Annotated in this window: 54 protein-coding genes, 2 tRNA genes, 1 pseudogene and 1 riboswitch (1 of these 58 cut by a window edge); of the genes and pseudogenes, 31 read left to right on the forward strand and 26 right to left on the reverse strand. The window is 66.3% G+C overall.

From position 1 onward, the window contains the following. The 3 genes from G332_RS12840 to G332_RS0109345 form a co-directional block, all read right to left on the reverse strand. Positions 1-212: helix-turn-helix domain-containing protein (locus G332_RS12840; RefSeq protein ID WP_019626732.1), on the reverse strand; the 212-nt coding region annotated here is incomplete at its 3' end. Positions 213-513: 301 nt separating this feature from the next. Continuing rightward, the gene (locus G332_RS0109340; protein ID WP_019626733.1) at positions 514-1140 is read right to left on the reverse strand and encodes a CPBP family intramembrane glutamic endopeptidase; all 627 of its coding nucleotides are present in this window, start codon (positions 1138-1140) and stop codon (positions 514-516) included. 163 nt (positions 1141-1303) lie between these two features. Further along, the gene (locus G332_RS0109345) at positions 1304-2926 is read right to left on the reverse strand and encodes a BCCT family transporter (RefSeq protein WP_019626734.1); all 1623 of its coding nucleotides are present in this window, start codon (positions 2924-2926) and stop codon (positions 1304-1306) included. 736 nt (positions 2927-3662) lie between these two features. Here G332_RS0109345 and G332_RS0109350 point away from each other — a divergent pair. Beyond that, entirely contained in the window at positions 3663-3968 is a 306-nt protein-coding gene (locus G332_RS0109350) for a hypothetical protein (protein WP_019626735.1), read from the forward strand. 103 nt (positions 3969-4071) lie between these two features. Here G332_RS0109350 and G332_RS0109355 read toward each other — a convergent pair whose 3' ends face one another. The 3 genes from G332_RS0109355 to G332_RS0109365 all read right to left on the reverse strand — a co-directional run bounded on the left by G332_RS0109355 (position 4072) and on the right by G332_RS0109365 (position 6264). Continuing rightward, the gene (locus G332_RS0109355; protein ID WP_019626736.1) at positions 4072-4338 is read right to left on the reverse strand and encodes a DksA/TraR family C4-type zinc finger protein; all 267 of its coding nucleotides are present in this window, start codon (positions 4336-4338) and stop codon (positions 4072-4074) included. A gap of 65 nt (positions 4339-4403) precedes the next feature. Further along, entirely contained in the window at positions 4404-5600 is a 1197-nt protein-coding gene (gene trpB, locus G332_RS0109360; RefSeq protein ID WP_019626737.1) for a tryptophan synthase subunit beta, read from the reverse strand. 130 nt (positions 5601-5730) lie between these two features. Further along, positions 5731-6264 (reverse strand): macro domain-containing protein, encoded by a 534-nt coding sequence (locus G332_RS0109365; RefSeq protein WP_019626738.1) that lies wholly within the window; start codon positions 6262-6264, stop codon positions 5731-5733. Positions 6265-6543: 279 nt separating this feature from the next. Between G332_RS0109365 and G332_RS0109375 the strand changes: the two genes are divergently transcribed. Further along, positions 6544-7017: an aminoacyl-tRNA deacylase gene (locus G332_RS0109375; RefSeq protein WP_019626740.1), complete on the forward strand. Its 474-nt coding sequence runs from the start codon at positions 6544-6546 to the stop codon at positions 7015-7017. Positions 7018-7150: 133 nt separating this feature from the next. Here G332_RS0109375 and G332_RS0109380 read toward each other — a convergent pair whose 3' ends face one another. From G332_RS0109380 to sohB, 5 genes are all read right to left on the reverse strand, one after another. Continuing rightward, positions 7151-8227 carry a succinylglutamate desuccinylase/aspartoacylase family protein gene (locus G332_RS0109380; RefSeq protein ID WP_019626741.1) on the reverse strand — a complete coding sequence of 359 codons (1077 nt, stop codon included), beginning with the start codon at positions 8225-8227 and terminating at the stop codon, positions 7151-7153. Between the two features lies 1 nt (position 8228). Further along, positions 8229-9134: a 30S ribosomal protein S6--L-glutamate ligase gene (gene rimK / locus G332_RS0109385; protein ID WP_019626742.1), complete on the reverse strand. Its 906-nt coding sequence runs from the start codon at positions 9132-9134 to the stop codon at positions 8229-8231. Beyond that, positions 9131-9637: an ATP-dependent zinc protease gene (locus tag G332_RS0109390; RefSeq protein WP_038059675.1), complete on the reverse strand. Its 507-nt coding sequence runs from the start codon at positions 9635-9637 to the stop codon at positions 9131-9133. The genes rimK and G332_RS0109390 overlap by 4 nt, the downstream gene beginning before the upstream one ends. A gap of 107 nt (positions 9638-9744) precedes the next feature. Next, complete coding sequence (locus G332_RS0109395) at positions 9745-10251, reverse strand: DsrE family protein (protein WP_019626744.1); 507 nt, start codon at positions 10249-10251, stop codon at positions 9745-9747. 166 nt (positions 10252-10417) lie between these two features. After that, positions 10418-11524 (reverse strand): protease SohB, encoded by a 1107-nt coding sequence (gene sohB, locus G332_RS0109400; RefSeq protein WP_019626745.1) that lies wholly within the window; start codon positions 11522-11524, stop codon positions 10418-10420. 133 nt (positions 11525-11657) lie between these two features. Here sohB and G332_RS0109405 point away from each other — a divergent pair, with 133 nt between their 5' ends. From G332_RS0109405 to G332_RS0109415, 3 genes are all read left to right on the forward strand, one after another. Beyond that, a complete protein-coding gene (locus G332_RS0109405; RefSeq protein WP_026340755.1) occupies positions 11658-12038 on the forward strand; it encodes a hypothetical protein in 381 nt (126 codons plus the stop codon). Continuing rightward, positions 12026-12931: a LysR family transcriptional regulator gene (locus G332_RS0109410; protein WP_255414589.1), complete on the forward strand. Its 906-nt coding sequence runs from the start codon at positions 12026-12028 to the stop codon at positions 12929-12931. Before G332_RS0109405 ends, G332_RS0109410 begins: the two co-directional genes overlap by 13 nt. Before the next feature lie 88 nt (positions 12932-13019). Next, positions 13020-14804, forward strand: a complete 1785-nt coding sequence (locus G332_RS0109415) for an N-acetylglutaminylglutamine amidotransferase (RefSeq protein ID WP_019626748.1) — start codon at positions 13020-13022, stop codon at positions 14802-14804. 2 nt (positions 14805-14806) lie between these two features. On the opposite strand, the gene moaB is transcribed toward G332_RS0109415, so the two are convergent. Continuing rightward, positions 14807-15343: a molybdenum cofactor biosynthesis protein B gene (moaB, locus tag G332_RS0109420; RefSeq protein WP_026340756.1), complete on the reverse strand. Its 537-nt coding sequence runs from the start codon at positions 15341-15343 to the stop codon at positions 14807-14809. A 59-nt stretch (positions 15344-15402) separates the two neighbouring features. Between moaB and rluB the strand changes: the two genes are divergently transcribed. Both rluB and G332_RS0109430 read left to right on the forward strand, forming a co-directional pair. Beyond that, positions 15403-16401, forward strand: coding sequence for a 23S rRNA pseudouridine(2605) synthase RluB (gene rluB / locus G332_RS0109425; RefSeq protein ID WP_019626750.1), 999 nt, complete (start codon positions 15403-15405; stop codon positions 16399-16401). A 6-nt stretch (positions 16402-16407) separates the two neighbouring features. Beyond that, positions 16408-17061, forward strand: coding sequence for an endonuclease III domain-containing protein (locus tag G332_RS0109430; protein ID WP_019626751.1), 654 nt, complete (start codon positions 16408-16410; stop codon positions 17059-17061). Positions 17062-17159: 98 nt separating this feature from the next. Here G332_RS0109430 and G332_RS0109435 read toward each other — a convergent pair whose 3' ends face one another. Beyond that, positions 17160-17858: a hemerythrin domain-containing protein gene (locus tag G332_RS0109435; protein WP_019626752.1), complete on the reverse strand. Its 699-nt coding sequence runs from the start codon at positions 17856-17858 to the stop codon at positions 17160-17162. Further along, positions 17851-18408, reverse strand: coding sequence for a hemerythrin domain-containing protein (locus G332_RS0109440; RefSeq protein WP_019626753.1), 558 nt, complete (start codon positions 18406-18408; stop codon positions 17851-17853). The genes G332_RS0109435 and G332_RS0109440 overlap by 8 nt, the downstream gene beginning before the upstream one ends. 533 nt (positions 18409-18941) lie before the next feature. On the opposite strand from G332_RS0109440, the gene rnk reads away from it, so the two are divergent. After that, positions 18942-19352, forward strand: a complete 411-nt coding sequence (gene rnk / locus G332_RS0109445) for a nucleoside diphosphate kinase regulator (protein ID WP_019626754.1) — start codon at positions 18942-18944, stop codon at positions 19350-19352. 61 nt (positions 19353-19413) lie between these two features. Here rnk and G332_RS0109450 read toward each other — a convergent pair whose 3' ends face one another. The 4 genes from G332_RS0109450 to G332_RS0109465 all read right to left on the reverse strand — a co-directional run bounded on the left by G332_RS0109450 (position 19414) and on the right by G332_RS0109465 (position 22980). Beyond that, the gene (locus G332_RS0109450; protein ID WP_019626755.1) at positions 19414-20841 is read right to left on the reverse strand and encodes a DNA polymerase Y family protein; all 1428 of its coding nucleotides are present in this window, start codon (positions 20839-20841) and stop codon (positions 19414-19416) included. 143 nt (positions 20842-20984) lie between these two features. Then, on the reverse strand, positions 20985-21626 hold the full coding sequence (imuA, locus tag G332_RS0109455) for a translesion DNA synthesis-associated protein ImuA (RefSeq protein WP_019626756.1): 642 nt from the start codon (positions 21624-21626) through the stop codon (positions 20985-20987). A gap of 3 nt (positions 21627-21629) precedes the next feature. Further along, positions 21630-22247, reverse strand: coding sequence for a transcriptional repressor LexA (lexA, locus tag G332_RS0109460; RefSeq protein ID WP_019626757.1), 618 nt, complete (start codon positions 22245-22247; stop codon positions 21630-21632). 241 nt (positions 22248-22488) lie between these two features. Further along, positions 22489-22980, reverse strand: a complete 492-nt coding sequence (locus G332_RS0109465; protein ID WP_026340757.1) for an Lrp/AsnC family transcriptional regulator — start codon at positions 22978-22980, stop codon at positions 22489-22491. A gap of 179 nt (positions 22981-23159) precedes the next feature. On the opposite strand from G332_RS0109465, the gene G332_RS0109470 reads away from it, so the two are divergent. Next, positions 23160-24845, forward strand: a complete 1686-nt coding sequence (locus G332_RS0109470) for a 2-isopropylmalate synthase (RefSeq protein WP_019626759.1) — start codon at positions 23160-23162, stop codon at positions 24843-24845. Positions 24846-25084: 239 nt separating this feature from the next. Here G332_RS0109470 and G332_RS0109475 read toward each other — a convergent pair whose 3' ends face one another. The 3 genes from G332_RS0109475 to G332_RS0109485 form a co-directional block, all read right to left on the reverse strand. After that, on the reverse strand, positions 25085-25525 hold the full coding sequence (locus G332_RS0109475) for a type II toxin-antitoxin system VapC family toxin (protein WP_019626760.1): 441 nt from the start codon (positions 25523-25525) through the stop codon (positions 25085-25087). Then, on the reverse strand, positions 25512-25739 hold the full coding sequence (locus tag G332_RS0109480) for a type II toxin-antitoxin system Phd/YefM family antitoxin (RefSeq protein ID WP_019626761.1): 228 nt from the start codon (positions 25737-25739) through the stop codon (positions 25512-25514). Before G332_RS0109480 ends, G332_RS0109475 begins: the two co-directional genes overlap by 14 nt. A 92-nt stretch (positions 25740-25831) precedes the next feature. Then, positions 25832-26674 carry an ion transporter gene (locus G332_RS0109485; protein ID WP_019626762.1) on the reverse strand — a complete coding sequence of 281 codons (843 nt, stop codon included), beginning with the start codon at positions 26672-26674 and terminating at the stop codon, positions 25832-25834. 168 nt (positions 26675-26842) lie between these two features. Here G332_RS0109485 and G332_RS0109490 point away from each other — a divergent pair, with 168 nt between their 5' ends. Beyond that, positions 26843-27427 (forward strand): bifunctional 2-polyprenyl-6-hydroxyphenol methylase/3-demethylubiquinol 3-O-methyltransferase UbiG, encoded by a 585-nt coding sequence (locus G332_RS0109490; RefSeq protein ID WP_019626763.1) that lies wholly within the window; start codon positions 26843-26845, stop codon positions 27425-27427. 102 nt (positions 27428-27529) lie between these two features. Here the strand turns inward: G332_RS0109490 and G332_RS0109495 are convergent, their stop codons facing one another. The 3 genes from G332_RS0109495 to G332_RS0109505 are packed head-to-tail and all read right to left on the reverse strand — an operon-like array spanning position 27530 to position 31406. Beyond that, a complete protein-coding gene (locus G332_RS0109495; protein ID WP_019626764.1) occupies positions 27530-28132 on the reverse strand; it encodes a nucleoside triphosphate pyrophosphatase in 603 nt (200 codons plus the stop codon). Beyond that, positions 28125-29951: a sodium-extruding oxaloacetate decarboxylase subunit alpha gene (oadA, locus tag G332_RS0109500; protein ID WP_026340758.1), complete on the reverse strand. Its 1827-nt coding sequence runs from the start codon at positions 29949-29951 to the stop codon at positions 28125-28127. The genes G332_RS0109495 and oadA overlap by 8 nt, the downstream gene beginning before the upstream one ends. Positions 29952-29987: 36 nt before the next feature. Further along, entirely contained in the window at positions 29988-31406 is a 1419-nt protein-coding gene (locus G332_RS0109505) for an acetyl-CoA carboxylase biotin carboxylase subunit (RefSeq protein WP_019626766.1), read from the reverse strand. Between the two features lie 129 nt (positions 31407-31535). On the opposite strand from G332_RS0109505, the gene G332_RS0109510 reads away from it, so the two are divergent. The 21 genes and pseudogenes from G332_RS0109510 (at position 31536) to G332_RS0109610 (ending at position 54706) form a co-directional block, all read left to right on the forward strand. Next, complete coding sequence (locus G332_RS0109510) at positions 31536-32057, forward strand: DUF177 domain-containing protein (protein ID WP_026340759.1); 522 nt, start codon at positions 31536-31538, stop codon at positions 32055-32057. Between the two features lie 136 nt (positions 32058-32193). After that, positions 32194-32391: a 50S ribosomal protein L32 gene (gene rpmF / locus G332_RS0109515; RefSeq protein ID WP_019626768.1), complete on the forward strand. Its 198-nt coding sequence runs from the start codon at positions 32194-32196 to the stop codon at positions 32389-32391. Positions 32392-32493: 102 nt separating this feature from the next. Further along, on the forward strand, positions 32494-33522 hold the full coding sequence (gene plsX, locus G332_RS0109520) for a phosphate acyltransferase PlsX (RefSeq protein WP_019626769.1): 1029 nt from the start codon (positions 32494-32496) through the stop codon (positions 33520-33522). Beyond that, a complete protein-coding gene (locus tag G332_RS0109525; protein WP_019626770.1) occupies positions 33519-34481 on the forward strand; it encodes a beta-ketoacyl-ACP synthase III in 963 nt (320 codons plus the stop codon). The genes plsX and G332_RS0109525 overlap by 4 nt, the downstream gene beginning before the upstream one ends. Before the next feature lie 79 nt (positions 34482-34560). Beyond that, positions 34561-35037, forward strand: a complete 477-nt coding sequence (locus G332_RS0109530; RefSeq protein WP_019626771.1) for a CYTH domain-containing protein — start codon at positions 34561-34563, stop codon at positions 35035-35037. Next, on the forward strand, positions 35027-35668 hold the full coding sequence (locus G332_RS0109535; RefSeq protein ID WP_019626772.1) for a uracil-DNA glycosylase: 642 nt from the start codon (positions 35027-35029) through the stop codon (positions 35666-35668). Before G332_RS0109530 ends, G332_RS0109535 begins: the two co-directional genes overlap by 11 nt. Positions 35669-35994: 326 nt before the next feature. Beyond that, positions 35995-37824: an excinuclease ABC subunit UvrC gene (uvrC, locus tag G332_RS0109540; RefSeq protein WP_019626773.1), complete on the forward strand. Its 1830-nt coding sequence runs from the start codon at positions 35995-35997 to the stop codon at positions 37822-37824. A 9-nt stretch (positions 37825-37833) separates the two neighbouring features. Then, positions 37834-38385, forward strand: coding sequence for a CDP-diacylglycerol--glycerol-3-phosphate 3-phosphatidyltransferase (pgsA, locus tag G332_RS0109545; protein WP_019626774.1), 552 nt, complete (start codon positions 37834-37836; stop codon positions 38383-38385). Between the two features lie 106 nt (positions 38386-38491). Further along, positions 38492-38567 (forward strand) — tRNA-Gly (locus tag G332_RS0109550). Between the two features lie 88 nt (positions 38568-38655). After that, positions 38656-38729, forward strand: a tRNA-Cys gene (locus G332_RS0109555). Between the two features lie 725 nt (positions 38730-39454). After that, on the forward strand, positions 39455-40648 hold the full coding sequence (locus tag G332_RS12845; RefSeq protein WP_019626775.1) for a cyclopropane-fatty-acyl-phospholipid synthase family protein: 1194 nt from the start codon (positions 39455-39457) through the stop codon (positions 40646-40648). A 162-nt stretch (positions 40649-40810) separates the two neighbouring features. Next, positions 40811-42709 (forward strand): hypothetical protein, encoded by a 1899-nt coding sequence (locus tag G332_RS0109565; protein WP_019626776.1) that lies wholly within the window; start codon positions 40811-40813, stop codon positions 42707-42709. A 69-nt stretch (positions 42710-42778) separates the two neighbouring features. After that, positions 42779-43020: riboswitch (cobalamin riboswitch) on the forward strand. Positions 43021-43161: 141 nt separating this feature from the next. Continuing rightward, entirely contained in the window at positions 43162-44976 is a 1815-nt protein-coding gene (locus tag G332_RS0109570) for a TonB-dependent receptor domain-containing protein (protein WP_019626777.1), read from the forward strand. 3 nt (positions 44977-44979) lie between these two features. Then, positions 44980-45534 (forward strand): cob(I)yrinic acid a,c-diamide adenosyltransferase, encoded by a 555-nt coding sequence (locus G332_RS0109575; protein WP_019626778.1) that lies wholly within the window; start codon positions 44980-44982, stop codon positions 45532-45534. 111 nt (positions 45535-45645) lie between these two features. Next, positions 45646-50247 carry a cobaltochelatase subunit CobN gene (locus G332_RS0109580; protein ID WP_019626779.1) on the forward strand — a complete coding sequence of 1534 codons (4602 nt, stop codon included), beginning with the start codon at positions 45646-45648 and terminating at the stop codon, positions 50245-50247. Between the two features lie 104 nt (positions 50248-50351). After that, positions 50352-50795, forward strand: coding sequence for a MotA/TolQ/ExbB proton channel family protein (locus G332_RS0109585; RefSeq protein ID WP_019626780.1), 444 nt, complete (start codon positions 50352-50354; stop codon positions 50793-50795). Further along, positions 50792-51082, forward strand: coding sequence for a DUF2149 domain-containing protein (locus G332_RS0109590; RefSeq protein WP_019626781.1), 291 nt, complete (start codon positions 50792-50794; stop codon positions 51080-51082). Before G332_RS0109585 ends, G332_RS0109590 begins: the two co-directional genes overlap by 4 nt. Before the next feature lie 52 nt (positions 51083-51134). After that, positions 51135-52007 (forward strand): hypothetical protein, encoded by an 873-nt coding sequence (locus G332_RS0109595; RefSeq protein WP_019626782.1) that lies wholly within the window; start codon positions 51135-51137, stop codon positions 52005-52007. Positions 52008-52064: 57 nt separating this feature from the next. Then, on the forward strand, positions 52065-52679 hold the full coding sequence (cobO, locus tag G332_RS0109600) for a cob(I)yrinic acid a,c-diamide adenosyltransferase (RefSeq protein WP_019626783.1): 615 nt from the start codon (positions 52065-52067) through the stop codon (positions 52677-52679). Between the two features lie 78 nt (positions 52680-52757). Continuing rightward, positions 52758-53346: pseudogene (locus G332_RS12850) on the forward strand (Uma2 family endonuclease). A 58-nt stretch (positions 53347-53404) separates the two neighbouring features. After that, entirely contained in the window at positions 53405-54706 is a 1302-nt protein-coding gene (locus tag G332_RS0109610; protein WP_019626784.1) for a cobyrinate a,c-diamide synthase, read from the forward strand. A 90-nt stretch (positions 54707-54796) separates the two neighbouring features. On the opposite strand, the gene G332_RS0109615 is transcribed toward G332_RS0109610, so the two are convergent. Together G332_RS0109615 and G332_RS0109620 are read right to left on the reverse strand one after the other, a co-directional pair. Beyond that, positions 54797-55357 carry a cytochrome c gene (locus G332_RS0109615; RefSeq protein ID WP_019626785.1) on the reverse strand — a complete coding sequence of 187 codons (561 nt, stop codon included), beginning with the start codon at positions 55355-55357 and terminating at the stop codon, positions 54797-54799. Between the two features lie 21 nt (positions 55358-55378). Further along, positions 55379-56035 carry the 3' portion of a porin gene (locus G332_RS0109620; protein WP_019626786.1) on the reverse strand. 459 nt of this gene lie beyond the right edge of the window, so the window shows 657 of its 1116 coding nt (coding positions 460-1116); the start codon falls outside the window, past its right edge; it ends in the stop codon at positions 55379-55381.

Here is a 56035-nt window from a genome sequence, read left to right on the forward strand (position 1 = left end):
AAACGCCTTCGCCATTTGGAAACCGTTTGCACCGACACCTGGTGCCGGGCCGCGATGTCTCGCCCGGAAAGGCCCTCGGAACTGTCCAGAATCAGCTCCGCGCGTTGCTTTTCGGCCGCTGGCGTTTTGCGGCGCCGCACCCACTGCTGCAACTCGGCACGCTCAGCATCCGACAGGTCCAGCTTGATCGGTTTGCGACCACGTTGAGCCATAACGCCCCCTCTCAAATGGAGATCAACCCATGGCCTATATTGTATAACGAACTAATGTTAAAGCACACTAAGTGCCATGCATGATCGGGTTGGTAACCCGGTTTCACCCGGTCCGGTTCCGGTGCGCATGAACGGATGCTTCCCTGACGAGGAAGAAACGCCAGAAAAATTGTACCTCCGCACTGCAGTGACTTTCGAGTGCGAACCATACGGGGTATCGCGGTGCCGTCAAGGAAACACCGAGTACCGTTCATCCTCGCGTGGCACCCCGGCTTCGGCCGCCTGGTGTGCACGGTCCGGGTCATGGTGCAGGCGGGCCCGGGTCGTGTCCGCCAGGGGCGTCCCGGGTGTCGTCGGGACCCCGTGACCGCAGGTACAGGTGGATCACGATCCAGTCATAAAGGGCGTGGGTGACGATCACCACCAGCAGGTTTCCGGTGATGTGATAGAGCACGCCGAGATAAAGGCCGACCAGGGTCGCGAAGAAGAAGTAGAAGCGGCTGATGCCGTGGGCCAGTCCGAATACCAGCGCCGCGACCAGGATCGCCGACACAGGGCCCCAGCGCGTCTCCAGCCAGCCCTGCAGAACGCCCCGCACCAGCAGTTCCTCGCCGACCCCGGCAAGAATGGAAAGCAGCAGCACGGCACCCGGCAGGGCACCATGGAATAACTGGCGGACGAAGCCGCGTACCTGCTGTTCCAGCTTCCGGTAGGGCGCCCAGCCGCTGGCCGCCAGCACGGCCAGTAGTGCGAGCATCGGGAGTACTGCCAGAGCACCAAGGGTTGCGGCCTCGAGCGACCAGTGCAACTGGTCAGCCAGGGGGATGCCGGCGAAGCGGGCGAGGATCAGGGCCAGCGGAATCAGTGCAGCCTGGAACGCGATACCTGCCAGCAACGGATGCCTTGCGATGGCGCGGTGCAGGCTCATCGGCGCACGCGCACAGGAGGCGATGGATGATCGGTCGGTTTCATCGACCGCAGGATGCCCGATTACGGCTTTGTCTGTCGCGTCGGCACAAAAAACCCCGCGCCGCCGGAGCGGACGCGGGGTGTCGGGTCTGTGGCCGCGGGCCCAGCCCGCGACCGCAGGGTCAGGCCTTGGCTTCCTCGATCCGGACCAGGGCCAGTTCGTGGAAGAGCCCCTTCAACAGGCTCACGCTCATCAGAAGCAGCACGATGACGAATGGCAGCCCGGTACTGACGGCTCCGGCCTGCAGGGCCGTGAGGGCCGTGGCGCCACCGACCGCAAGCAGGACACCGGCGACGATCCCTTCAAAGGTGGCCCAGAACAGCCGTTGCGACTGCGGAGCGTCGGTCTTGCCGCCGGAGGTGATCGAGTCGATCACCAGGGAGCCGGAATCCGACGAGGTCACGAAGAACACCAGCACCAGTGCAATCGCCAGGAACGAAGTGATGGCGGTGAACGGCAGGTGCTCCAGCATCTGGAACAGCGCGAGGGACGAGTCCGTGATGCCTTCCGAGGCCAGGGCGCCGATGTTGTCGCGCACCTGATCCAGGCCCGAGCCGCCGAAGGCGCTCATCCAGATGACCGTGACCAGGGTCGGGACCAGCAGCACGGCCGTCACAAACTGGCGCACGGTACGTCCACGCGAGACCCGCGCGATGAACATGCCGACAAACGGTGACCAGGAGATCCACCAGGCCCAGAAGAAGATGGTCCAGCTGTGGTAGAAGGTCTCGTCCTCGCGTCCGACCGGATTGGACAGGGGCAGGATGTACTGGGCGTATCCGCTCGCCGTGGTGCCCACGTTGGCCAGGAATGCGAGGATCCCGCCAGCGATCATTACAAAGATCAGCAGCAGCGCGGCGAACATCAGGTTGATGTTGCTGAGTACCTTCACGCCCCCATTGATGCCGCGCATGATCGACAGCAGGGCCACAATGGTGACCCCGATGATGATGGCGATCTGGGTGTTCAGGCCGGCTTCAATACCAAACAGGAACTCCAGGCCCGATGCGGCCTGCTGAGCCCCGAGTCCAAGAGACGTCGCCAGACCGAACATGGTGGCCAGTACGGCCAGGGTGTCGATCACGTGACCCAGCGGGCCCCAGACGCGTTCGCCGAAGATCGGATAGAACGCCGAGCGGATGGTGAGCGGCAGGCCCTTGTTATATGCAAAGAAGGCCAGTGACAGGCCGACTACCGCGTAGATGGCCCAGGGGTGAAGGCCCCAGTGGTACATGGTCGCGCCCAGGGCGGCCTGGCGCGCTTCTTCGGTGCCGCCTTCAATGCCCAGCGGGGTGCCGAACCATTCAGTGAAGTAGCCCACCGGCTCCGCGACACTCCAGAACATCAGGCCGATGCCCATGCCGGCGGCGAACAGCATGGAGAACCAGGAGATGACGGAGAAGTCCGGTTTCGCATCCTGGCCACCGATGCGGATGCGCCCGATGGGCAGCACGATCAGGGCCAGGCAGAGCAGTACGAAGATATTGCCGGCGGACAGGAACAGCCAGTCGAAGGTGCGGCCGATCCATTGGCGTGTGGCGTCGAGGTTCGCGTTGGCCTGTTCCGGAAACACCAGGGACAGGATGACGAAGGCGATGATCAGAATGGCGCTGACGACGAACACGGGATTGTGCAGGTCCAGCCCCAGCGGGTTGATGTTCTGTTCGCCGATTTCGTGTTCAGTGTCGTATTCGGCTTCCAGTTCTTTCTTTTGTTCTTCGAGGTTGTGAGGGTTTTCGCTCAACGGTTTCTCCTGGTCCTTTGGATTTCGTGGGGCGTGTACTCAACCCGGTATCGGGAAATATCGATCAACAGGCATGCTCGCGACGATCGTCCGAACTTCACCGGTTCCCGGTCGTGTCACGCAGCGAGCAGGCGTTTGGCCCGGTCGTCTGGATGGCCTCGCCATTGCCGATCTCCTGGCGCAATATCGGACCGGAGCCCCGACAGGGTCCGGAGCCCCTGACGCAACCGCTCGTAGCAATCGACAGTGCGCTCGGAACCGGCGTTGCGGCCCCCATGCAGCAGAAATACTGTCTTCTCGGCCATGACCGCGACGGGGTGGCCCGCAAGCCACGCGGCCGCGAGCGTGTTTGTTGACCCTGGTCTCCCCGGGAGCCAGTCGGATTCGGGACGGATCTGCTGCCTCGCAGCGCGCGACGATCGCCCAGACCCGACAAGCTCCTGTCAAGAGAGTAAAACTGTGCACATCCCGAATTGCAAACGGGATCGTCGGTTACCGTTTTGGCGGTGTGATTTGGCGGCTGGACGCAGGTTGTTGCCGGACGGAGCGGGGCGTATGCAGCGAGGGCCGGTCTGTCGTCTCGACCAGGGCCATTGCGAATGGTGTACAGCCGCTGGTGGTATTGCGAGGGAGCGGCCCGAGGGCATACAGGGTATGCCGGATCGTGAGGTAGGCGGTACCGGGTGTCGGCCGCTACCATGACGAAACGTGGATGGATGGCTTGCGAGGAGAACGGATGAAGGCCTTGTTGATTGACCCGGAACCGCAGACGATTGAACCAGTAGAGGTGGAAGGGCGCGAGGATATCGCGCGGCTGATCGGCTTTGACACGCTCGAGTCGGACGTGATCGGGCCGGATGGAGATTGCCTGTACTTCGACGAGGAGTGCTTCCTGCGCGGAACGAGCGGGCGGTTCCAGATCGACAGCGTGATCCCGGTCTCCGGCAAGGGCGTGGTCGTTGGCAGTACGGACGATGGCGCCCGGTTGCAGGATGTGGTTTCCGATCCCGAGTCGCTGCGGGCACGGCTGAAGTATCTGTAGTGAGCCGGTGCCTGGCGGGTTGGGGCGATCGTCGGGCGCGCGGGGCAGCAGATTCGTCCCGAATCCGACGGACTCCCGGGTCGGCAGGCGCCCGCGGGGCGAGTCAGCGTAGCTGGCTGTCCCTGGAGGCACGGCGGTTATAGGGGCCGGATGACTGCTGGCGTGCATCCTGCGCCTCCTGGCAGGTCACGCACAGGCGAACCCCCGGCAGGGCCTGGCGCCGCCCTTCGGGGATCGCTGCGTTGCACGCCTCGCACGTGGTCAGGCTCGAGCCCGCCGGGATCCGGCTGCGTACGCGCTGCAGGGCATCTTCGACCGTGTGGTCGATCTGTTCCTGCTCGGCGCCATCTTTCGCCCATCCACCTGCCATTGTGTCTGCCTCCGGGGCGCTGCCGGGCCCGAACTCGGGATACCCCAAGGACGGGCCCGGCTCCCTCAGCCGTGCCCGAACTCGCGGGCGACGTAGTCGATGTCCTTGTCGCCGCGCCCGGAGAGGTTGGCCAGGAGGGTTGTGCCCGGGTTTTCGCGGCCGTGTTTCATGGCCCAGGCCACGGCATGGGCACTTTCCAGTGCCGGGATGATCCCTTCGGTGCGCGAGAGCTGGTAGAACGCATTCAGGGTCTCGTCGTCGTTGATGGCGTGATAGATCACGCGCCCGGTGGTGTTCAGGTAGGAGTGTTCCGGGCCGACGCCGGGGTAGTCCAGGCCCGAGGCAATCGAGTGGACGGGCGCCGGGTTGCCTTCGTCGTCGGCCAGCAGCATGCACTTGAAACCGTGGATCATGCCGGGTTTGCCGTAGGTCATGGTGGCCGAATGCTCGCCCAGCTTCGTGCCGCGCCCCAGCGGCTCCACCCCGTTCAACTGTACCGCCTCGTCCTCGATAAAGCCGGAAAACATGCCCATCGCGTTGGAACCACCGCCGACGCAGGCGACGACGTGATCGGGCAGTTCGCCGGCGCTCATTTCGAGATATTGTTCGCGAGCCTCGATGCCGACCACGGACTGGAAGTTGCGCACCATCTGCGGGAACGGATGCGGCCCGACGACCGAGCCGATCGCGAACAGGGCTTCGTCGGCCTGCGCAAGATAGGACTGGAACGCCGAATCCACCGCCTCTTTCAACGAGCGCCCGCCGAAGGAGACCGGCACCACTCGGGCACCCATCAGCTTCATGCGGGTCACGTTGGGGGCCTCCTTGGCGATGTCGATCTCACCCATGTGGATCTCGCATTCCATGCCGAAATAGGCGGCAGCGGTGGCCAGGGCCACGCCGTGCTGACCGGCACCGGTCTCGGCGATCAGCTTCTTCTTGCCCATGTGTTTGGCCAGCAGGGCCTCGCCCATGCAGTGGTTCAGCTTGTGCGCGCCGGAATGGTTGAGGTCCTCGCGCTTGAGGTAGATGTGCGCGCCCACCGCCCGGCTCAGATTGTGGGCGTAGTAGACGGGGGTGGGGCGCCCCTGATAGTGCTTGCGGATGTAGCGCAGTTCGTTCAGGAAATCGCCGGAACGCGCCAGCGTGCGGTAGGCGCGGTTGATCTCCTCGAAGTGCGGCTCCAGTTCCGGTGGCAGGAAGGCGCCGCCAAAATCTCCGAAATAGCCCTCGGGGCTGGGAAAGTCCTTAAGATATGACATGGGCAGTCTCGATCCATTGCGGTGGTGGCGGCCCGCAGGGGTGGGGCGCGGTCCTATGATCCTTTTCCCGGCCCGGCTTGCCAACCCGGTCGGGGTGGGATACCCGCAAGGCCGGACGAGCGTCGGCGGCTCACCCGGTCAGTTCCGTCAGGATGCGCTCGTGAAGCTCGCGATCGTCCGGGCTGTGCAGTACGAAGCGCACATGCCCGACCGTGTCCAGCCGCGGGGTGGCGTCGATCACGGTCTGCAGGGCGATGCGGGCGGCCTCCTCGATCGGATAGCCGAAGGCTCCGGTGGACAGCGCGGGGAAGGCGACACTGTAGACCCCGGCCTCCTCGGCGCGGGTCAGCGCATTGCGGTAGCAGGCGCACAGCAGACGGCTGGCGGGCTCGTCGCGCCCGTAGACCGGGCCCAGGCAGTGGATCACGAAGCGATTGGGCAGGTTATGGCCCTTGGTCAGGACGGCCTGTCCGGGTTCGATGGGGGCCAGCGGCTGACACTCGCGCTCGAGCCCGGGGCCGGCCGCCCGGTGGATGGCACCGGCTACCCCGCCGCCCGGCCGCAGCCAGGCATTGGCGGCATTGACCACCGCGTCCATGTCGTGTTGCGCCGCGATATCGCCGCTGAGGCACTCGATGATGATCCCGTGGACCTTGATACGCATGCGCTTCCCCCGGTTCAGCCGTGACGCTCGTGCCTCAAGCATAGGGTACGCAGGTGAGGCGGTCACGGACCGGGGCGGTGAGTTCCAGCGAGCACCGGCGCGCGTCATGGTCGAACGTCGTGGTGGTGATGATCAGTTCGTTGAAGGTCGGCATCGCGGTCCTTGCAAGACCGGGCGTCCAGGATGCAGGCGCCGGCAGTTCGCACGGGGTCTATAGTTGAAAGATGTCCGGACGGGCGATTCACGCGCTCCCGGCCGGGATCGCGAGGGAGGTCTTCCATGACGATTTCCAGAACCCTTGAAACCTTTCTCGACGCGCATGCGGTGGCGTATCAGCTGGTGCGTCACCCGCACTCCGATTCGGCCAGTCGTTCTGCCGAGGCCGCCCATGTCCCCGGTGACGAGGTGGCCAAGGCGGTGCTGCTGGTCGAGGAGGACGGGCAGTATCGGCTGGTGATTGTTCCCGCGACACGGCGGGTAAAGCTGGGGCGGCTGCACCGCCTGCTGGGCGAGCACGTGGGGCTGGCGACCGAGGACGAGGTGGCCGATGTGTTTGCCGACTGCGAGCGAGGCGCGATCCCGGCCCTTGGTCCCGCTTTCGGGCTGGAAACCCTGGTGGATGAGAGCCTGCTTGAACAGCGCCACGTCTATCTCGAGGCGGGCGACCATGAATGCCTGGTACGACTGCGCGAGCCCGATTTCCGCTTTCTGTTGGGGCAGCCGCGGCGGGGGCAGTTCAGCGCGCACGTCTGACGACTGTGCCCCGGCCGGCGAGGCCGTCCAGTGCCGGTCCCGGGACGGGCGGTGCTGACGAAGGCTCCGGGGTGACCGGGCGCTGAGCGCCCGGTCGTCCTCGGCTTCGATGCGAGGACAAGCACTTGTGCGACTACGCCTGTGGTGCCTCCCGCGAGGGTTCGTCGGCGTAGGGATAGTCGCTGGCCTCGAGGCTTTCCTGGAACGTCTCCAGACGTTCGACGGCGAGATCGGTGCGGTTGAACTGGGCGATGTGGAACAGCGCGTCGCCTTCGTTGATCAGCGGCAGGTTGAGCTCACCGATGATGATGCCCGAGGCCGGGGCGAGGATCTCGGTCTCGGTCTCGCCAAAGGGGTCGGAGATGATGGCCAGCCGGGTCTGGTCCCGCGTGACCCGGTCGCCCTGGCGGACAAAGGTGCGCAGGATGCCACTTTGCGGCGCGCGCACCCAGCCGCTGCTGCGCGCGAGGATGGGCTCCTTGCGCGCGCGCCGCCGGCTGGCCGGGAGCATCTCCAGGTGACGCATGACCTCGATAATGCCGTGCACGCCACCGCGGATGGAGAGTTCGTCGAAGCGCAGGGCCTCGCCAGCCTCGTACAGCAGAATCGGGATCTGGCGCTCCGCCGCGGCTTCGCGCAGGGATCCGTCGCGCAGTGCGGAGTTGAGCACCACCGGGGTGCCAAAGGCCCGTGCCAGCTCGCGGGTCTCGCGATGGTCCAGGTTGGCCCGGATCTGCGGCAGATTGGAACGGTGGATGGCGCCGGTATGCAGGTCGATGCCGTGGGTGCTGCGTTGCACGATCTCGCGCATGAACAGGCGCGCCACGCGCGCGCCCAGCGAGCCCTTCTGCGAACCCGGAAAGCAGCGGTTCAGGTCACGGCGGTCGGGCAGGTAGCGGCTCTGGTTGATGAATCCGTGCATGTTGACCACCGGAACCGCCAGCAGGGTGCCCTTCATGCGCCGCAGGGCCGGGACCTTCAGCAGGCGGCGAATGATCTCCACCCCGTTAATCTCGTCCCCGTGGATGGCGGCACTGACGAACAGGACCGGGCCCTTGCGCCGACCGCATAGCACCTGTACCGGCATTTGGGTGGGGGTGTGGGTGTACAGAGCGCCGAGCTGAAGTTCCACGGTGCGCCTTTCGCCGGGCTGCACCGTGGTGCCGCCAAGGGTGATCGGGTCGTTGCGCAGGGCGCGGGGTGTGGCCATGTCAGCCGCGACCCTTGGTCTTGGTCCGGTTGGGTTTGGCGTTCTTCTCGATGAACTCGATGATCATGCCGGCCACGTCCTTGCCGGAGGCGTTTTCGATGCCCTCCAGTCCCGGTGAGGAGTTCACCTCCATCACCACTGCACCGTGGTTGGAGCGCAGCAGATCCACGCCGCAGACGTTCAGGCCCATGACCTTGGCCGCGCGCACCGCGGTGGCGCGTTCCTCCGGGGTGATGCGGCACAGGGTTGCGCTGCCCCCGCGGTGGAGGTTGGAGCGGAACTCGCCCTCCTTGGCCTGGCGCTTCATCGAGGCGACGACCTTGTCGCCGATCACCAGGCAGCGGATGTCGGAACCCTTGGCCTCCTTGATGTATTCCTGCACCAGAATGTGCTGCTTCAGGCCCATGAAGGCCTGAATCACGCTCTCGGCGGCCTGTGTCGTTTCGGCCAGCACGACCCCCAGGCCCTGGGTGCCTTCCAGCAGCTTGATCACGCAGGGGGCCCCGCCGACTGTCGCCAGCAGGTCGTCGATGTCGTCCGGCGAATGGGCGAAGCCGGTGACCGGCAGGCCGATACCGCGGCGCGACAGCAATTGCAGACTGCGCAGCTTGTCGCGCGAGCGCGAGATGGCCACGGATTCGTTCAGCGGGTAGACGTTCATCATTTCGAACTGACGCAGCACGGCCGTACCGTAGAAGGTGATCGAGGCCCCGATGCGCGGGATGACCGCGTTGAACTGATCGAGGATGTCGCCCTTGTAGTGGATCTGCGGATTGTGCGAGGTGATGTTCATGTAGCAGCGCAGCGGGTCCACCACGCGCACCTCGTGGCCGCGTTGTTCGGCGGCCTCGACCAGACGGCGGGTGGAGTAGAGCTTGCTGTTGCGCGAGAGGATGCCGAGTTTCATTCCGGGTCCTGTTCCGGGGTTGCGGGAATGCCGGCCGGCCGGCCGAGCACAAAGGATCGCTGCGGGTCTACCAGGAAGCGACCCCGCATGGCCTCGCGCCCGAGGAGCATGCGAAACAGCATGGTATCGCGACTGGTCAGAGACAGTTCCAGAGGCAGTATCCAGTCGCCGATCCGGGCCTGGGTGGCGATGAAATAACGTTCCGAGCTATGCCCGCCGGAGTCGGTCACGTTGCGGACATCGAGTACCGGGGCCTCGCACCAGACTTCGGTCTGGTTGTCATGCTGATGTGGGTGGATGCCGAAGCGGACCCAGTGGCTGCCGTCGCGGGTGAAGCGCTCGACCTGAAACGCATGCAGGGCCGAACTGCGCGCACCGGTATCCACCTTGCATTTCACGGCGTCGATCCCGAGATCGGGCAGGCCCACCCATTCGCGCCAGCCCAGGGTTGTGGAGCGGGGCGCGGCCAATGCGGCGGGGCTGGAGGGGGGTGAAGCGTTCACGCTAGCTCCGACGGCAAGATGGGCACTCACTATACCGAATCCGGCCCCTGCCGCGACAAGCGCAACAGGCGCAGCGGACGCGGTCCGCCGCGCCCGGAACGGGCCGCTTACTGCATCAGTTGATAGCCCTCGTGCTGCAGCTCGATGATTTCGGCGTCGGCCATCGGAACCACGTTCACAAAACCGTGGATATCGGGCAGTTCGATGCCGCGCAGGCGTGCGGAGGCTTCGCACATGCGGAATTCGATGTTGCCGGCCTGCGTGAGTGAGCGAGCGCGACGCATCAGTTCTTCGTGCTCCTCGAACTTCTCGCGCGTGAACAGCGGGACTTCGGCACCGTGCAGGACCATCACGATGTGCGATTCGAAGGGGTCGGCGTTATAGACGTTGTTCAGCATGCTGACACGGTCGAGGACCATGTCCAGTTCGCGGGCGGCGTTGCGGGTGTACACGTCGTACACCACTTTGCGCGGTTCGTACTGGCGATCCATCTTCTCTGCCGAACCCCAGGGCATGTCAGCGTCGGCGCTGGATACAATCGGTGCGCCAAGCAGGGCAACGCTGGTGAGCAGGATCAGAAGAACGTGGGTCAGGGGACGCTTCGTCCGGATCATCGGGAGCTCCTTGTTGCGGGGGTGAATACTGGGGGGACGCACGAGGCCGGCGCGCTCTTCCCCGGTGCTCTGCTCAACGGCCCGCGGCAGCGCTGAACAAGGCCATGCCGGCGCCCGCGGTGTTGTCCTGTGCCGCAGGGAGCCACCGATTCCTCGGCGCGTTTCCCTAAACGCGGGTCTCCGGGGACTGGCTGCGCAGGACGCGCTCGAGCATCGACTCCATCGCGAGGGTGATCCGCCGGCCCAGGGTCTTCGGGTGGTGATAGGTCAGCTCGAAGACATCCGCCTCGCGGGTCAGTGTCAGCAGCAGGTCGTCGCTGGTGCCCAGCTCATCGGCCAGACCCAGCGTACGGGCCTGTTCGCCGTACCAGTGTTCGCCGGTGGCGACCTGGTCCAGGTCCAGTTGCGGGCGGTAGCGGGCCAGGAAGGTCTTGAACAGCTCATGCGCTTCTTCCAATTGTTCGCGGAATTTCTTGCGGCCCTCGTCGGTGTTCTCGCCCAGCATGGTCAGGGTGCGTTTGTACTCGCCGGCGGTCAGGAGTTCGATATCGATGTCGTTGCGCGCAAGCCAGCGGTGAAAGTTGGGGATCTGCGCGACCACGCCGATGGAGCCGAGCACCGCGAATGGCGCGGCCACGATGCGATGGCCTACCGCGGCCATCATGTAGCCACCACTGGCGGCGACGCGGTCGACGGCGATGGTCAGGTCCATTCCGGCCTCGCGCAGGCGCGCCAGCTGGGCAGCGGCCAGGCCGTAGGAGGGCACCAGTCCTCCCGGACTCTCCAGGCAGACCACGGCGCGATCCTGCTGTGGTCGCGCCAGGGTGAGGATGGCCGTGATCTCCTCACGCAGGTTCTCGACACTGGAGGCGCGGATGTCGCCCACGAAACGCAGCACATAGACCCGCGGTCGTTCGGCGCGGTCCCGGTCATCGAATGCGGGATCCGCCTCGGTGCCGGCTCCTGCAGGGTCGCGGGTGGCGCCCTGGTTCGCATCGTCCTCGGGCGGGGTTACGCGGGTTGTGCGTGTGCGCTTGCGCATGGCCCAGTCACGCAGGCGCGCGATGCGCCCGCGCGGGCTTTCTACGGCACGCCGTACGGTCTCTTCCAGGCGTTCGTAGCGATCGTTCAGGCGTTTGACCTGCAGCCGATCCGGCCGCTCTTCGCGCGTGCGAGCGAGCATGCTGGCCGCAAAACCGATGACGACCACGACGGCAATGGCGGCCGTGGCCGCTTTGGCGAGGAAGAGTCCGAATTCGTGGATAAATTCCATTGATTCTGTCCTGTGGACACCTTTGCGGGGGCGTGAACGCAACCGGAGGCCGCGGATCACGGTTCGGGTTTTGCTTGACCACCCGGGCCTCGGGCCTGATGAGCCGGGAGGTCTGCGCGTGCATAATGCCACCATGGATACCAATACAGTTGAAGACCCTCGAAGCGCGGGTCGGTTTCACGGTCGCGAGGACGCTGCCGGGGCGGTACCTGAACCGGTCATTCATGCCGGGTACGCGACGCTCAGCCTGCGGCAGGTCGACGAATGGAATGCTGTGTCCAAGGGCACGGCCTTTCGCCTGTTCAAGGCTCGCAAGGACCAGTTGCGCGAAGGCGTGGATTTTTTCTACATCCCGGAGGGCCGCGACCCGGAACTGACCGAGACCCTGCGTCTGGACGGCCGGATCTATCCCTCGACCGTGCACCTCGTTCTGCTGACCACGACTGCGTATGCCCGTATGCGCGAGGAGTGGCATGCGCGTACCCATAACCCGGGCTGCGGATGCCCCGAGTAACCCTCGAACAGTGGCGCATGCTGCAGGCGGTCGTGGAGGCGGGAGGTTTTGCACGGGCCGCGGAACGCGTGCACAAGAGTCCCTCGAGCATCAATCACGCGGTGCAGCAACTGGAAGCACGCCTGGGCGTGGAGGTCTTCGAGATACAGGGGCGGCGGGCGGTACTCACCGCGGCTGGCGAGGCCCTGCTGCGACGCGCCGGGCACCTGCTGGAGGAGGCCGCGGAGATCGAGACCCTGGCCGGGGCGCTGGCGGCGGGGGTGGAGTCCGAGATCCGGCTGGCGCTGGATCAGCTCCTGCCGCGTGCCCCCGTGATTGCGGCACTGGAGGATTTTTCGCGCGCGTACCCCGCGACCCGTATCCAGTTGCACGAGGTCGTGCTGAGCGGCGGACCGGATATGCTGCGCAGTGCGGCGGCCGATATCCTGCTGGCGCCGGAGTTGCCTTCCGGCTATCTGGGGGGCTGCGTTGGCGAGTTGTCCATGATCTGTGTGGCGCACCCCGGGCATCCGCTGGCACGGTCGGATCAGCCCCTAACACGCCGCGACCTGCAGGCACAGCGCCAGATCGTGGTGCGCGATTCGGGCGCGGAGTCGGCCGGGGAGGGCGGCTGGGTCGAGGCCGATCAGCGCTGGACGGTCTCGCACATGAGCACCGCCTGCGAGATCCTGCGCTCGGGCATTGGTTTTGCCTGGATGCCGGAGGACCGCATTGCCGCGGATCTTGCGGCCGGTCGCCTGGTCGAACTGCCACTTGAGGCCGGAGGGCGGCACAACGTGCCATTCTACATCGCCCATGCCGATCGTGATCGCGCCGGCGCGGCCGCGCGGGCCCTGATGGCGGCCCTGGAGGCCGCCTTCGGCGGAAGCTCGTCAGAGCCCCCTGAACGGTAGGAGCCTGCTTGCAGGCGAAGCCCCTGCCCGCGCCGGAAAGGACCCGGCCGGTTCCAAACCCAAGCCACTAACCAGCAAGGAAAGAATCATGTGCGGGATCGCAGGAGAATTCGTCTGGGGTGAACGGCGTGCCAGCGGCGAGGCCGTGGCGCTGATGCTGCCTTGCCTGGAACGGCGCGGGCCGGATGCCGACGGGCTGTGGGCCTCGGGGCGCGTCGCGCTGGGCCACCGGCGCCTGTCGATCCTGGACCTGTCGCAGCGTGCTCACCAGCCGATGTTCGACCCGGAGACCGGGCTTGCGCTGGTGTTCAACGGCGCGATCTACAACTTCCGCGCCCTGCGCAGCGAGCTGGAAGGCCGCGGCCATCGCTTCTTCTCTACCGGCGATACCGAGGTCATCCTGCGCGGTTATGCCGAGTGGGGCGAGGGTATCGTCGCCCGGCTGCACGGCATGTTTGCCTTTGCGCTGTATGACGGCCACGCCCAGCGTCTGCTGCTGGCGCGCGACCGCATGGGCATCAAGCCGCTGTATCTGGCGCGCAGCGGCGATGGCATCCGCTTCGCCTCGAATACCCAGGCGCTGCTGGCGGCGGGCGACCTGGACACCGAGCTGGATGCCGAGGCCCTGCACATGCTGTTCTCGCTGCACGCGGTGGTGCCCGCGCCGCGCACGGTGCTGCGCGGTATCCGCAAGCTGGAGCCGGGGCATTACCTGAGTATCGATGCCCGCGGCCAGGAGCGGCTGCAGCGCTACTGGACGCTGTATGCCCACCGCCCGGACGCGGCCGTGTCCGACGCCGAGTGGCAGGAGCGTATCGAGCACAGCCTGCGCAGCGCCGTGCGCAGGCGCCTGGAGGTCGCCGACGTGCCGGTGGGCGTGCTGCTCTCCGGCGGGCTGGACTCCTCCCTGCTGGTCGCGCTGGCGATGGAGGAGGGGGCGCAGGACCTGCGCACCTTTACCGTTGGCTTCGAGGACCAGCCGGAGGAGAAGGGCTCGGAGTTCGAGTACTCCGACCCGGTCGCCGAGCGCTACGCCACCGACCACCAGGCGACGCTGATCCCCAACGACCAGGTGCTGGCCCGGTTGCCGGAGGCGGTGGGGGCGATGGCCGAGCCGATGTTCGGCCAGGACGCGGTGGCCTTCTACCTGCTGTCCGAGCAGGTCTCGCAGCATGTGAAGGTGGTGCAGTCCGGCCAGGGCGCGGACGAGGTCTTCGGCGGCTACTTCTGGTATCCGCAGATGGCCGAGGACCGCCACGGTGACTGGGTGGAACGCTTCCGCCGCCACTACTTCGACCGCGACCACCCCGAGATGGCCGAGATGCTGCGCCACCCGCCGGCGAACGACGTCACCGGCGACTGGCTGCGCGAACAGTTCGCCGAGCTCGAGACCGACCGTGCGGACTCCTTCATCGATGCGGTGCTGGCGCTGGATGTGACCACGCTGATCGTGGACGACCCGGTCAAGCGCGTGGACAACATGACCATGGCCTTCGGCCTGGAGGCGCGGGTCCCGTTCCTGGATCACGAGCTGGTGGAGACGGCCGCCGCGATGCCGCCGCACCTGAAGCTCGGCGACGGCGGCAAGGACGTGCTGCGCCGCATCGCCCGCGGGCGCCTGCCGGACGCCGTGCTGGACCGGCCCAAGGGCTACTTCCCGGTGCCGGCGCTGAAGTTCGTACGCGGCGACTTCCTCGAGTTCATGCGCGACATCCTCACCTCGCGCGCCTCGCGTGATCGCGGGCTGTACCAGCCGGCCTACATCGACAAGCTGCTGGACGCCCCGGACCAGTACTTCACCCGCATCCAGGGCTCCAAGCTGTGGCACGCGGCCCTGCTGGAATACTGGCTGCAGACCCACGTCGACCGCTGAGCTCAGGTCTCCTTCAGACGCGGCATCAGCATGGTCAGGTTGCAGGGCATGGTGCGGTCGTCGAGCTGGGCCTGGATGATGCGATCCCAGGCGGTGCGGCAGGCGCCGGTGGAGCCGGGCAGCACGAAGATGTAGGTGCCGTTGGCCACGCCGGACAGGGCGCGCGACTGCAGGCTGGAGGTGCCGATCTCTTCATAGGAGAGCATGCGGAACAGCTCGCCGAAGCCCTCGATGGTCTTGTCCAGCAGCACCGAGGCGGCCTCCGGGGTGCCGTCGCGGCCGGTGATGCCGGTGCCGCCAGTGGTCAGCACCGCGTCGATCTCGGGCTCGGCAATCCAGCGCGCGAGTTCGGCGCGGATCGCGTAGATGTCGTCCTTCACCAGCTGGCGGTCGGCCAGCCGGTGACCGGCACCCTCGAGACGTTCCACCAGGGCGTCGCCGGAGCGATCCTCGGCCAGTTCGCGGCTGTCGGAAACGGTCAGAACGGCAATGTTCAGCGGGGTGCGAACCGGGGCCGGCGCCGGGGTCGAATCGGTCATGGTCACGTCCTGTTGGTGTATCGTGGCGCCCATCTTAATGAGTTGCTGGGGTTCCGGGAATGTCGGAGCGGATACAGAAGGTGCTGGCGGCACGCGGGCTGGGTTCGCGGCGCGAGATCGAGGGCTGGATCGAACGTGGCGAGGTTCAAGTCAACAACCGGACGGCGCAACTGGGCGACCAGGTGGACCCGGATGACGTGATCCGGGTGCGCGGGCGGGTGGTGCGGCGTCCCGATCATCCCCATCGCTGGATCGTGTATCACAAGCCGGTGGGAGAGATCTGCAGCCGATCCGACCCCGAGGGTCGCCGTCCGGTATTTGCGAGTCTGCCCCGACTGAAGGGACAGCGCTGGGTGGCCGTCGGCCGACTGGACCTGAATACCTCCGGCCTGTTGTTGTTCACCACCGATGGCGAACTGGCCAACCGGCTGATGCACCCGAGCATGGCGCTGGAACGCGAATACGCCGTGCGCGTGCTGGGTGAGGTGCCCGCCGCCACGCTGGATATGTTGCGCGAGGGGGTCGAACTGGAAGACGGCCCCGCGCGTTTCGATGGCCTGGAGGAACAGGGAGGAGACGGTGCGAATCACTGGTATCACGTCATTGTCAGCGAGGGCCGCAACCGGCTGGTACGCCGGCTCTGGGATGCGGTCGGGGTCACGGTCAGTCGCCTGATCCGGGTGCGGTACGGGCCGGTGGTGCTGGGTCGGGGGTTGAAGACCGGAGCCGTGCGCGACCTGGAAACGCGCGAGGTGGTCGAGTTGTACAACGCGGTGGAATTGCCGGTGCCGGAATCGGTGCGTCCGCGCGGTCGTGGGGGCGCGCGCCGCGCGCCCCGGAGCAAGCGGTCCGGCAAGCCGCTGGCTGCGGGCAAGTCGCGCAACAGCCGTGCCGCGCGCGAGGAAGGCTGGAGCTCGTCGCCCCCGAAAAAAGGGGGCGGCAAGTCGACACCCTCCGGCGGTCGTGGGGGTGGCCGGGGGGCGAAGCCCGCGGGCGGCCGCTCCGGTCGTCGGTCTCCGGATGGCGGCAGCAAACCGGGTGGACGTCGGCCGCGGTAGGGACGCGTGCGGATTCCCGATCTCCTGGAGGCGCTGCGCGGGGAGTATGGCGACCTGAAGTGGTGGCCGGCGGATACCGCGTTCGAGGTGATGGTCGGTGCCGTGCTGACCCAGAACACCAGCTGGACCAACGTCGAGAAGGCGCTGGCCAACCTGCGTGCCCGTGACGCCCTGTCGCCCGAGGGGCTGATGGCGCTCGGCCAGGAAGAACTGGCTGAACAGATCCGCCCCAGTGGCTATTTCAACGTGAAGGCCGACCGGCTGCGGCATCTGCTGCATTTTCTGGAGGCATCCGGAGGGATCGAAACCCTGGCTGCGCTGGAAACGACGGACCTGCGTTCGGCGTTGCTGGGCGTCAAGGGTGTGGGGCCGGAAACGGCCGACGATATCGTGCTGTATGCCTTCGAACGCCCGGTATTCGTGGTGGATGCCTATACCCGACGCCTGTTCGAGCGTCTGGAGATGGCGCAAGCGCGGGAGCCTTACGATGTGCTGCGTGAACAGGTCGAAGCGGCGCTGGGAGCGGACGTGGCCGCCCTGAATGACCTGCATGCGCTAATCGTGGAGCATGGCAAGGAGCGCTGCCGCCCGCGGCCGCGTTGTGAAAGTTGCCCGCTGCGCCTGCATTGCAGGTATCCCGGTACTACGGCACATCCTTGAGCCTGCAATCCGGTGGCGTCGGTGCCATGCCCCGCGATTCAGGCGGCGGGCCCGCTGGTTCTGGGGTGGATTCCGGGAACAAGCTGTAACCCCTTTCTTCAGGATTTCCCGAGAAGGGCCTGTGCTCGGCGCAGAAGTTCGTCGGCCTCGTCCGGACGTTCTCTCAGGGCGCGGCTCCAGTGGGGGAACAGGTTCTGCTCCTCGCGTCCCTCGTGCTTGGCCAGCGCGCCAGAGATCAGGGCGAAAAACGGGGCCACGGCCCAGGCCTCGTCGACCCCTTCGCTGAATTCATGCTCCAGCATCGTGGTCTGTTCCAGGATCTCGTCGTGCTCGCGCAGCATGATCGAGGTCGGATCCTGGCCGTTCGGGCTTCGGGGCAGATCCAGCAGGGGCACGATCAGTTCGTTTTCCACCTCCACGTGGCGGCGCAGGCCATCCACGTAGGAGTGGAAATCCGGTGCGGCCCCCTCGAGATCGCCGGCGTTCACCTTGTGCAGGGCGCTGGCGAACAGGCGGTCGATGCGCAGGTGGTCGCGCTCCAGCAGGTCGACCAGATCTACCGGGGCGACATCCTCGCGCCGCTGTACCGTGAGCTTCCACAGCGGCGGCCCCTGTTCGCGCGTCTCCCAGTGGATCGCATGGCGTAGCTGCAGGCTGACGGCATCCATCAAGAGCTTCGGCTCCTGATCCAGCCAGACCTCGAAGACCTGTCCCGTGCGCAGCTCGCGCAGGGTGTAGTAGGCGCGGGTGTGGGCATGTTCGGCCAGGCCGCGCAGATCGAGCACGAAGTCAGCCATGGGCGTTGTCCCCCGTAACGGGGCTGATACCGCGGCGCGCGGCCATGGATGCGCCGATGGTGTGGCGCTCTTCCGGGCTCAGCAGTCGCTCGGCGAACGGCAGGATGGCGCGTTCCTCGAGGTCGAGGTGAAGGCGGTACTGGCGGATCCACGGGCCGGGATCGGGGAGATCCGTGGTTCTGCGATCGACAACCCGCTGCAGGGCCGGTCGTTGCCGGTCCCAGCCGGCCTCGAGTACTTCGTGTTCGGCGCTCAGGCGGTCCAGCCATGTGCACAGCCGGGGTGGGCTGTCCGCGGCATCGCGATGCCGGCGGAGCAGGGGAAAAAGATCTTCGTCTTCGTCCGCGTGGTGATGGGGGGCCGCCTTGTGGAAATAGTCCAGCACGCGTTGCGCGGCCGCACGCGCATCGGCGTCGGCGCCTTTTGTGGAGAGATGGGCGGGCAGGCGCTCGAGGATGTCCAGGGTGTTCAGGATCCGCCGATGGCAGGCGCGCAGCAGTTCAATGGGTTGCTGGAATCCGGGCGCGGTTTCGTGGAATTGCAGGTGCATCGTGCTTGTGGCCTCGGACGGTTGCCCTGTCATGGGGACTTTTATCTGAAGGGACGGCAAAGGGGCTTGATCTCAATCAATTGCTATTCGACGGACCGGCATTATGCCTCTTGATTCGCCACCAGGAGCCTGTCGGGTTTGGGTGATCGTCGCGAGCGCCGGGCAGGAGAGCGGGGCCTTTTTTCGGTCTCTCGACGCGCATCGTGGGGACGATATAACGAGACAGAGCGGCACAAGGGACGCCTGTCCCGAGCGCGCAGCCGATCCGTCCCGGATCCGACAGGCTCCCAGGGTCCGCCCTTCGCCGGGGCGCAGGATAGGATGAGCGCTGCGAATCCCATCAAGGGAGGTGCGCCAATGGGGCGTGCGGACAGACTGCGAGTCAGGGTGTCCACGAGTACGTGACGTGCTGGATCGCTTTTTGGGCGAGACTTGGCTAATCTCGAGACGTGTTTCCGGGTTTCCGGAGAATCCCTTTATTTCCTGTTTGACGCGCCTCCCGGGGGGGTGCGTGTTGCCTTTGGAGTGTGAACGTGAACAAGCCGCAGATCACTGTCTCTGCTACCGACGTGGAACGTCTGGACAAGCTGCTGGAGTCGATGCCGGCCGATGCCTTTCCGGGCAAGGCGGATCTCGAGGCCGAGCTGGAACGGGCCGAGGTTGTGGAGTCGAAGTCGATCCCGCCGACGGTGGTGACCATGAATTCGCGTGTGCGCTTCCGCGTCATCGAATCCGACGAGGTCTTCGAGATGACGCTGGTCTACCCCCGCGACATGGACGAGAGCGGAGGGACGCTGTCGATTCTGGCCCCGGTGGGCAGTGCCCTGCTGGGGTTGTCCGAGGGGAACGAGATCGAATGGCCGCGTCCGGGTGGCGGCCGAATGCACGTGCGTATCGACGCGGTGCTCTACCAGCCCGAGCGCGCTGGCGAATACCACCGGTAAATGCGCGGACTGTCGTGGCGCCGGGCGGATTGGGTGTCAGTCCCGAAATCCGCATGGCCCACTAGCCCCAATAGCCCTGATGAAACCACCGGCCGCTGCGCAGGCAACGGAACAGCCACAAGCGGCGCCCGTGTGGGTCCCGGGCGAGGGCATAGTCACGGCGCTGGTCGTGGCCGTGATCCCACCAGCCATCTTCCAGACGTCCCAGCGGTTGCGGCGCCACCGGGGGCGCAATGGACACCGGCTCCTGTACCCAGAAGGCATTGCCACAGACCCCCTGGGCGGCGGGCAGGGTGTCCGTGTGGTGCAGGGCCTCGGGTTGCGGGCAGGGCCGTTGGGCGGCTTCCGGCAACGGGGTCCGGCGGTTTTCCAGACCGCATACGGCTGCGTTGCCCAGGCGCGCGCGGATGCGGGCCGGGGCGGTGGGTAGGGTTGCCGTAGCGTGGTCGCCGGGGGCCGTGGTCAGCAGGGCCGCGCTCGTGGTTGGCGGGTCGAGCAGCCGGTCCGCGTGCAGGCGCAGGCCGATGACCGGGGCCTTCAGGGTGACGCGTTCCAGTCGAGTCTGCCACAGCTCCAGCCACTGTGTGGCGCGGATATCGGGTTCCCCGAGCGCCAGTTCCAGCCGGGTGCGGGTCTCGCGATGCTGCAGCTCCAGGGCCATGCCCTGCAGACTGCGGCCGATGCCGCGCAGTTGTGCCTCCGCCTGGCGCAGCAGGCGCTTGAGCGGGAAGGCCAGTGCGGTGGTTGCGTGAATCTCGTGCTCCAGGCGCAGAGGCAGATCCAGTTCCGCCGCCGGGCTGAACCGAGGCAGGGTTTCCGGCTGACGGCCCAGCAGCTGGTCCAGTAGCCGGATCAGTTCGGCGCCGTGGCGCTGCGCCAGGGCCTCGCGTGACAGTCGCAGCAGGTCTTCCAGCCGCCGCAGCCCGGTGGCCTGCAGGGCCTCGCAGGTGGCGGCGGACAGTGGCAGGGCCTGCAGTGGTATCGGGCCCAGGGTGCGGCGCAGGGCCTCTGCGGTCTCCGGGATCTCCGGATGCCGCAGCCCGGCCAGCAGGCGTGCGGCGGCCGGGCTGCGTGCCAGCCCGATACGGGCGTGGAATCCGAGTGCGGCCAGGGTCTGGCGGGTCTGCTCCCGCAGTGCCTCCAGCCCGCCGAACAGGCGCCGGCTGCGCCCGACCTCGAGCATGATGCGCTGCGCTGCCGGTTCCGGATGGACGTGGTCGCTGAACTGCAGCAGTACCCCGGCGAGGCGTTCGACCTGGGCATGCAGTGCTGCCGGATCGTAGTCGACCAGGTGCGGGGTATCCAGCACGGCCAGGGCATCGGCCAGGGCGATGCCGGGCCGCGCCCCGGCGCGGCGTGCGGCCCGGCTGGCTGCGTGTACCCGCTGGCGCGGGCCGGATTCTACTATCAGCAGTGGCGTACCGCGCGCCGGGGTGGGTTCGCTGCGGGCCAGCTGTTCCAGGGCCAGGTGCGGCAGCTCGACCGCCATCCAGTGATCGTGTCCGGTGGCGTCGGGAGGCGGCGGGCGGGACGGCTCGGGGGCGGGCAGCGGGGAGGTGTCCGGGATCAGGCTCAGCTGGTGCCGGGGTGGAGGCGTGCCGGGGGGTGAATGGCGGGCAGGGCGGCCCATGCTCAGGTACCGGGCAGCGGCTGTGGATCGGGGATATGCAGGGGCTGCCCCGAACGCGTCCAGCCTCCCCGGCCCTTGAGGCTGTGCAGTCGCAGCCCGTTGCCGGCCGGCTGCCACTGCAGGCGTTGATGGGCGGGGGAGGGCTGCTGTGCGGCCTGTGGCGGACGGTACAGGATGGCGCAGGCCCGGCTTTCCGCGGCGGCGAGACGCAGGCGGCGCAGCAGGGCGATCTCCACCGGGCCCTGCAGCCAGGCGAGCAGGGCGCCGAAGGCCGGGTCGCGCAGGCACTGCTCGCTGGCCCAAAGGCGATCACGGTCCGCGTCGGCACGGATCAGCAGCACGCGTTCGGCAGGGATGCCGAGTGCCTGCCAGCCGGGCAGCCAGGGCGTGGCCGGTGGTGCGATTAGCGCAATCCTGTAGCCCGCCTGGCCGCAGGCCGCCAGCATCGGGGCCAGCAGCCGGGTCTCGCCGCAGCCGAACGGGGCGCCCAGTAACTCGACCAGTTGGCCGCGTGGCCAGCCACCCCCCAGGGCGTGATCCAGCGGGGGGTGGCCGCTGGGCCAGACCGGGGTGCCGGCGGGCGGAACCGTGCTGCGGCCACGCCAGAGGGCCGGGTGCTCGAGCAGGGCGTCCAGCGCAGCCATGTCCTAGTCCCGTGGTTCCAGGTCTCGCAGGACGCCAACCCCGATCCCTTCGATGGCCAGTTCCTGGTGTTCCAGGTCGATCTCGATGGGGGTGAAGTCGGGATTCTCCGGGAGCAGGCGCACCTGCGGGCCGTCCTGCGCGAAGCGCTTCACGGTGACCTCGTCCTCGATGCGGGCGACCACGATCTGACCGGGCCGGGCCTCCGGGGTCTGGCGCACGGCCAGCAGATCGCCGTCGAGGATGCCGGCGTCGCGCATGCTCTCGCCATGCACGCGCAGGAGGTAGTCGGGGTGGGCACGAAACAGGGCGTCGTCGATGCGGTAGTGGCGCTCGATGTGTTCGGTAGCAAGGATCGGCAGGCCGGCGGCGACGCGCCCGACCAGGGGCAGCTCGCGCGGGATGCCGCGCGCCGCCCCCGGCAGGCGGATACCGCGCGAGGTGCCGCCCAGCAGTTCGATGGCGCCCTTTTTTGCCAGCGCCTTCAGGTGGCATTCGGCCGCGTAGGGGGAGCGAAAGCCGAAGGCCCGGGCGATCTCGTTGCGGGTGGGCGCCGTGCCCTGAGTGGCAACGGTCTCGGTGATGTAGTCGAGGATGGCCTGCTGGCGTTCAGTAAGCGACACAAGGCGCCCTCCGGTATCTGTTTATATATACAGTATCCGGATGACTCGCTACAGGGCAAGGGCGATTTGCAGGCAGGCCGGAAGGTCGGGGTGGTTTCAGGGGAAAGACCCTGTCGGACAGGTATGCATATTCGCTTCTGACCTTCGTGCCCGGCGCCGCCCGGCATCACGCTAGCTGTCTTCCAGCCTTCTTTTCTTCCTGCTGCCTGCGTGGGTCTGGTGGTGAACTCGCGCCGGGTTTTCAGGCGGGGGTGTAGTCCAGCGGCAGGGCGGTGCGGTCGACGACGCGGCGCAGGACGAAGCTGGAGTGCACGCTGTCCACGCCCTCCAGGCGGGTGATGCGCCGCAACAGGAAGTCCTGATAGGCATCCATGTCGGGGACTACCACCTGCAGCATGTAGTCGGCGGACTGCCCGGTGATCAGGTAGCAGTGCTGGACCTCGGGGTAGCCGGCCACGGTTTCCTCGAAATGCGCGAAGCGTTCCGGGGTGTGGCGGTCCATGCCGATGTGGATCAGGGCGGTCAGCTCCAGGCCCAGGGCGCGCCGGTCCAGCAGGGCCACGCGGCGCAGCAGGATGCCGGCCTGCTCCAGTGCGCGTACCCGGCGCAGGCAGGGCGAGGGGCTGAGTCCGACGCGATCGGCCAGGGCCTGGTTCGACAGGCTGGCATCCTCCTGCAGGATTTCGAGGATGCGGCGATCAAAGCGGTCCAGTGAGTGCGGTTGCGGTTTCATGGGTGGATTATTGCGCATATGAAGCTTTATTGCGCAATGATAGATCCCTTCTAAGGCCTTGATAGGGAAAAACGCAAGGTTATGCTCGGGTGGATGCGTTAGGATAATGCACAGACCGAAATCCGGAGCGTGGTGGTCGCCTCCATGGCGAGGCCGCGCCCTTACAGGAGACAAGCACCATGGCCTTCGATCACACCAAATACGCCCCGTTCCCGCCGATCGACAAGGCGGACCGCCGCTGGCCGGCGCAGCGCACCACGGTTGCGCCGCGTTTCTGCGCGGTGGACCTGCGCGACGGCAACCAGGCGCTGGTGCACCCGATGAGTGTCGAGCAGAAGATGCGCTTCTTCGAGGTGCTGGTGGATATCGGCCTGACCGAGATCGAGATCGGCTTTCCCTCTGCCTCGCAGATCGACTACGACTTCACCCGGCGCCTGATCGAGGAGGACCGTATTCCCGAGGGCGTCTATGTTCAGGTGCTGACGCAGGCCCGCGAGGACCTGATCCAGAAGACCTTCGCGGCGCTGGAGGGTGCGCCGCGCGCGGTGGTGCACGTGTACAACTCCACCAACCCGGCGCAGCGCGAGCAGGTCTTCCGCATGGACCGCGCCGGCATCCGCGGCATCGCCGAGAACGGCGCGCGCTGGGTGCGTGACTACGCGGCGAAGTATCCGCAGACGGACTGGATCTTCCAGTACTCGCCGGAGAGCTTCTCCACCACCGAGCTGGACTACGCGGTCGAGGTCGTGGACGCGGTCAACGCGATCTGGCGCCCGGATCAGGGCCAGAAGGTGGTGATCAACCTGCCGGCCACGGTCGAGTCCGCCACGCCGAACGTCTTCGCCGACCAGGTCGAGTGGTTCTGCGATCACGTGCAGTATCGCGAGCACTTCTGTGTGTCGCTGCATACGCACAACGATCGCGGGACTGGTGTGGCCGCGGCCGAGCTGGGCCTGTTGGCCGGGGCCGATCGCCTGGAAGGCACGCTGTTCGGCAACGGCGAGCGCACCGGCAACATGGATCTGGTCACGGTCGGCATGAACCTGTACTCGCAGGGGATCGACCCGACCATCGATCTGTCCGACATGGAACGGCTGATGGACGTGTACAAGGAGTGCACCGACATGCCGATCCACCCGCGCCACCCGTGGGCCGGCGAGCTGGTGTACACCGCGTTTTCCGGCAGCCACCAGGATGCGATTCGCAAGGGGCTGGCGCATTACAAGGAGCAGGGTGGTCACTGGAACGTGCCTTACCTGCCGATCGACCCGGGCGATCTGGGCCGGCGCTACGAGGAGGTCGTGCGCATTAACAGTCAGTCCGGCAAGGGCGGCGTGACGCATGTGCTGGAGCGCGATTACGGCATCGAGCTGCCGCGCTGGCTGGCGATCGAATTTGCCCGCATCGTGCAGAAGGATGCCGAGACCTCGCAGGTCGAGGTCTCCTCGAAGCGCATCCACGAGCTGTTCGAGCAGCACTATCTGACGCCGGTCGCCGGCTGGGATCTGGTGCGCTACGAGATCGAGAAGGAAGGCCCGGTGGTGCGGCTGGACGCGACCATGGGCCCGCCGGGGCGCGAGTCGCGCCTGCAGGGCGAGGGTCATGGCGCGGTCGAGGCCTTGACCGCTGCGATGAAGGCCGACCGGGGTGTGGAGGTCAAGGTGAACCACTTTGACGAGCACGCGATGGAGTCCGGCACCGAGGCGTACGCGATGGCCGCGGTTGATGTGCAGGTCGATGGCGAGCGCTCAGTGGGGGTTGCCCTGGGTGAGGACACGACCGCCGCCACATTGCAGGCCGTACTGAACGCTACCGGTCGCCGTCTGGGCGAACGCGCCGCCGAACCGGTTGCCGCCAACGCCTGATCCCGTGCCCTCCCGTGCGTCCGAGGGCGCGCAGGGGAGGCGTTGAGGGCCACGCAAGCGCCGGTCGTTGAGGTGGGGCGGGCTTTGGCGGGGGCTTCGCCTGCAAGCAGGCTCCTACCGGGGGTGCGGTTCTGTAGGAGCCGCCCTGGCGGCGAAGCCCGCGCCGGAGCGCCGCAGCCGGGTTCCGTCCCGGGCTCTTTGCTTCACCCGCTTCTACAGCGCGTCGGGTGCCGGAGACTTCAGAATCGACGAACGGTCAGGCCCATTGATGAAGCCGCATCCGCCAGGGCGTTGTCTGCGGTGGCAATCACTGGAATCTCGTGATGACGCGCAGTTGCGATGTGCAGGGCGTCCAGCGTCCGTAGCGGGTGTTCGGGGTAGCGGGTGATCAGGTTGGTTGCTTCCTCGAAGAGTGAGTCGTCGAAGGGATAAAGCTGTAACGAGGCGCTGGAGATGTCGTCCTGGAAGGTGGCGAAGATGATCGTTTCCAGCTCCTGCGGCAGTTCGCCCACGCGTCGGCGCCGTGCGAGCAGGGACCGCAGTTCTGTGGCCACCAGGCGACTGATGATGGCGATGTCAACCTTTTTCAGGTAGTCGACAAAGGCCTCGGAGCCCGGTTCGTTCAGGTACCACTTGGCCAGGGCACTGGTGTCGAGGTAGCACCGTTCATCCGCGCTCATCGCGCTCTTCCCTGAGGAGGGTCTCCGAGGGAATCAGCTGCGAGGTGCGCTGGCGAAGCTCGTGGTGGTCGGGACGCTGACGCCCGCGACGAACGGGCAGAACCCGTGCAATGGGTTTTCCGTGACGGGTGATGGTGATTTCGCCGGACGCCTGTACGATTTCGTCCAGGTGGCCGATGGAGGCCCGCATCTCGCGGACGTTGAGCTCTTTCATGGCGCCCCCTTGGGTGTGCTTCATTTTCTGATATTGAAGCACGCGGCTGTGTGTTCGGCAATGACGGGGGCCATTGGGGCACGCAAAGGCGTTTACTTTGGCCGCTTCTCCAGCATGCTTTGCATGCGGATCAGGCGTTCCTGGAGCTGGACCATTTCCTGTTGCAGCTGGTGGATCTCCGAATGCAACGCCTTGTTTTCCTCGTGCACGCTGTCGTGGATCACCTGCTGTTCGATCTCGACCGCGCGGTCATGCATGCGCTGCATCGCGTCCACGATGATCGCGATGAACAGGTTCAGTACGGTGAAGGTGGCGATCAGGATGAAGGGCACGAAGAAGGCCCAGGCCCAGGGGTGTTCCTCCATGACCGGGCGGCTGATGCCCATGGACCAGCTTTCCAGCGTCATGACCTGGAACAGGGTGTACATGGAGGCCCCCAGGGTGCCGAACCATTCCGGATGGCTTTCGCGGAACAGGCCGGTGGCGATGATCGCGAAGACGTAGAAGATCAGCGCCAGCAGACCGATGATCGACACGATGCCGGGGATGGCGCGCAGCAGTGCCTCGACGATAAAGCGCAGCTTCGGCACCATCGAGACCAGGCGCAGCAGACGCAGTACGCGCAGCACCGAGAACGGTCCGGAGGCCGGGATCAGTGCGATTCCCACCACGAAGAAGTCGAACACATTCCAGGGGTTGCGCCAGAAGGCCAGGCGGTAAACGAACAGCTTGGCCAGTACCTCGGCGGTGAAGATCGTCAGGATGATGACATCGGCACTCTGGATAACCGGGGCCATCCAGCCCATCACGGTCGCGGATGTCTCCAGGCCCAGGGTCAGGGCGTTCAGCAGGATCAGGCCGATGATGAAGCGCTGGGTCAGCCGGGCCTCGATAAAGCCTTGCAGTCGGGTGCGCAGCGTGGGGGTCTCGCTCATGGTTTTGCGGTTCGTTGCAGTGCTCGGGGAGGCGCAAGAGTAGGGTAAAGAAGGGGCTCCGGCAATCGACGGCCGCGTGGTGCAGAGCCGTCTAACGCGCAGGCATTCGCATGGTTGGTGGCTGTGGTAGAACGTGCGGCTGCCGACCGGACCCGGAGGAGACAGGTAATGTGGAACGAACGCTACGCCACGGACGACTACGTCTACGGCACCGAACCGAATGATTTTCTGCGTGCCGCGGTGGCCAGTGTGCCCCCCGGAAGAGCTCTGTGCCTGGGCGAGGGTGAAGGTCGCAATGCGGTTTATCTGGCGCAACAGGGCTTTGACGTGCTGGCAGTGGACAGCTCCGCGGTTGGGCTGCAGAAGGCCCAACGCCTGGCGGAGGATCGCGGCGTGCGGATCGAGACCCTGGTAGCTGATCTTGCCGATTATGCGATCGAGCCCGATGCCTGGGACTTGATCACCTCGATCTTCTGCCATGTGCCGGCGTCGATCCGGAAGCGCCTGCATGCGGAGGTGGTGACGGGGCTGCGTCCCGGCGGGGTATTCATCCTTGAGGCCTACACGCCGGCGCAACTGGAATGGGGCACCGGCGGTCCGCCGACTGCGGAGCTGATGATGACCCTGGACGGCCTGGTCGAGGAGCTGGACGGGCTGGATTTCGAGGAGGCCGTCGAGCGTGAACGCGACGTGGTCGAGGGGCGGCTTCACACCGGGCGCGGCGCCGTTGTGCAAATCCTGGGCAGACGCTGATGGACCCGCGTCCCCCTGGCCCGCAAGCCGTGGCAGGACCGGGGCCAGGAGGCTGCGGGTTTGCGGGGGCTCCCGGGCGCGCCTGGTTGTAATGGCAGCTTGTCAGGGCGCGGCGGGTGGTACTGCAACTCCTGCCGCGCGCAGCCAGTGGCCCAGGGTGATCAGCGGCAGTCCGATCAGCGCCGTGGGGTCGTCCCCGGCCATGCGGGTGAACAGGCTGATGCCCAGGCCTTCGGACTTGAAGCTGCCGGCGCAGTCCAGGGGCTGATCCAGCGCGACATAGTGGCGGATCTCGTCCGCGGCGAGTGGGCGGAAGGTCACGGTGAACGGCACCTGATCGACGCGGGCCCGACCGGTTACGGTATCGAGCAGGCACAGGCCGGTATGGAAGGTGACCGTTTCCCCTGACAGGGCGGCCAGTTGTGCCTCGGCGCGGGCCGGATCGCCGGGCTTGCCGAGGATGTGGCCGGCATGGCTGGCATTCTGGTCGGAGCCGATCACCAGATGGTCGGGGAAGGCGGGGGCCACCGCACGGGCCTTGGCCTCTGCCAGGCGCATGACCATGGCCGCGGGGGACTCCTGTGGCAGTGGGTTCTCGTCGATCTCGGGGCGCGCGGTTGCAAATGCGAGCCGCAGGCGCCCGAGCAGCTCGGCCCGATAGGTCGATGTCGAGGCGAGGACCAGCGGGCGCGGGGTCTCAGCCATCGTCGGCGTCGATCTCGATCAGTGCGTCGTCCGGGTTGGCGGCGGCGCCCTTGCTGGTGTTGACCGCGGTGACGGTCCCGGCAACCGGTGCGGCGATCTCCGACTCCATCTTCATGGCCTCCAGTACCAGCACCGGCTGGCCGGCCTCGACCCGGTCGCCCGCGGCCACCAGGACATCGATGATGGTGCCGGGCATGGAGGTGGTGACATCGCCGGGGCGCGTCGCGCGGCGGGACCCCTTGCGGTTGCTACCGCCGCCTGCGGCATGGTTGTCAGCCGTCTCGATGGTGTCCAGGGTTTCGATCTGCACCTCTTCCGGTATGCCATCCACTGTCACATACATCGGGCGGGTGTCCTCCCGGTGATGGCCGGAGCCGGTGACCTGGATGTGGTAGGTCTCGCCGTGGAAGGTGACGTTGAACTCGACCGGGGCCGGACAGCCGACCTGAGTGTTCTCGGGCGGGTGCAGCGGCTCCGGGGTCAGGGTGCCGTCGCGGCGCTGCTCCAGGAACTGGCGCCCGATTTCCGGGAACAGGGCGCAGGTGAGCACGTCCTCGGTGGACTCGGCGCGTTCGCCAATCTCGCGCACGAGCGTGTCCATTTCGGGGGCGATGCGATCGGCCGGGCGGCAGTCGATGACCTCGGCATTGCCGATGGCCTGCTGCCGTACGACCGTGTTGATCGGGCCGGGGGCACGGCCGTAGTGCCCGCTCAGATACTGCTTGACCTCATTGGTGATGGTCTTGTAGCGCTCGCCGGAAAGGACGTTCATTACGGCCTGGGTGCCCACGATCTGCGAGCTGGGCGTGACCAGCGGGGGGTAGCCAAGGTCTTCGCGAACCCTGGGGATCTCGTCCAGCACCGCGTCGAAATGTTCCAGTGCATTCTGATCGCGTAGCTGATTGGCGAGGTTGGAGATCATCCCGCCGGGGACCTGATTGACCTGAACGCGGGTATCCACGCCGGTGTATTCGCTTTCGAAGCGATGGTACTTCTTGCGTACCCCGTGGAAGTACAGACCGATCTCCTGCAGCGCCACCAGGTCCAGGCCGGTGGCGTATTCGGTATCGGCCAGTGCGGCCACCAGGCTTTCGGTAGGCGGGTGGCTGGTCCCGCCGGCGAATGCGGAGATCGCGGTTTCGATATGGCGGCAGCCGGCCTCGATCGCCCGCCAGTGACAAAGTTCGGACAACCCCGAGGTGGCATGGGCATGCAGATGGATGGGTACGTCCACGGCCGCTACCAGTTCGCTCACCAGTTCGTGGGTGGCAGTCGGGGTCAGCAGGCCTGCCATGTCCTTGATGGCGATGCTTTGTGCGCCCATGGCTACCAGCTCGCGCGCCAGACCCACGAACTCGGCCGCCGAGTGCACCGGGCCGGTGGTGTAGCACAGCGTGCCCTGGGCGTGGCCACCCGCCGCGCGCGTGGCCTCGATCGCGGTCCGCAGGTTGCGGGCATCATTCATCGCGTCAAATATGCGGATGATCTCGATGCCCCCGGCGATCGAGCGCTCGACGAAGGCGCGCACCACATCGTCGCCGTAATGGCGGTAGCCCAGCAGGTTCTGGCCCCGCAGCAGCATCTGCAACGGTGTATTCGGCAGGGCGGCCTTCAACTGATGCAGGCGCTCCCAGGGGTCTTCCTTCAAAAAGCGAAGGCAGGCGTCAAAGGTGGCGCCGCCCCAGACCTCCAGCGAGTGGAACCCGATCGCGTCCAGCTGTGGGCAGATCGGCAGCATGTCCTCGGTGCGCATGCGGGTCGCGATCAGACTCTGGTGGCCATCGCGCAGGGTGACATCGGTGATGTGAACTGGATCCATGGTCATTCCGGTGTCCGTGCGGGGCAGGGTGTTTCCTTAAAGCCCGTGGTGGGCGGCGATGGCGGCGGCCACGGCGACCGCCAGTTGGCGGTCCGAGCGTTTGCCGGGGAAATGCGTCAGTTCCGGGTGGGCGGCGACGAATCCGGTATCGAAGCGGCCGCTGCGAAAGGTCGGGTGGTTCACGATGGCCAGATGAAACGGGATGGTCGTTCGCACCCCGAACACGCCGATATCCCGCAGCGCCCGGCTGGCACGTGCCAGGAGGTCATCCCATTCCAGCGCCCAGCAGATCAGCTTGGCGCACATCGAATCGTAATGTGGCGGGATGGTGTAGCCGGTATAGATCGCGCCGTCGGTGCGTACCCCCGGGCCGCCCGGGGCGAAATAGCGCGTGATGCGGCCGAAACTCGGCAGGAAGTCGTTCTTCGGATCCTCCGCGTTGATGCGGAACTCCATGGCGTAGCCGCGGCGGGTAATGTCCGATTGGGTATGGCGCAGCGGCTCGCCGGCGGCGATGCGCAGCTGTTCCTGCACGATATCGATCCCGGTGATCATCTCGGTCACCGGATGTTCGACCTGAAGACGGGTGTTCATCTCCATGAAATAAAAGGAGTCGTCGGAGTCCATCAGGAACTCGACGGTCCCCGCGTTCTGATAGCCGACGGCCTTCGCGGCACGCACGGCCAGCTCGCCCAGGTGTTCGCGCTGGGCCTCGTTGAGTTGCGGCGAGGGCGCGATCTCCACCAGTTTCTGGTGGCGCCGCTGTACCGAGCAGTCGCGCTCGAACAGGTGGATTGCATGACCGTGCGCATCGCCGAGGATCTGCACCTCGATGTGCCGCGGGTTGACTACGGCCTTCTCGAGGAAGATCTCCGTGCTGCCGAAGGCGCGGGTTGCCTCCGAACGTACGCGCTCGAAGTTGTGTGCAAGTGCCGCGGCGTCCTCGCACAGCCGGATCCCGCGCCCGCCGCCGCCATTGGTGGCCTTCAGCATGACCGGATAGCCGATGCGTTCGGCGACCTCCAGTGCCGCCGCGGCATCCTCCAGGTTGCCGTCGGAGCCGGGCGTGACCGGAACACCGGCCTCGATCATGGCCTGGCGTGCCGCGACCTTGTCGCCCATGCGGCGGATCACGCCGGCATCCGGCCCCACCCAGATCAGGTTGCGCGCGGCGCAGGCGGCGGCGAAATCCGGGTTCTCGGACAGAAATCCGTAGCCCGGATGCACGGCATCGCAGCCGGCCGCGCTCGCCACGCCGATCAGACGATGGATGCTGAGATAGCCACCCATGGAATCGGGGCCGATGGCGTAGGCCTCGTCCGCCTTCTTCACGTGCAGGGCGTGGCGGTCGGCATCGGTGTAGACCGCGACCGAGATGATCCCGAGTTCGCTGCAGGCCCGGATCAGCCGTACGGCGATTTCGCCCCGGTTGGCAATGAGCAACTTGCGTATCAAACGGAAGGCCCCGGGCAGGTCGACAAGACCCGAGTATTGACGTCGTTTGCGGAGCCTGCAAGTTTCTGTTTCGCTTTGACACTCGTCCCGCGCGCGCGTATATTCCGCGCCCTTGCAAGCGAGCCGTTTATGAGCCGTATTCCCGTCTCCCTCGATCCATGGCAACCGCGTGCCCGGCACCTCGAATTCGAGGGCGGGTTGCGTCCCGAGGACTTGCCGCGATTGAGCGCTGACGCGTTGCCGGGACATCCGCTGCGGGTCCATGCGCAGTTCCGGCTGGAGCGCGGGCCGCTGAACGAGATGCGATTGAGCGGCACGATTACCGGTGAGCTGTGGCTCACCTGCCAGCGCTGCCTGCAGCCCATGGCCTGGGCGTTCCGTCTGCAGCCGGATGCGGTGCTGCAGTCGTCGGAGGGCATGCCGGCCGGGGTCGGCGAGGATGACGACCGCGTTGAACTCGAGGCCGACGGGCTGCTGCGTCCGGCGGTGTGGGTCGAGGAAGAGATCCTGCTGGCCTGGCCGCTGGTGCCACGCCACGAGGACTGCGAGCCCGCCGCCGGACCCGAGTTCGAGGCCGGCGAGCGCGGCGACAACCCGTTTGCGGTGCTCGAACAACTCAAGAAGAGCGGTCCCGGAGGGGATAGCTCCTGAAGAAAGCGCGGACTGGCGTTTTCCGAATGTGAACGCGGACCGGGGCATTGCCCTGATCAAACCGTTATACTTGCGCCCGTTTCCGTATCGGGCTTACTCCCGTCGCCACGGGATTTGATTAATCTGGAGATCCATCATGGCTGTTCAGCAACGCCGCAAGACCCGTTCCAAGCGCGATATGCGCCGGTCCCACGACGGGCTCAAGGGCGCTACCCTGTCCACCGACCCGACCACTGGCGAGATCCATCGCCGGCATCACCTGACCCCCGACGGCTTCTACCGCGGTCGTCAGGTGATCCAGAAGGACGTCGAAGTCGACGAAGACGAAGATTAAAACGGTCCAGGACATGACCGTCCCGGGGCCACGGCTGCACCTGCACCGTGGCCTTTCCGTGTTTGAATCCGGTCGTGTAGCGGCCGAGCGTCGGACCCGAAGATGACAGCCAGCTTTACCATCGCACTGGACGTGATGGGCGGCGACCATGGAGCCCCCGTTGTCCTGCCGGCGGCGCAGCGAGCCCTGAAGGGCGCGGATGATTTCCGACTGCTGCTGGTCGGTGATCAGGAGACCATCGAGTCGGGCCTGTCGGAGTGGTCGGCAGCCGAACGCGAGCGCGTCGAGATCGTCCATGCCAGCCAGGTGGTCGGCATGGAAGAGCTCCCGGCTGTTGCATTGCGCAACAAGCGTGACTCCTCCATGCGCGTGGCCATCGATCAGGTCAAGAATGGCAGCGCCCAGGCCTGTGTCTCGGCCGGCAACACCGGCGGGCTGATGGCCACTGCGCGCTATGTCCTGAAGACCCTTCCCGGTATTGATCGCCCGGCTATCGCCACGGCCCTGCCGTCCATGGTGGGGCATACCCACATGCTGGACCTGGGTGCGAATGTCGACGTCGAGGCCTCCCATCTCTACCAGTTTGCGGTGATGGGTTCGGTACTGGCGAATGCCGTGGACGGTCTCGAGGCCCCGCGCGTCGGCCTGCTGAACATCGGTTCCGAGGCCATCAAGGGCAACGACCGCGTGCGTGAAGCCGGACGCATGCTGGAGACGTCCAGCCTCAACTATATCGGTTTCGTAGAAGGCAACGACGTCTACTGTGGCGATGTGGACGTGGTGGTCTGTGACGGCTTTGTTGGCAACGTTGCGCTGAAGACCAGCGAAGGTGTCGCCAAGATGATTTCCGCGAACATGAAGGCCGAATTCCGCGCCTCGGTTTATTCGCGGCTGGCCGGTTTGTTCGCGTTGCCGGTGCTGCGGCGCCTGCGTCATCGTTTTGATCACCGGCGCTACAACGGCGCCTCGCTGCTGGGGCTGCAGGGCGTTGTGATCAAGAGCCACGGCAGTGCGGACGAACTGGCCTTTGAACACGCCATCCGGATTGCCCGCATCGAGGCCGAGGCGAATATCTCGCGGCGTATCGACAAGCAGCTGGGGCAGTTGCTGGGGCAGGAGAGCAGCGAGTGAAGCATGCACGTATCAGCGGAACAGGGAGCTACCTGCCGGAACGAATTCTGACCAACGCCGAGCTGGAGGCGATGGTGGATACCTCGGATGCCTGGATCCGCGAGCGCACCGGGATTCGCGAGCGGCACATCGTGGCGGAAAACGAGGTGACCTCCGACCTCGCGCTGAAGGCCGCGGAACGCGCGCTGGATGCAGCCGGGGTTCGCGCCGCCGATCTGGACCTGATCCTGGTGGCGACCACGACCCCGGACCAGATCTTTCCCAGCACCGCGTGCATCCTGCAGGCCAAGCTGGGGGTTGGTGGGTGCCCGGCGTTCGATATCCAGGCGGTTTGCAGCGGTTTCGTGTATGCCCTGGCCACCGCCGATCGCTTCATGCAGAGCGACGAGATCCGGCATGTGCTGGTGGTCGGTGCGGAGACGCTGTCACGCATTACCGATTACACCGACCGCAGCAACTGCATCCTGTGGGGTGATGGCGCGGGCGCGGTGGTGCTGTCGCGTTCGCCCGACCCGGGCATCATCTCCACCCATCTGCATGCCGATGGCCACCACAAGGGCCTGCTGGAGGTGCCGGGTGGCGTCTCCCAGCCCAGCGAGAATCCGGACCTCGAGTTTATCCGCATGGAGGGCCGGGCAGTCTTTCGCGTGGCGGTGAACACGCTGGACCAGATCGTCGACGAGACGCTGGAATACAACGGCATCGACAAATCCGAGCTGGACTGGCTGGTGCCGCATCAGGCGAACATCCGCATCATCCAGGCGACCGCGAAGAAGCTGAACATGTCCATGGACAACGTGGTCGTGACGGTGGACCGGCACGGGAACACCTCCGCTGCGTCCATCCCGCTGGCGCTGGATACCGCCGTGCGCGACGGGCGGATCAAGAAGGGGGATCTGATCCTGACCGAGGCCTTTGGTGGCGGCTTCACCTGGGGTTCCGCACTGATCCGGATGTAGTGCGCACCAGGGGCAACACGGGTCCGTGGCTCCCGGGAAGGATCACCGGGGAGGTCGCCGCAAGAAGGGAGTCCATTAGATGGGTCGCGAGATCGAACGCAAGTTCCTGCTGAACAGTGATGCCTGGCGCGAGGGGGTCGTGCGCTCCCGGCGCATGCGTCAGGGCTACCTCTGCGGCAACGACCGCGCCTCCATTCGCGTGCGCGTGGACGACGAGGGCGCCAACCTGAACATCAAGAGCGCGACCCTGGGTGTCGAGCGGGACGAGTACCAGTACCCGATCCCGGCAGAGGAGGCGCACCGTTTGCTCGACACCCTGGCCGGCCCGCAGGTCGAGAAGACCCGTTACTGGGTCGATGTCGAAGGCTGGGAATACGAGATCGACGTGTTCGAGGGGGCCAACGCCGGGCTGATCGTGGCCGAACTGGAATTGCCGAGCAGCGATGCCGAGTTCCCGCGCCCGGCCTGGCTGGGGGATGAGGTCTCCCACGACCCGCGCTACTACAACACCGAGCTCGCCCGTAACCCTTACCGCGGCTGGCCGGATGCCCCCTGAGCCACCCGCAATCTTCGCGGCGGACTGCCGGGCCTGTTCGCGCCTGGCCACGTTCCTGGCGGATGTCCGGGCGCAGCACCCTGACTACCATGCCGCACCGGTGCCCTCCTTCGGGCCGTTGACGGCACGTCTGTTGATCGTGGGGCTGGCGCCCGGGATGCACGGTGCCAATGCGACCGGGCGCCCGTTCACCGGAGATTACGCAGGGGTGCTGCTGTACGAGACCCTGCACGCGCACGGCTTTGCCAGCGCGCCGGAGAGCACACGGGCAGACGACGGACTGGAGCTCATCGACTGCCGCATTACCAACGCGGTGAAATGCCTGCCGCCGCAGAACAAGCCCACCACCGCGGAGATCCGTACCTGCAACGGCTTCCTTGCCGCCGAGATGGCGGCCATGCAGCCGCAGGTGATCTTGGCGCTGGGCAAGATCGCGCATGATGCCATCCTGCGTGCAAAGGGCCTGCCGTTGTCCAGCCTGCGGTTCGCCCATGGCGCGGAGCACGAGCTGGACGCGAACACCCTCCTGGTCGACTCTTACCACTGCTCGCGCTACAACACCCAGACCCGCCGCCTGACCCCGGCGATGTTCCGCGACCTGTTCGCCCGTATCCGCCGCGACCTCGGCTAACCGGTCCAGCCATTGTCCCGCCAGGCCCCGTTGCATCGCTCGTGGAGCCTGTCGGAGTGGGGACGGATCGGCTGTGCGTGCGGGACAGCGCTCCCTTTTCCGCGCGCGCTCTCGGTCCATCGTCCCCACTATGCGCCCCGAGAGACCCCCAAAAAGCCTCGCTTTCCTGCCCGACACTCGCGACGATCGCTCCGACCCGCCAGGCTCCCGGGCCGGCCAGCGTCCATTCGGCACATCCTCAGGTTGCCCCTGGCGGCGGTTCTTGCACGCACCGGGCGCGGTATTGATGCCGGAGCAGGGGGCAGTTCCGGTATCCTGAGGGCACCATGAGTACCCCCGAGACTGGATTCGACCCCAAGGCCTTTCTGCAGACGCTGACGCAGTCGCCGGGCGTCTACCAGATGCTGGATAGCGCCGGTACAGTGCTCTACGTGGGCAAGGCGCGCAACTTGAAAAGCCGCGTGGCCAGCTACTTCCGTGGCAGTGATGATCGCGGGCCGCGCATCCGTTCGATGGTGCGCCAGATCGCCGATATCCGCGTGGCGGTGACGCACACCGAGGCCGAGGCGTTACTGCTGGAGGCCAACCTGATCAAGCGCCACCGGCCGCGCTACAACGTGCTGTTGCGTGATGACAAGAGCTATCCCTATATCTTTGTCTCCAACCAGGAGTACCCGCGTCTTGGCTTCCACCGTGGTGCGAAGAAGAAAGGGGTGCGCTACTTCGGTCCGTACCCGTCAGCGGGTGCGGTGCGCGAGAGCCTGGCGCTGTTGCAGAAGCTGTTTCAGGTGCGCCAGTGCGAGGACAGCGTCTTCGCCCACCGCTCGCGGCCCTGCCTGCAGTATCAGATCGGCCGCTGCACGGCGCCCTGCGTGGAGTACATCACCCCCGAGGAATATGCCCGCGATGTCGAGTCCTCGGTGCAGTTCCTGCAGGGCAAGAGCGATGCCGTCATCGCGGATCTGATGCAGCGTATGGAGGCGGCCTCACAACGGCTGGACTTCGAACATGCCGCGCGCCTGCGCGATCAGATCGCGCGGCTGCGCCAGATCTCGGAACAGCAGTTTGTCGCCGGCGGAGAGGGCGAGGCCGATGTATTCGCCCTGGCTCGCGCGGGCGGCACGGTCGCGGTAGAGATCTTCTTCGTGCGAGGTGGCCAGAATCTGGGCAACGCCGAGCTGTTTCCGAATGTGCCCGATGCCACCGGGACGGACGAGGTCATGGCGGCCGTGCTGGCACAGTACTACGCCGAGCGCGAGCCGCCGGCGCGGGTGCTGTTGTCGCACGCGCCCGACGGCGCCGAAGGCCTGGAGGCCTTCCTGGCGGAGCGCCGCGGCGGGCGCAAGGTCAACCTGGCGTGGTCGCTGCGCGGGGAACGCGCACGCTGGCTGGAAATGGCGCAGCGCAATGCGGAGCTGGCCCTGAAGACACGCATGGCCAGCCAGGCCGGGCAAAGCGTGCGCCTGGACGCGCTGACCGCTGCCCTGAATCTGGAGGCCCCGCCCCGGCGCATGGAGTGCTTCGATATCTCGCATACCGGGGGCGAGGGTACCGTGGCCTCCTGTGTGGTGTTCGGGCCCGAGGGGCCCCTCAAGTCGGATTACCGCCGGTTCAATATCGAGGGCATTGAGCCGGGGGATGACTACGCCGCGATGCATCAGGCCCTTGGCCGTCGTTTCGCGCGGCTGAAGAAGGGGGAGGGTCAGGAACCCGATATCCTCTTTATCGATGGTGGCAAGGGCCAGGTGACTCAGGCCCTGAACGTGCTGGAAGATCTTGGCCTCGATCACATTCGTGTGGTCGGTGTGGCCAAGGGCGAGGAGCGCAAGCCGGGCATGGAAACCCTGATATTGAGCGGGGTAGAGGCCCCCTCTATACTGCCTGCGCACTCGGGCGCACTGCATTTGATCCAGCAGATCCGCGACGAGGCACACCGCTTTGCGATCACCGGGCACCGTGCTCGCCGCGCGAAGGCGCGCCGGGAATCCACGCTGGAGGCCATTCCCGGTCTGGGGCCGAAGCGTCGGAGCGCCCTGCTGCGGCACTTCGGCGGGTTGCGCGGGGTGAGCCGGGCCGGGGTGGACGAGCTCGCCAAGGTGCCGGGTATCCATCGCCGCCTGGCGCAGGCCATTCACGACCAGTTTCACGAGGGCTGATACACACCGATGATGTCGCAATTGCCAACCTGGCTGACCTGGTCACGGATCGTCATGATCCCGCTGCTGGTGCTCGTGTTCTACGGCCTGTCGATGCCGACTGCAGGGATCACCGCAGCGGTCATCTTTGCCCTTGCCGGGGCGACGGACTGGCTGGATGGCTACCTGGCCCGGCGCTGGGAGGTAACCAGCCGTTTCGGGGCGTTCCTGGACCCGGTGGCGGACAAGCTGATCGTGGCCGCCGCGCTGGTGCTGGTGGTCAGCCACAATCCCGGAGTGGGTCTGGCTCTGGCGGCCATCGTGATCATTGGCCGCGAGATCGCGATCTCCGCGCTGCGTGAGTGGATGGCGGAGATTGGGGCCAGCGCAAAGGTCGCCGTGTCCTGGATCGGCAAGGTCAAGACCACTGCGCAGATGCTCGCGATCTTCCTGTTGCTGTGGGCCGAGCCGGTGGCGGGGCTTCCCACCTTCCTGATCGGCGAATGGTTGCTGTATCTGGCGGCTGCGCTCACGCTGGTGTCGATGATTCAGTACATGCTGGCGGCCGCGCGCGAACAGTAGTCGCCCCGGGCCTTTGGTGTCGCTTCTTCAGGGGGGCGCAATTTTCGGGCCGTCAGGGTGTTGACGTGTCCGAATTCTGCGGTAGAATACGCGGCGTTAATGGAGAGCGGGAATAGCTCAGCTGGTAGAGCACAACCTTGCCAAGGTTGGGGTCGCGAGTTCGAATCTCGTTTCCCGCTCCAACAGACTTCTGAAACCCCGGTTCAGCCGGGGTTTTCTGTTTCGGCCACGGGAATGGTAATGTTTCCCGGTCCGGAACCCGCCGCTCAAGGCTGGGTGGCAGAGTGGTTATGCAGCGGACTGCAAATCCGTGTACGCCGGTTCGATTCCGACCCCAGCCTCCAGTTGCAGTAAACGCACAGGGCCGCCCTTTGGGGCGGCCCTGTGCGTTTGGAGAGGCACGCCGGATTCACCTGGTCGCGCGCGAGCACGCTTTTGCGGGCGAATTCAGCATGCCATTGCATTGGATCCACGCGGGGGTGGAGGCCGCGGTATTTTCGAGGCTATGCGATCGACTTAGTCCAAAAGTACCGTCCATCGCTCAAAAACGACCGCTCATCGGTTTTCGCGGCGAGTGACTGGATTTCCTCACGGGGTTTGCTAGTTTTGTGACCGGGGCAGGGAAGCCCCTCAAGGGTCGTCCGGGAAGGGAATCCGGGACGGCCCTTTTCTGTTTCGCGTGTCGGGCAGCTTTGACCCGACACCGTCGCGCTCCGCGACTGCTCCGTGCTCTTCCCGGCCAGGGTGCGGGCAGACCTCGGCCCGACGGGCCGCGCTCGGGTTCGAGAGCCTCCCCCTTTCTCCCTCACTCTTTCGGCGCATAGGCGCCGCGAGGGGACGAACATGGTGTCGTTTTCCCGCCACGCTCGCGACGATTACCCAAACCCGCCAGGCTCGCTGGTCGCGATAGAAGCCGCGATCACCCTCCGGCCGTACCCGAAAGCGCGCGGTACAAGGCATGGACAACGCGGAATAACAATATTTAGACTCAGTTTACAGTGGGTAATACGGCGACGGCCTGGAACCCATGCGTTGCGCACAGGCCGCCGAGACAAGGACGGGGGTCAGGATGGTCGAACGGTTACTCGATCAGCACATACGCTACGGGACCTTTGTGCTGCGGCACCCGGATGGCCGCGAGCAGCGTTTCGGTAGCGGTACGCCGGAGATCACGATGCAGCTGCATGACCGGGCGGCGCTGCGCAAGATCGGCCGCGACCCGGGGTTTCAGCTGGGCGAGACCTACATGAACGGCATGTGGTCGCCTGGCCCCGAGGGCCTGCAGGTGTTCCTGGATGTGGCCATGCGCAACTTCGCGCCGATGTTCCAGCGGCGCGTCAATCCGGCGGTGCGCATGCTGCGCGCGCTGATCGAGCAGGGCAACAAGGTGGCGCGCTGCTACCAGAACATCGCCCATCACTATGACGTCGATGAATGGCTTTATCGCCAATTCCTGGACGAGGGCATGTTCTACAGCTGCGCCTATTTCGAACGGCCCGATATGACGCTGGAGGAAGCGCAGCAGGCCAAGTGCGCGATGCTGCGCAGGAAGCTGCGCCTGGAACCCGGTATGCGGGTCCTTGATATCGGTTGCGGCTGGGGCGGCCTGGCTTTCCATCTGGCCGAGCACGCGGACGTGCAGGTCGACGGCGTGACGCTATCCCGGGAGCAGCTGCGGGTGGCCCGGGAGGAGGCCGGGCGACGCGGGCTGGAGGATCGGGTGCGGTTTCTCTACCAGGATTACCGCGAGCACGAGGACCAGTACGACCGGATTGTCAGCGTCGGCATGTTCGAGCATGTCGGCACACCCAACTACGGTACGTTCTTCCAGCGGGTACACGACCTCCTGCCGCCCGACGGCATTGCCGTGCTGCATACCATCGGGCGGCAGGGGCCGCCGGGCACCTCCAACCCGTGGCTCAGCAAGTACATCTTTCCGGGTGGGTACACCCCGGCGCTGTCCGAGGTGATGAGTGCGCTGGAACCCACCCCGCTGTACACCACGGATGTTGAGCTGTGGCGGTTGCACTATGCAGATACGCTGGCCGAGTGGTATCGCCGCTTCCAGAAGGTCCGGGCCGAGGCCGTGACGCGCTTTGACGAGCGCTTCTGCCGGATGTGGGAGTTCTATCTGGCCAGCTGCGAGGGCACCTTCCGCTGGTGGGGGCAGGTGGTCTTCCACGTGCAGATGGCCAGGCAGCAGGACGCGGTGCCGCTGACGCGCGACTACCTCTACCGCGACGATGTCTCCAAGGTGGTCTGAGGCCCGGGCACGGCGCAGCGACGCGGCCTGAAGGGGGCGCGAATGCGCCTGGAAGGGCGCGAAAACGGGGGCCGGAGCGCGCGAACCGAACGCACTTTCCTTACACTAATGGGAATGTTGCGGCCATGCCGGCGGTGACCATCCATTCCGGAGCAGGGGCGCGTGTTCGGTCGCTTTCGTAAACGCAGGGAGGCATCGGGTCAGGAAGACCCGCAGGCCGTCGGGCCGTCGCAGGAGAACGTCCTGATCGAGGCGGCCGGCCGCAGCCGCATCACCGAGGTGGCGGCCACCGCGCGGCGCGTCCCCTGGTCGCTCAATTTCCTCCAGCTGCTGTGGGCGGCGGGACCGGTCACGTTCCTGGCGATGCAGGGCGGGTATTTTCTGGGCTTCGGGCATGCGGCCCCGACACAGAATTTCATCTTCTTCGCCGTCTATACCTTGCTGTTCGGGGTGATCGGCCTGGTGGCGCGCTTTGTCGCCGATGCCACCCGGGGCAAACGCCAGGAACAGTCGCGCGACCAGCTGCGCAACACGATCGACCTGCTGCCGGACCTGCTGTTCGTGACCCGTGATCTGGCCATGAGCGAGCTCGCACCGGACATGCGCCGGCGCAAGGCGGCCGAGGTGCTGCTCCACGAGGTGGATATCTCGCCCGAGGGGGTGGCCGTCGCGGTGCGCGAGATGACCGGCGAGACCAGCCTGGCGGCTGCCGCGGAGCAGATCGAGATCTATCGCCGCCTGGGCCTGCGCTCGCGCGTGGGCGATCTGGTGGGCGCGACCGAGGATTCCCGGCTCGCGGCCCTGGAAAAGCTGCACCACGAGGCCCCGGAGGTCGCCGACCTGTTGCGTGATCGGCTGCGCGGCGTGGCGCCGACCCAGGAGGATGGCGTGCGTCGCGTGGATCAGTTCCTGGACCGCCTGTTTTCTGCCGCCGATGCCGACGACCTGGCCCGGTGCACCCTCGACGATGTGCAGGCGATCTTCGTGCTCGCGTTCGAGCTCGTGAACGGGCGTCAGATCAAGCGCCTGAGCTTCGAATGGTCCGGTGGCTGGCGGCTCGGGGCCGCCCTGGATCGGCTGGAATCCCAGGGCAACCGCTTTCGTGTGGCGCAGGCCGGGGTGGTCAGCCGCCTGCGCTCGCTCGGTATTCTGCTGTCCCAGAGCGATGCCTCGGGGCTGGACCCGCAGGTCCTGCGCGAGCCCGTAACGGACCTGGGGCGCCAGATCCTGGAGGCCCTTCGTACTCTGGAGGACCGGGAGCCGGACGAGCATTCGTCGGAAGGGCAGCTCCTGGGGCTGGCACTGCGGCGGGTCGAGGACCTGCGCGAGGCGCGCGACCAGCTGATGCAGGCGCAGAGCCGTTATGCCAATGCGGTGGAGCGCTGGGAGGCCCTGCGCCGCGCCCAGGTGGAGAAGCGGGGCGAGAAGCGCTGGTTCAAGCGCAGTGTGCGCGGTATCCGGGTCAGCGAGGAGCTGATCGAGCTGACCGATGACCAGAAGCTGAAGCTGGCCAACGACTTCTGCAACTTCCTTAAGGAGTTGAAGATCCAGCGTGAGGGCGACCTGTTCTACTTCGGAGGGGCAGCGCTGGACGCCGAGACGGCCAAGCGCATCGGCATCCAGCTGGCCCTGATCCTGGAGCCGCTGGTGGACCTCACCAACCCGAGCATCCAGCGTGCGATCTACGCCAACCCGGCCGCGTATCTCGGGGGGCTGTATGTGGGCATGAGCGCGGATGCCAAGGCGGGTCTGGGCTCGGCCATGGTGCGCAAGGTGCGGCAGGACCTCGGGCGCACGGCCGAGTGGCTCGCCTTGCGGCTTACGCGCATCTACCACCTGCCGCTGAGTGAGCCGATGCAGGCCTTCCTGGTGAATCACTACGGGGCCAATCCGGAACGTCTGGCCATGCTGGCCACGCACGCGGGGGAGGAATCGCAACCGGTGGCGCTGCGTGCAGAACGCTCGCCCGAATTTGATGCGATGCTCCAGGACAAGACCTGGGGACGCCTGCTCAAACGTGGCACCCGTTACCTGCAGGCGGAAGAGCGCCGCCGGCGCTGAGCCGCTGCATTGCCGGGCATGGCCGCCCCCGAAATGGCGCGGGTTGGTATTTTTGTGCCCAATTGTGTACTCTTCGCGGCGTTTCCTGGTACCCGACCGGCTGCTGCAGGCGGGTTAAACGGGAAGTTCGGTGGGTCCGTCTCGCGCCAGCGAGGGATGAATCCGACGCTGCCCCCGCAACGGTGATCGAGCGGGGACCGCTCTCGGCGGTTCCCCACGGTCGCGGCATACCGCCACTGAGCAGACGCTCGGGAAGGCGCCGCGCCCGCAGCTCGTCAGCCCGGAGACCGGCCAGGGAATGATCGCGCGGCATGCGGTGGGCATGCGAGGCGGATGATCGCGCCTGGCTGCGAGCCGATGGTGGCCGATCCCCCTCGTGTCCGTATTCCCCTGTCCGCACGATCCCGACGAATCAACGGCGTGCGGGCGGCTCGCCGGGAGACACGGACGACATGAAACGCACAGCACTTTCCACGGCCATCCTGCTGGCCACCAGTCCCGCTCTGGCGGATACGCCGGATACCAACGACGCGCAAGCCCTGGAAACCGTCCAGGTCACCGCCTCTCGCATCGCGCAGACCGTCGACGAGACGCTCGCTTCGGTGACCATCATCGACCGCGAAGAGATCGAGCGCCTGCAGCCCCAGCAGTTCACCGATCTGCTGGAGGGTCGAGCGGGTATCGAAACCGCACAGAACAGCGCCTTCGGCAAGACCACTTCGGTGTTCACCCGCGGCACCAGTTCCGATCACACCTTGTTGCTGATCGACGGCGTGCGCATGGGATCGGCCACCAGTGGCGGGGCAAGCTGGCAATTCCTGCCACCCGAAGAGATCGAACGCGTCGAGATCGTCCGCGGGCCACGTACCAGTATCTACGGCTCCGATGCCATTGGCGGTGTCGTTCAGGTCTTTACCCGGGAAGGGCGCAAGGGCCCGCCAAAGGTCAATGCCTTCGTCGGAGGTGGGAGTTTTAATACCCGGGAAGCCGGGGTCGGTGTGGCCGGCGGTACTGAAAGTACCGACTACAGTCTCTCGCTCAGCCACTTTGCGACCGACGGTATCAATGTGCAGGATGCTGTCGGCGACGATGACCGGGACGGCTACGACAACACCTCGCTGGCGAGCAGGGTTGCGCACCGCCTGGATAACGGCGTCGAATTCTTCGGAAACATCCTGTATTCGGAAGGTACAACGGCGTTCGACAGCGGCTCGGCCTTTTCGCCAGATGAATCCGATTTCGTGCATGCGGCACTCCGTGGCGGCGTGCGCATCCCCGTCACGCAACGCTGGGACACCGAGCTGGCCCTGGGGCACAGCCGCGACGAATCGGATAATTTTCTTGAGGGTGAATTCTTTTCCCGGTTCGATACCCGTCGCGATATGGTCGACTGGCGCAACGATATCGAAATTGCGGATGACGTTTATGTAATTGCCGGCATCGACGCGTACGAGGACCGGGTAGAAAGTACAACCGACTACGATGAGGACGCTCGATACAACGTCGGTGCGTACTCCGTGCTGAGTGTGGATCTCGGGCGGCATCACCTGGAAGGCAGCCTGCGCTACGACGACAACGAACAGTTCGGCGACAAGACCACCGGTCAGCTGGCCTGGGGTTTACAGCTGAATGATCCGCTGCGGCTGCGTGCGTCCGTCGGTACCGCCTTCAAGGCGCCCACGTTCAACGACCTTTATTTCCCCGGTTTCGGGAACCCCGATCTTGAGCCGGAGACCTCGCGCACCCTGGAGCTCGGTGCGCGTTATAGCACCGGTCCGTACTATGCCGATGTTGCCATTTTCCAGACCGATCTCGACCAGATGATCACCTTTGATCCCGTGGAATTTCGAGCCGAAAACCTGGACGAGGCCCGGATTCGTGGTATTGAGCTTGAGGGGGGGTACGCAACGACCCGCTGGGTCTCCCGCGCCTCGCTGACATTGCTGGATGCCGAAGATCGCGAAACCGGCAACGAGCTCCAGCGCCGTGCACCCGTGACGGCTCGTGTGGATCTCGATCGCCAGTTTCAGCGTTTCTCCGTGGGTGGCTCGGTCATCGCGAAGAGCCGTTCGTTTAACGACCCCGGCAATGCCGATCGTCTCTCGGGTTACGGTCTGCTGAACCTGCGTGCGAGCTATCAGATTGCGCCGGAATGGCAGATTCAGGCGACGGTCAATAACGTATTCGACAAGGACTACGAAACGGCACTCGGCTACAACCAGCCGGGCCGGGCCGCGTTCGTGAAGCTGCGTTACCAGCAGAGGTGATCCATGGGTAATCGACTGTCGAAGATTGCGACCCGTACGGGTGACGAAGGCCGGACTGGGCTGGGCGATGGCTCGCGGGTGGACAAGGACAGCCACCGCGTCGAGGCGTTTGGTGACGTGGACGAGTTGAACAGTGTCGTGGGCCGGGTACTGGTCCACGACCTGCCCGAAGAGGTCCGTCGCTCGCTGGCGCTGGTGCAGCACGAGCTGTTTGATCTCGGAGCGGAACTGGCCGTGCCGGGGCATCAGGCCCTCCCGGAGGCTTCTGTGGAACGTCTGGACGTGGAGCTGGAGTCCTTCAACGATGATCTGCCCGCCCTGAAGGAGTTCATCCTTCCGGGCGGGGGTCCCGCTACGGCCGACTGTCACATTGCGCGTACCGTCTGCCGGCGTGCGGAACGGCGTCTGGTGGCACTCAATCACCACGAGGCATTGCGTCCGGCGTCGCTGGCCTATATCAACCGGTTGTCGGATCTCCTGTTCGTGCTTTGCCGCGTGCTGGCTCGCCACGAAAACGGTGCCGAGGTCCTCTGGCAACCGGCCAACCAGCGCGGCTGACGGGCCTTCTTGGGGGCGCCGCAGTGGCGGCGTCCCATTCCCATTGCAACGGTCGAGGCGTGTCGAGTACACGCCTGGCGCCCTATTGCACCTGTTTATCGGGAAGTTTCCATGCGTTTTCGTTGCACGATCCTGAGCGTTTTCGCGCTTTTTCTTTTCGCAATGGCCCCGGCGCATGCGGGTCCGCTCGTGGTGGGGGTGGTCTCCGATCGCTCGGCGGCGGAGGTGGCCGCTGGCGCGCATCGTTTCCTCGAGGCCCATCCGCAGGCGGAGGTGATCCTGCGGACGCCGGAGCAGCTCACGGACAAGTCGGATGAGGCGGTATCGGCACTGTGGCGCGAGGCCGACGCGGTGCTGGTGGCCGCGGTATTCGGGGATCAGGCCGCGCGCCTCGACCGTCTGTTGCGGGAGAGCCCGCCGCCCGAGGCGGCCCCGATTCTGGCGATCAACAGCGTGCGTCACCTGACGGCCCTGTCGCGGATCGGCGGCGAGGCCGTACTCGTGGGTCTCGATGACGAGAAGCGCACCGAACTGGCGGCCAATCCCGACCCGGGTAAAGACCCGCGCGTGCACCTGGCCCAACAGCGGGAGCGTTTCCCCGAGCAGGCGGACTGGCTGACGGGGCGCGCGTTTTACCAGGGGCGCACGCCAGAGAATATGGAGGGGCTGATGCGCTGGCTGGCCGCGCGCGGCGGGCACGAGATCGACGTGCCGGAGCCGGACCCGCGCGAGACCATCCGCTATTACCGGCATGGGGACTCCAGTCCCGACCCGGACGATCTCGAGCTGGACGACGGGCCTGCCGTGGCGTTGCTGGATCTGGATACCGGCGACCGTCCAGGCGATCGGGAGCTGCTGGATGCGGCCTGCGAGGCCCTGGGGGCACGGGATATCCAGTGCTTCGCGGTGCTGGCGCGCTGGGGCGGGGCCAGCCGCGAGGCGGTCGAGACGCCGGCCGAGGCGGCCGGCCCGGCGGATCTGGCGGGGATCGTCAGCCTGCAGGACTTCGTGGTCGGTGGGGGCGGTAATCGCGAGGCGGTGGCCGAGGCCTTCGGCGAGCTGGATGTCCCGGTGATCAAGGGGATCCGCCTGGCGGATGTGAGCGCGACCCAGTGGCGGCTCTCGCACGAGGGCATTCCCTGGGACAAGGTCCACTATCACGTGGCGATGCCGGAGTTGCAGGGCGCCAGCCAGCCGCTGGTGCTCGCGACCGCGGGCGAGCCCGAACAGGATGCACGCACCGGCGTGCGTCTGACCCTGAGCGAGCCGGTGGGCGAGCGGGTGGAGGCCCTGGCCGACCGGGTGGCGCGCTGGCAGAGGCTGCGCCGCCTCGACAACGCGGACAAGCGCGTGGCGGTGGTCTACTACAACCATCCGCCGGGTCGCCAGAACATCGGTGCGGACAAGCTGGATGTCCCCGAGTCGCTGCTGGAGATCCTGCAGCGACTCGAAGCCGCCGGATACGACCTGGGCGACGAGGTGCCGGAGGATACCGAGGGCCTGATGGACATGATCCAGGACCGCGCCGTGAACCTGCCAGAACAGGCGGATGCGCTGGATGCGATCGCCGGCCGGGTTGCCTCGCTGGATCGCGACCAGTATCAGGCGTATTTCGATAGCCTGCCGGAGTCGGTCCGGGCCGAACTGGTCGACGGCCCGATCGGCTATCTGCAGACACGCCTGGAGGCCGCCAGGGAGGCGGACAAGCACGAACTGGCGGCAGGCGCGCTGGAGGCCGGCGTCGGCGACCTGCGCCACATGCTGGAGAGTTATCCGCACGCTGCCCAGGAACGGGCCCTGGACCTGCTCGCCCAGTACCGGGCCGCCTGGGAGGCCACGTTGTCCGGTAATGACGCGCTCGCGACGACCGAGCAACTGCGCCGCGCCCTGGTCCGTACGGGCATCCCCGGCCTGACCGGCTGGGGCGACCCGCCGGGAGAGGCGATGACCCGATACGGCGAGATGCTGTTCCCGGGGATCGAGTTCGGCAATGTATTCATCGGTCCGCAGCCGCCGCGCGGCTGGGAGGTCAGCGAGCGCCTGCTGCACGCGAATACCACGTTCCCGCCGACCCACCAGTATGTCGGCTTCTACCAATGGATCCGCGATCACTTCGAGGCGGATGCGCTGGTCTACGTGGGGCGTCATTCGACCCGCGAATTCCTGCCGCGCCGGCGTGCGGGCCTGGCCCCGGACGACTACCCGGAAATCCTTGGTGATGATCTGCCGATCATCTATCCCTACATCGTCGATGGCGTGGGTGAGGGCATCCAGGCCAAGCGCCGCGCCATGGGCGTGATGATCAGCCACCTGACCCCGCCGCTGGCGGCCACCGAGCTGTACGACAGCCTGCTGGAGCTGCGTCAGCTGGTGGAGACCTACGAGGCCGCAGCCCAGCCGGATGCGGCGACGCGCTCGCGGGCCGTCCAGACCCTGCGCGAGCGTATCGAGGACCTTGGCCTGACCGAGACCATCGAGCGTGAACTGGCGCGGGGCCATCACCACGATCACGGGCATCACCACGACGATCACCGCGATGGGCATCACGAGGGGCATCACGACGAATCCGACTCCGGGCATGGCGAAGGGCATGCGGATGAACACGGCGACGAACATCGCCACGCGGACCATCACCGCGAACACGGGGATGAAGCCCACGAACATGCCAACGAACACGGTCATCATGAGGCTCATGCGGGGCATGGCGATGATGATCACGGGCATTCGGGCGATCATCACGACCACCATGGCCATGATCACAGTCACGGGGATACCCCGCTGGCGGAGATGGACGAGGAGTTGCTGGTCCACGAGATCGGGCATTACCTGACCGACATGCAGGAAGACCAGATGCCGCTGGGGCTGCATGTGTTCGGGCGCGACTGGAGCGACGAGGCCGTGGACACGATGCTCGAGTCGATGGCGGGTGACGCCGCGGTCGGCGACGGCTGGGACGCCAGGCTGCGTGGATCCCCGGCCAGCGAGCGCGCGCATCTGCTGGCGGCGCTGGAAGGCCGTTTCGTGCCGCCAGGGCAGGGCAACGATCCGATCCGCACGCCGGAGGTATTGCCGACCGGGCGCAACTTCCACGCGCTGGCGGCGGATCTCGTGCCCACGCGTATCGCTTGGGGGATCGGTCAGGAGCTGGCCGTGGATGCCCGCGAACACGGCGATCCCGAGGCGGATGGCAGCGAGGCGATCATCCTCTGGGCATCGGATACCGTGCGCGACGAGGGTGTGATGATCGCCTTCGGCATGGACATGCTGGGCATTCGTCCGGCCTGGAACAGTCGCGGGATCGTCCAGGGTCTGGAGCGCATGGACCTCGACGAGGCCAAGCGCGACCGCCGTCGCGATGCGCTGTTTACTACCTCCGGTCTGTTTCGCGACCTCTACGAGGATCAGCTGGTGTGGCTGGATCGTGCCGCCCGCCTCGCGCTGGACGGATCGTCCGAGACCATTCTTGCCGAGTACCCCGAGCTGGAAGAGGCACTGGAAGCGGCGTTGGCCCCGCTGGGGCAGGACCTGCGCGATCCGGGCGCCGAGCCGCTGGCGCGCAACGACGTGGCCGCGCAATGGGTGGAGGACACCCAGGCCCTGCGCGCCGCAGGCCTCGATGGCCTCGAGGCGGGTCAGCAGGCCGCGCTGCGGGTGTTCGGTACCGCCCCCGGGGCCTATGGGGCCGGGGTCAATCGTCTGGCGGACCGTTCCGGCGCCTGGGAGGACCGTGCCGAACTGGGCGCGGCCTATATGCGCCGGATGGGCCACGCCTACGGGGCGGACGAATCCGGCGGCTCCGCGCACGAGGCCTTCGAGGCCCGGCTGGGCCAGGTCGGGCGCACCTACCTCGGGCGCGCCTCGCACCTCTACGGTCTGCTGGACAACGACGACGGTTTTGACTTCCAGGGCGGGCTCTCGACCGCGGTCGAGAGCATCCGTGGTGAGGTGCCGGACAACCGCGTGCTGCAGCACGCCGATCCGGAAAACCCGCAGGTGGAGACACTGGGCCGCGCGCTGATGCGCGAGCTGCAGGGGCAGAACCTGAACCCGCAGTGGATCGGGCCGCTGATGGATCACGGTTATGCCGGGGCCCGCACCATGGCCCGCGACTTCGTCGACAACCTGTGGGGCTGGCAGGCCACCAATCCCGAGATCATCCGCTCCTGGGTCTGGGACGAGGTACATGACGTGTACCTGCAGGACCGGCACGGACTGGGCGTGGACGAATTCCTCGCCGACGGCCACAACGTACATGTGAAGACCCACCTGCAGGCCGTGCATCTGGTGGCCGCCAGTCGCGGGTTCTGGGAGGCCGATCCGGAGGTACTGGAGGCCCTGTCCGAACGCTTTGCCGTACTGGTGGCGGAACACGGCCTGCCGGGCAGTGGGCACACGCGCCCCGACCACCCGATGCTGGACGAGGTGGCCGAGCGCCTGGAGGACCCCGAACTGCGCGAGGCCTTCGAGGCCGTGCGCGCGTCCGCGCAGATCGATCGGGCGGAGCCCGAACCCGACCCCAGTCGTGTCACCGAGATCCAGCCGCTGGAAGACCCGGCGGCGCAAGAGACGCCGGAGATCCCCGAACCGGCCGAGGCCGACGGCGGGCAGGAGGCTGGCGACGAGGCGGCGGGCATGCGCTGGCTCCCGTGGCTGGTTGCTGGCGTGCTGTTCCTGCTGCTGCTTGGCGGTATCGCCACGGGTCGGAGGCGATAACGCTCGCCGGATATGTCTGCTGTAGGAGCCTGCAAGCAGGCTCCTGCGGGGTCGGGTTCATGAATGAATGAATGAATGAATGAAGGGTAACGAGGTAAACGCGAATGCCGTTCTCGATCACGATGGAACTGATGGACACCGTAGTGCGCTGGCTGCTGGAGCCGGTGATCATCGGTCTGCTGGTGCTGGTCGCGGTCGCCGTGTGGGAGCTTGGGCTCGCACTGGGCGAACGCTCCGGGGGGGTGCGGCGACTGGAGGCCACCGGTGACGCCGAGCGCCTGGCCTGTCGTGCACGGCGCCGCATTGACCGCGCGGATCTGCTGGCACGCATCGGCCCGATGCTCGGGCTGATGGGGACGCTGATCCCGCTGGGTCCAGGGCTGGCCGCGATGGGCCGGGGCGAACTGGAAATCCTCGCCCAGGCCGTTACGGTGGCGTTCAACACCACGGTGCTGGGGCTGCTGGTCGGCATCCTCGGCTTCCTGCTCGGGCGACTGCGGCGGCGCTGGTACGACGCCGCGATGGAGCGCCTGGATGCGGCGGCATGAGGGTCCCGCACTACCGCGCCAGCCGCTTCGATGCCCCCGACGAAGAGCCGATGGGCCCGTTGGCCAATCTGGCCGACATCATGCTGGTGTTCGCCGTCGGTCTGATGGTGGTGATGGCCGCCTCGGGCAGCGGCCTTGAGCCGGCCAGTGGCGGCGCCGAGGTCCAACCCGGGCGCGAGATCCCGGAACCGCCCGAGGGTGCCGGCGAGGCCGGCTCCGGTTACGAGTCCATGGGGCAGGTGTACCGCGACCCGGACACCGGTCGCATGATCCTGATCGGCGAGTGAATGCGGTTGCGTACCGTGTTGGCCCGCGGGCAGTAAACAAGGGGAGTTTCGGATGATCACTCAGGTCTGCCGATGCACGCGCGCTTTCGGTTGCAGCTTGCCCTGGGCCCCGGGGACCGGGTTTCTGGGCCTTGTCCTGACCGCGGGGTTGGTGTTTCCGGTAACGGCGACAGCGGGTGAGTGCCCGCGGATCGTCAGCCAGTCACCGTACATTACGCACTCGCTGGAGTACCTGGGCCTGACCGCCTGCATCGTGGGGGCGAGCCGCTACGACGATCTCGACGTGGAGGATACGGGCGGCATTCTGGACCCGGACGCGCAGGCGATCGGCCGCGTCGAACCGGATCTGGCGTTTACCTCGAGCTGGGTCGAGCGCGATGACTGGGCCGATACCGTGCCGGCCGGGACCCGGGCCATCGTGCTGGGCGGCTTCGAAGGGATGGATGCCGTGCGCGAAAATCTCGAACGCATTGCGGATGCGGCGGGCCTGGACGACGGTGCCGTGCGCGCCGCCGGATTCGACGATGCGTGGAAGGAGGCGGCCGATGCCGTGGGGGCCTCCGGCGAGCGTGCGGTCCTGATGTCCTCGTGCAGCGCGCAAGCTTACGTGTACGGCCCGAAGACCTGGCTGCATGATGCCTTCACCCGCGCGGGATTCGACGTCGTTGCGAACCAGCCAGGTGTGCATCACCTGAGGCTGTCGGAGGACACCGACGAACTGGCCGATCTCATCAACCAGTATGACGCTGACGTGGTGTTCACCTTCTCCGGGGCCGAGGCGCGCAGCTGCCGAGCGGTGGTCGCATCGAGCCCGGTGAGGGTGGTGAATCTGGCAAGCGGGTATTTCTCGCACCCGGCGCCGGTGATCCTGGATGGACTGGCCGAGCTTCAAACGCGGCACACCGAGTGGGCGGCGTCCCAGTAGCTTGTCCGGCCACACCCGCACCGCGTTTTTTCATTACGAACTGCAGGAGAGAACGACATGACCAACGATACCGACGCAGCCAAGGCCGAACGCCACGCCCGGCGCATGGCGCGCAAGAAGGAAGTGGTGGACCGCAAGATCGCCGAGGCCCAGGACGAAAAGGGTGTGTTCCTGATCCTGACCGGCAACGGCAAGGGCAAGAGTTCTTCCGGATTCGGCATGGTGGCCCGCGCCCTGGGTCACGGCATGCAGGTGGGCATCGTGCAGTTCATCAAGGGCCAGTTCGCGACCGGCGAGGAGGCGTTTTTTCGCGCGCAGGATCGTGTGCAGTACCACGTGATGGGCGAGGGCTACACCTGGGAGACCCAGGACCGCGAGAAGGACGTGGCGGCGGCTCGCGAGGCCTGGGCGCATGCCCGCGACATGCTGCGCGACCCGAATGTTGACCTGGTGCTGCTCGACGAGCTGCATATCGCCCTGAAATACCAGTACCTGGATGTGGCCGAGGTGCTGGAAGACCTGGCGAACCGCCCACCCATGCAGCACGTGATAACGACCGGCCGCGCCGCGCCGAAGGCCCTGATCGAGGCGGCCGACACCGTAAGCGAGATCGGCGTGGTCAAGCACGCCTTTCAGGCCGGCATCAAGGCGCAGAAGGGGATCGAGCTGTGAGTGCCCGGGCGCTGCGGTTGGCCTCCGGGCTGCGCTATGATCGGGAAAGTGACGCGACCGCGAACCGGAGGCACCCGCATGGCCAATCCCCAATCCGCGCGCATGGATGCCGAGGCCTTCCTGGCGTGGGAGACCGAGCAGCCGGGGAAACACCAGTTTGTGGCCGGCGAGGTCTTCGCGATGGGCGGTGCCTCAGACCGGCATGTGACCATCGCCGGGAATGTATTTTCAGCGCTGCGCGAACACCTGCGCGGGGGGGGGCTGTCGCACCTTTATCGCCGCCATGAAGCTGCGGGTGGAGGCGGCCGATGCCTTCTTCTATCCCGACGTGATGGTGACCTGCGATTCCGCCGACCGCGGGCGCGAGCAGTACAAGGAGGCGCCGGTGCTGGTGGTGGAGGTGCTGTCGCCGTCGACCGAGGCCTTCGATCGGGGCGCGAAATTTGCCGCGTATCGTGCGCTGGACTCGCTGCAGGAGTATCTGCTGATCGACCCGGCAAGCGGCGCGGTGGAACTCTACCGGCGCGATCCGGAGAACCACTGGGTGCTGTACAGCCACGCTCCGCTGGATACCGTCGACTTGCGCAGCGTCGGAGTGATGCTGGAGGGCGGACGTATCTTCGAAGACGCGCCTCCAGGCGGCCCTTCGCCCGCGGACGGGGACTGAAGGCGGCAGAACCGCTCGCGAGCGGACCGACACGACGCCGTTCGGCGGTGGGTGCGGAATGAGCGCTCCGGCGACCTGCCCCGCGGCGTTCGTGGCGGCCCCGGCCTCGGGTCAGGGCAAGACCACGATCACCGCCGCCATCGCCCGCTACCACCGCAATCAGGGTTTGCGCGTCCGCGTGTTCAAGACCGGCCCCGACTTCCTCGACCCGATGATCCTGGAACAGGCCTCCGGGCATCCGGTGGACCCGCTGCACCTTTGGATGGTGGGGGAGGCCGCGTGCAAGGCGAAGCTGTACGAGGCCGCACAGGAGGCCGACCTGATCCTCGTCGAGGGGTCGATGGGTCTGTTCGATGGCGATCCTTCCGGCGCGGATCTGGCCGTGCGTTTTGGCCTTCCTGTATTGGCGCTGATTGATGCCGGAGGGATGGCCCAGACCTTCGGGGCGGTCGTTCACGGACTGGCGACCTACCGCTCTGACGTCTCGCTCACGGGCGTGATTGCCAATCGAACGGGTAGTGCTCGCCACGGGCAGATGCTGGCCGAGAGTATGCCGGAGGGCGTGCATTTCTACGGTGCCGTGCCCCGCAACGAGGGGCTCAGCGTGCCGGATCGCCACCTCGGTCTGGTGCAGGCCGGCGAGATCGAGGATCTCGATGCACGTTTGCAAGCGGCCGCCGAGGCGATTGCCGAGGCCGGAGTCACGGAACTCCCGGCACCGGTCACCTTCGAGCCCGAGCCAATGCCGGAGGTCACGCGCGGTCTGGAAGGCGTTCGCATCGCGATCGCGCGGGATGCCGCGTTTGCGTTTACCTATCCCGGCAATGTGGATCTGCTGCGCGCGATGGGTGCCCGGCTGGAGTTCTTCTCTCCGGTGGCCGGTGACCGGCTGCCGGAAGTCGATGCCGTGTGGTTGCCCGGCGGGTACCCGGAACTGCATCTGGACGCCCTGGCGGCCAATGTCGGGCTCAAGCGGGATCTTGCCGAGCATCATGCGGCGGGGCGGCCGTTGCTCGCCGAATGTGGCGGGTTCCTCTATCTGCTGGATGAATTGACCCATCGCGATGGGCATCCGGCATCCATGGCCGGTCTGATTTCAGGTCATGCCCGCCTGGAGCCCAAACTCCAGGGGCTGGGCCTCCAGAGTGCCCCACTGCCCGAAGGCGAGCTGCGTGGCCACACCTTCCACCATACCCATGCCGAGGTGCACTGGGAGCCGATTGCACACTGTCGCCGAGCACGCGACGGCGGAACCGCGTCCGAGGCCGTGTACCGTGAAGGGCGCCTGACGGCCGGATATTTGCACGCCTACTTCCCGTCCAATATTCGGGCCACTCTGGCCTTGTTTCGCCCGAACTGAGCCGCGTAAGGGAAATCCCGGGGAAGTGGTTTTCTATTGTTCCCCGGGATTGATTGAGGAGCCGCCCCAGGGTCGAGGCAGCCAGTTCTCTCAGCGACGGCGATAGTTGTCGTGGCAGGCGAGGCACTGGTGGCGTACGCCGTTCAGGACCTCGGTGGCGCGTAGCTGAAAGCCCTCGTCCTCCAGGTCGTCGGCCGCGTCGACTTTTCGTTGCAGCTCGGCCGTGGCCTCGCGGAATGCCGCCTTGTATGCGGAGAACTCCGGGTCTTCCCAGGCCTTGGGGAGCGCCCCCGGTTCGCCTTCGCGAGCCGGTGTCTCCTGTGCGAACCCGGTTTCGATGTCGTCGCCCCTGCGCGCCAGTTCGCGGGCAAGGTCGGGCAGTTGCCCTGCGAATGGTGCGCCATAACGCAGGATCTGCTCGATGCTGCGGTAGGTGGCCGATGTGCCCTGCATGCTCTGCTGACGGAAGCGCTGGAAGGCCTCGGTCGCATCCACTTCGGCCGGATCGTCCAGGGTCTCGTCATAGTCGCCCCAGGGGCCCGGCATTGTGACAGTGACCTCCGCGGTGGCCGGGCTGCCGGTGGCAGCCAGCAACAGGATCGCAAAGAGGGTGGTTCTCAACGGGTGATGGATCGGTTGCATCCGGTTCATGTCGATTCTCCCGGTCATTTCTCAGAAGCGGAACTGGTGCTGCAGATGCAGCTCCCAATCCGAGGTATCGGTGTCGCGGTCCAGCCACATCAGCTGGGTCTTGTGCCGCTGGCCACGGTGATACCAGTTGAGGCCGGCACCCCATTCACGCTGCCAGCGCTCGTCAGTGCCAAGATCGTCGCCTGCGTCGTGGCGCAATACGGCGTGGCGTGCGGCGAACTCCAGTCCCTCCATTGGCAGCGACTGCGCCAGTTCCAGTTCGGCCCCCAGGTCGTGGTAGCTCGCGGTCCGGTCTGGCGAGACGTCGCGCCGGAATGCGGCCAGCGAGAGCGAGGTGTGACCGAACTTGATCACGGCATCGGCCGTGGTGGTCAACCAGTCGGCGCGCTGATTGGCCACGTTGTCTTGGAGGCCGCGGCTCCAGTCGCGCAGGTGGTTGCGGTTGGCGGTCTGTACGCCGGCGCCCAGTGCGACGGTGCGCTCCACGGCCTGGCCTAACGTGGTGTTGTCGCGCGGGACCGCGCCGACCGGGGCCCACGCGCCGCGCGCGCTGAACAGGTGGCCGGATGTGGAGGGGCGATCGTCGCGCTGATCCAGACGCCCGCGACCGTCGAACACGCCGATGGCCCATGCCCTGTCGTCGCCGGCGCCGCCCAGCAGGGCGATACCGGTGTCGCG

This window comes from Thioalkalivibrio sp. ALJT (assembly GCF_000381825.1).
GTDB lineage: Bacteria > Pseudomonadota > Gammaproteobacteria > Ectothiorhodospirales > Ectothiorhodospiraceae > Thioalkalivibrio.

Coding starts and splice junctions, on each gene's coding strand:
- G332_RS0109340 (WP_019626733.1), bottom strand. CDS start 1,140: ATGAGCCTGCACCGCGCCATCGCAAGGCATCCGTTGCTGGCAGGTATC.
- G332_RS0109350 (WP_019626735.1), top strand. CDS start 3,663: ATGAAGGCCTTGTTGATTGACCCGGAACCGCAGACGATTGAACCAGTA.
- G332_RS0109355 (WP_019626736.1), bottom strand. CDS start 4,338: ATGGCAGGTGGATGGGCGAAAGATGGCGCCGAGCAGGAACAGATCGAC.
- trpB (WP_019626737.1), bottom strand. CDS start 5,600: ATGTCATATCTTAAGGACTTTCCCAGCCCCGAGGGCTATTTCGGAGAT.
- G332_RS0109365 (WP_019626738.1), bottom strand. CDS start 6,264: ATGCGTATCAAGGTCCACGGGATCATCATCGAGTGCCTCAGCGGCGAT.
- G332_RS0109375 (WP_019626740.1), top strand. CDS start 6,544: ATGACGATTTCCAGAACCCTTGAAACCTTTCTCGACGCGCATGCGGTG.
- G332_RS0109380 (WP_019626741.1), bottom strand. CDS start 8,227: ATGGCCACACCCCGCGCCCTGCGCAACGACCCGATCACCCTTGGCGGC.
- rimK (WP_019626742.1), bottom strand. CDS start 9,134: ATGAAACTCGGCATCCTCTCGCGCAACAGCAAGCTCTACTCCACCCGC.
- G332_RS0109395 (WP_019626744.1), bottom strand. CDS start 10,251: ATGATCCGGACGAAGCGTCCCCTGACCCACGTTCTTCTGATCCTGCTC.
- sohB (WP_019626745.1), bottom strand. CDS start 11,524: ATGGAATTTATCCACGAATTCGGACTCTTCCTCGCCAAAGCGGCCACG.
- G332_RS0109405 (WP_026340755.1), top strand. CDS start 11,658: ATGGATACCAATACAGTTGAAGACCCTCGAAGCGCGGGTCGGTTTCAC.
- G332_RS0109410 (WP_255414589.1), top strand. CDS start 12,026: ATGCCCCGAGTAACCCTCGAACAGTGGCGCATGCTGCAGGCGGTCGTG.
- G332_RS0109415 (WP_019626748.1), top strand. CDS start 13,020: ATGTGCGGGATCGCAGGAGAATTCGTCTGGGGTGAACGGCGTGCCAGC.
- moaB (WP_026340756.1), bottom strand. CDS start 15,343: ATGACCGATTCGACCCCGGCGCCGGCCCCGGTTCGCACCCCGCTGAAC.
- rluB (WP_019626750.1), top strand. CDS start 15,403: ATGTCGGAGCGGATACAGAAGGTGCTGGCGGCACGCGGGCTGGGTTCG.
- G332_RS0109435 (WP_019626752.1), bottom strand. CDS start 17,858: ATGGCTGACTTCGTGCTCGATCTGCGCGGCCTGGCCGAACATGCCCAC.
- G332_RS0109440 (WP_019626753.1), bottom strand. CDS start 18,408: ATGCACCTGCAATTCCACGAAACCGCGCCCGGATTCCAGCAACCCATT.
- G332_RS0109450 (WP_019626755.1), bottom strand. CDS start 20,841: ATGGCGGTCGAGCTGCCGCACCTGGCCCTGGAACAGCTGGCCCGCAGC.
- imuA (WP_019626756.1), bottom strand. CDS start 21,626: ATGGCTGCGCTGGACGCCCTGCTCGAGCACCCGGCCCTCTGGCGTGGC.
- G332_RS0109465 (WP_026340757.1), bottom strand. CDS start 22,980: ATGAAACCGCAACCGCACTCACTGGACCGCTTTGATCGCCGCATCCTC.
- G332_RS0109470 (WP_019626759.1), top strand. CDS start 23,160: ATGGCCTTCGATCACACCAAATACGCCCCGTTCCCGCCGATCGACAAG.
- G332_RS0109475 (WP_019626760.1), bottom strand. CDS start 25,525: ATGAGCGCGGATGAACGGTGCTACCTCGACACCAGTGCCCTGGCCAAG.
- G332_RS0109480 (WP_019626761.1), bottom strand. CDS start 25,739: ATGAAAGAGCTCAACGTCCGCGAGATGCGGGCCTCCATCGGCCACCTG.
- G332_RS0109485 (WP_019626762.1), bottom strand. CDS start 26,674: ATGAGCGAGACCCCCACGCTGCGCACCCGACTGCAAGGCTTTATCGAG.
- G332_RS0109490 (WP_019626763.1), top strand. CDS start 26,843: ATGTGGAACGAACGCTACGCCACGGACGACTACGTCTACGGCACCGAA.
- G332_RS0109495 (WP_019626764.1), bottom strand. CDS start 28,132: ATGGCTGAGACCCCGCGCCCGCTGGTCCTCGCCTCGACATCGACCTAT.
- oadA (WP_026340758.1), bottom strand. CDS start 29,951: ATGGATCCAGTTCACATCACCGATGTCACCCTGCGCGATGGCCACCAG.
- G332_RS0109510 (WP_026340759.1), top strand. CDS start 31,536: ATGAGCCGTATTCCCGTCTCCCTCGATCCATGGCAACCGCGTGCCCGG.
- rpmF (WP_019626768.1), top strand. CDS start 32,194: ATGGCTGTTCAGCAACGCCGCAAGACCCGTTCCAAGCGCGATATGCGC.
- plsX (WP_019626769.1), top strand. CDS start 32,494: ATGACAGCCAGCTTTACCATCGCACTGGACGTGATGGGCGGCGACCAT.
- G332_RS0109530 (WP_019626771.1), top strand. CDS start 34,561: ATGGGTCGCGAGATCGAACGCAAGTTCCTGCTGAACAGTGATGCCTGG.
- G332_RS0109535 (WP_019626772.1), top strand. CDS start 35,027: ATGCCCCCTGAGCCACCCGCAATCTTCGCGGCGGACTGCCGGGCCTGT.
- uvrC (WP_019626773.1), top strand. CDS start 35,995: ATGAGTACCCCCGAGACTGGATTCGACCCCAAGGCCTTTCTGCAGACG.
- pgsA (WP_019626774.1), top strand. CDS start 37,834: ATGATGTCGCAATTGCCAACCTGGCTGACCTGGTCACGGATCGTCATG.
- G332_RS12845 (WP_019626775.1), top strand. CDS start 39,455: ATGGTCGAACGGTTACTCGATCAGCACATACGCTACGGGACCTTTGTG.
- G332_RS0109570 (WP_019626777.1), top strand. CDS start 43,162: ATGAAACGCACAGCACTTTCCACGGCCATCCTGCTGGCCACCAGTCCC.
- G332_RS0109575 (WP_019626778.1), top strand. CDS start 44,980: ATGGGTAATCGACTGTCGAAGATTGCGACCCGTACGGGTGACGAAGGC.
- G332_RS0109580 (WP_019626779.1), top strand. CDS start 45,646: ATGCGTTTTCGTTGCACGATCCTGAGCGTTTTCGCGCTTTTTCTTTTC.
- G332_RS0109585 (WP_019626780.1), top strand. CDS start 50,352: ATGCCGTTCTCGATCACGATGGAACTGATGGACACCGTAGTGCGCTGG.
- G332_RS0109590 (WP_019626781.1), top strand. CDS start 50,792: ATGAGGGTCCCGCACTACCGCGCCAGCCGCTTCGATGCCCCCGACGAA.
- G332_RS0109595 (WP_019626782.1), top strand. CDS start 51,135: ATGATCACTCAGGTCTGCCGATGCACGCGCGCTTTCGGTTGCAGCTTG.
- cobO (WP_019626783.1), top strand. CDS start 52,065: ATGACCAACGATACCGACGCAGCCAAGGCCGAACGCCACGCCCGGCGC.
- G332_RS0109610 (WP_019626784.1), top strand. CDS start 53,405: ATGAGCGCTCCGGCGACCTGCCCCGCGGCGTTCGTGGCGGCCCCGGCC.
- G332_RS0109615 (WP_019626785.1), bottom strand. CDS start 55,357: ATGAACCGGATGCAACCGATCCATCACCCGTTGAGAACCACCCTCTTT.